Annotated in this window: 50 protein-coding genes and 1 pseudogene (1 of these 51 running past the window's edge); 20 read left to right on the forward strand and 31 right to left on the reverse strand. The window is 53.1% G+C overall.

What is annotated here, in order from left to right; all coding sequences use genetic code 11:
* A pseudogene (locus tag CFLAV_RS35630) lies at positions 1-515 on the forward strand (hypothetical protein); the annotation flags it as partial.
* 43 nt (positions 516-558) lie between these two features.
* Here the strand turns inward: CFLAV_RS35630 and CFLAV_RS19800 are convergent.
* The 13 genes from CFLAV_RS19800 to CFLAV_RS19865 form a co-directional block, all read right to left on the reverse strand.
* The gene (locus CFLAV_RS19800) at positions 559-771 is read right to left on the reverse strand and encodes a hypothetical protein (RefSeq protein ID WP_007416594.1); all 213 of its coding nucleotides are present in this window, start codon (positions 769-771) and stop codon (positions 559-561) included.
* 1 nt (position 772) lies between these two features.
* Positions 773-2,485 carry a sodium:solute symporter family protein gene (locus CFLAV_RS19805; RefSeq protein WP_007416595.1) on the reverse strand — a complete coding sequence of 571 codons (1,713 nt, stop codon included), beginning with the start codon at positions 2,483-2,485 and terminating at the stop codon, positions 773-775.
* A 99-nt stretch (positions 2,486-2,584) separates the two neighbouring features.
* On the reverse strand, positions 2,585-2,794 hold the full coding sequence (locus CFLAV_RS19810; RefSeq protein ID WP_007416596.1) for a hypothetical protein: 210 nt from the start codon (positions 2,792-2,794) through the stop codon (positions 2,585-2,587).
* Between the two features lie 24 nt (positions 2,795-2,818).
* Entirely contained in the window at positions 2,819-3,502 is a 684-nt protein-coding gene (locus tag CFLAV_RS19815; protein WP_040549536.1) for a DUF6036 family nucleotidyltransferase, read from the reverse strand.
* 414 nt (positions 3,503-3,916) lie between these two features.
* Complete coding sequence (locus CFLAV_RS19825; protein ID WP_150107510.1) at positions 3,917-4,435, reverse strand: hypothetical protein; 519 nt, start codon at positions 4,433-4,435, stop codon at positions 3,917-3,919.
* A gap of 227 nt (positions 4,436-4,662) precedes the next feature.
* Positions 4,663-5,316 carry a type II secretion system protein gene (locus CFLAV_RS19830; RefSeq protein ID WP_007416599.1) on the reverse strand — a complete coding sequence of 218 codons (654 nt, stop codon included), beginning with the start codon at positions 5,314-5,316 and terminating at the stop codon, positions 4,663-4,665.
* Between the two features lie 3 nt (positions 5,317-5,319).
* Positions 5,320-5,517, reverse strand: a complete 198-nt coding sequence (locus CFLAV_RS36570) for a hypothetical protein (RefSeq protein WP_007416600.1) — start codon at positions 5,515-5,517, stop codon at positions 5,320-5,322.
* Positions 5,518-5,523: 6 nt separating this feature from the next.
* Positions 5,524-6,180, reverse strand: coding sequence for a type II secretion system protein (locus CFLAV_RS19840; RefSeq protein WP_007416601.1), 657 nt, complete (start codon positions 6,178-6,180; stop codon positions 5,524-5,526).
* A 15-nt stretch (positions 6,181-6,195) separates the two neighbouring features.
* Positions 6,196-6,867 (reverse strand): type II secretion system protein, encoded by a 672-nt coding sequence (locus CFLAV_RS19845; protein ID WP_007416602.1) that lies wholly within the window; start codon positions 6,865-6,867, stop codon positions 6,196-6,198.
* 4 nt (positions 6,868-6,871) lie between these two features.
* Positions 6,872-7,549 carry a type II secretion system protein gene (locus CFLAV_RS19850; protein ID WP_007416603.1) on the reverse strand — a complete coding sequence of 226 codons (678 nt, stop codon included), beginning with the start codon at positions 7,547-7,549 and terminating at the stop codon, positions 6,872-6,874.
* Positions 7,550-7,553: 4 nt separating this feature from the next.
* A complete protein-coding gene (locus CFLAV_RS19855) occupies positions 7,554-8,213 on the reverse strand; it encodes a type II secretion system protein (protein WP_007416604.1) in 660 nt (219 codons plus the stop codon).
* A gap of 50 nt (positions 8,214-8,263) precedes the next feature.
* Positions 8,264-9,397 (reverse strand): prepilin-type N-terminal cleavage/methylation domain-containing protein, encoded by a 1,134-nt coding sequence (locus CFLAV_RS32740; RefSeq protein ID WP_150107511.1) that lies wholly within the window; start codon positions 9,395-9,397, stop codon positions 8,264-8,266.
* A gap of 129 nt (positions 9,398-9,526) precedes the next feature.
* Positions 9,527-10,201, reverse strand: coding sequence for a type II secretion system protein (locus tag CFLAV_RS19865; RefSeq protein WP_083809043.1), 675 nt, complete (start codon positions 10,199-10,201; stop codon positions 9,527-9,529).
* A gap of 196 nt (positions 10,202-10,397) precedes the next feature.
* Between CFLAV_RS19865 and CFLAV_RS32745 the strand changes: the two genes are divergently transcribed.
* The gene (locus CFLAV_RS32745; protein ID WP_007416607.1) at positions 10,398-11,027 is read left to right on the forward strand and encodes a type II secretion system protein; all 630 of its coding nucleotides are present in this window, start codon (positions 10,398-10,400) and stop codon (positions 11,025-11,027) included.
* Between the two features lie 72 nt (positions 11,028-11,099).
* Complete coding sequence (locus tag CFLAV_RS19875; protein ID WP_007416608.1) at positions 11,100-11,912, forward strand: sugar phosphate isomerase/epimerase family protein; 813 nt, start codon at positions 11,100-11,102, stop codon at positions 11,910-11,912.
* Position 11,913: 1 nt separating this feature from the next.
* Here the strand turns inward: CFLAV_RS19875 and CFLAV_RS19880 are convergent, their stop codons facing one another.
* The 3 genes from CFLAV_RS19880 to CFLAV_RS19890 are packed head-to-tail and all read right to left on the reverse strand — an operon-like array spanning position 11,914 to position 14,822.
* Positions 11,914-12,702, reverse strand: coding sequence for a hypothetical protein (locus CFLAV_RS19880; protein WP_007416609.1), 789 nt, complete (start codon positions 12,700-12,702; stop codon positions 11,914-11,916).
* Positions 12,695-14,008, reverse strand: coding sequence for a glutathionylspermidine synthase family protein (locus CFLAV_RS19885; RefSeq protein WP_007416610.1), 1,314 nt, complete (start codon positions 14,006-14,008; stop codon positions 12,695-12,697). Before CFLAV_RS19885 ends, CFLAV_RS19880 begins: the two co-directional genes overlap by 8 nt.
* A gap of 1 nt (position 14,009) precedes the next feature.
* Positions 14,010-14,822 carry a DUF350 domain-containing protein gene (locus CFLAV_RS19890; protein ID WP_007416611.1) on the reverse strand — a complete coding sequence of 271 codons (813 nt, stop codon included), beginning with the start codon at positions 14,820-14,822 and terminating at the stop codon, positions 14,010-14,012.
* Positions 14,823-15,121: 299 nt separating this feature from the next.
* Here CFLAV_RS19890 and CFLAV_RS19895 point away from each other — a divergent pair, with 299 nt between their 5' ends.
* From CFLAV_RS19895 to CFLAV_RS19915, 5 genes are read left to right on the forward strand one after another with little or no spacing between them, the layout of a single operon-like run.
* Positions 15,122-16,282, forward strand: coding sequence for an ABC transporter substrate-binding protein (locus tag CFLAV_RS19895; RefSeq protein ID WP_007416612.1), 1,161 nt, complete (start codon positions 15,122-15,124; stop codon positions 16,280-16,282).
* A 5-nt stretch (positions 16,283-16,287) separates the two neighbouring features.
* A complete protein-coding gene (locus CFLAV_RS19900) occupies positions 16,288-17,178 on the forward strand; it encodes a branched-chain amino acid ABC transporter permease (RefSeq protein ID WP_007416613.1) in 891 nt (296 codons plus the stop codon).
* Between the two features lie 34 nt (positions 17,179-17,212).
* On the forward strand, positions 17,213-18,190 hold the full coding sequence (locus tag CFLAV_RS19905; RefSeq protein WP_007416614.1) for a branched-chain amino acid ABC transporter permease: 978 nt from the start codon (positions 17,213-17,215) through the stop codon (positions 18,188-18,190).
* Positions 18,191-18,213: 23 nt separating this feature from the next.
* Positions 18,214-19,011 carry an ABC transporter ATP-binding protein gene (locus CFLAV_RS19910; protein ID WP_007416615.1) on the forward strand — a complete coding sequence of 266 codons (798 nt, stop codon included), beginning with the start codon at positions 18,214-18,216 and terminating at the stop codon, positions 19,009-19,011.
* A 1-nt stretch (position 19,012) separates the two neighbouring features.
* A complete protein-coding gene (locus CFLAV_RS19915; protein WP_007416616.1) occupies positions 19,013-19,723 on the forward strand; it encodes an ABC transporter ATP-binding protein in 711 nt (236 codons plus the stop codon).
* An 11-nt stretch (positions 19,724-19,734) separates the two neighbouring features.
* Here CFLAV_RS19915 and CFLAV_RS19920 read toward each other — a convergent pair whose 3' ends face one another.
* The 3 genes from CFLAV_RS19920 to deoC all read right to left on the reverse strand — a co-directional run bounded on the left by CFLAV_RS19920 (position 19,735) and on the right by deoC (position 23,541).
* On the reverse strand, positions 19,735-21,009 hold the full coding sequence (locus tag CFLAV_RS19920) for a cellulase family glycosylhydrolase (protein WP_007416617.1): 1,275 nt from the start codon (positions 21,007-21,009) through the stop codon (positions 19,735-19,737).
* A 25-nt stretch (positions 21,010-21,034) separates the two neighbouring features.
* Entirely contained in the window at positions 21,035-22,483 is a 1,449-nt protein-coding gene (locus tag CFLAV_RS19925) for an aldehyde dehydrogenase family protein (RefSeq protein WP_050785880.1), read from the reverse strand.
* Between the two features lie 122 nt (positions 22,484-22,605).
* Entirely contained in the window at positions 22,606-23,541 is a 936-nt protein-coding gene (gene deoC / locus CFLAV_RS19930; protein WP_040549558.1) for a deoxyribose-phosphate aldolase, read from the reverse strand.
* A gap of 1,316 nt (positions 23,542-24,857) precedes the next feature.
* Between deoC and CFLAV_RS19935 the strand changes: the two genes are divergently transcribed.
* The 6 genes from CFLAV_RS19935 to CFLAV_RS19965 all read left to right on the forward strand — a co-directional run bounded on the left by CFLAV_RS19935 (position 24,858) and on the right by CFLAV_RS19965 (position 30,140).
* Complete coding sequence (locus tag CFLAV_RS19935) at positions 24,858-25,535, forward strand: transposase (RefSeq protein WP_160164533.1); 678 nt, start codon at positions 24,858-24,860, stop codon at positions 25,533-25,535.
* Positions 25,459-26,421 carry a transposase gene (locus CFLAV_RS19940; protein WP_150107512.1) on the forward strand — a complete coding sequence of 321 codons (963 nt, stop codon included), beginning with the start codon at positions 25,459-25,461 and terminating at the stop codon, positions 26,419-26,421. The genes CFLAV_RS19935 and CFLAV_RS19940 overlap by 77 nt, the downstream gene beginning before the upstream one ends.
* 290 nt (positions 26,422-26,711) lie before the next feature.
* Complete coding sequence (locus CFLAV_RS19945) at positions 26,712-27,773, forward strand: topoisomerase IV subunit A (protein WP_007416620.1); 1,062 nt, start codon at positions 26,712-26,714, stop codon at positions 27,771-27,773.
* A 677-nt stretch (positions 27,774-28,450) separates the two neighbouring features.
* Positions 28,451-29,014, forward strand: a complete 564-nt coding sequence (locus CFLAV_RS32750; protein WP_050785869.1) for a TetR/AcrR family transcriptional regulator — start codon at positions 28,451-28,453, stop codon at positions 29,012-29,014.
* A 48-nt stretch (positions 29,015-29,062) separates the two neighbouring features.
* Entirely contained in the window at positions 29,063-29,674 is a 612-nt protein-coding gene (locus tag CFLAV_RS19960) for a peroxiredoxin-like family protein (protein WP_007416623.1), read from the forward strand.
* A gap of 22 nt (positions 29,675-29,696) precedes the next feature.
* A complete protein-coding gene (locus tag CFLAV_RS19965) occupies positions 29,697-30,140 on the forward strand; it encodes an AAA family ATPase (RefSeq protein ID WP_040549543.1) in 444 nt (147 codons plus the stop codon).
* A gap of 177 nt (positions 30,141-30,317) precedes the next feature.
* Here the strand turns inward: CFLAV_RS19965 and CFLAV_RS19970 are convergent, their stop codons facing one another.
* From CFLAV_RS19970 to CFLAV_RS19980, 4 genes are all read right to left on the reverse strand, one after another.
* Positions 30,318-33,518, reverse strand: coding sequence for an immunoglobulin domain-containing protein (locus tag CFLAV_RS19970; RefSeq protein WP_007416625.1), 3,201 nt, complete (start codon positions 33,516-33,518; stop codon positions 30,318-30,320).
* 170 nt (positions 33,519-33,688) lie between these two features.
* Positions 33,689-34,480, reverse strand: a complete 792-nt coding sequence (locus tag CFLAV_RS36165; protein ID WP_007416626.1) for a WGR domain-containing protein — start codon at positions 34,478-34,480, stop codon at positions 33,689-33,691.
* Positions 34,477-39,210, reverse strand: coding sequence for an AAA domain-containing protein (locus CFLAV_RS19975; RefSeq protein ID WP_007416627.1), 4,734 nt, complete (start codon positions 39,208-39,210; stop codon positions 34,477-34,479). The genes CFLAV_RS36165 and CFLAV_RS19975 overlap by 4 nt, the downstream gene beginning before the upstream one ends.
* Positions 39,207-40,415, reverse strand: a complete 1,209-nt coding sequence (locus tag CFLAV_RS19980) for a M48 family metalloprotease (RefSeq protein WP_050785871.1) — start codon at positions 40,413-40,415, stop codon at positions 39,207-39,209. Before CFLAV_RS19980 ends, CFLAV_RS19975 begins: the two co-directional genes overlap by 4 nt.
* A 427-nt stretch (positions 40,416-40,842) precedes the next feature.
* Between CFLAV_RS19980 and CFLAV_RS19985 the strand changes: the two genes are divergently transcribed.
* Entirely contained in the window at positions 40,843-41,397 is a 555-nt protein-coding gene (locus CFLAV_RS19985; RefSeq protein WP_007416629.1) for a YciE/YciF ferroxidase family protein, read from the forward strand.
* A 318-nt stretch (positions 41,398-41,715) separates the two neighbouring features.
* Here the strand turns inward: CFLAV_RS19985 and CFLAV_RS19990 are convergent, their stop codons facing one another.
* On the reverse strand, positions 41,716-41,910 hold the full coding sequence (locus CFLAV_RS19990; protein WP_007416631.1) for a hypothetical protein: 195 nt from the start codon (positions 41,908-41,910) through the stop codon (positions 41,716-41,718).
* Between the two features lie 99 nt (positions 41,911-42,009).
* On the opposite strand from CFLAV_RS19990, the gene CFLAV_RS19995 reads away from it, so the two are divergent.
* From CFLAV_RS19995 to CFLAV_RS20010, 4 genes are all read left to right on the forward strand, one after another.
* Positions 42,010-42,837 carry an SDR family NAD(P)-dependent oxidoreductase gene (locus CFLAV_RS19995; RefSeq protein WP_007416632.1) on the forward strand — a complete coding sequence of 276 codons (828 nt, stop codon included), beginning with the start codon at positions 42,010-42,012 and terminating at the stop codon, positions 42,835-42,837.
* Between the two features lie 212 nt (positions 42,838-43,049).
* Positions 43,050-45,461 (forward strand): carboxypeptidase regulatory-like domain-containing protein, encoded by a 2,412-nt coding sequence (locus tag CFLAV_RS20000; protein WP_007416633.1) that lies wholly within the window; start codon positions 43,050-43,052, stop codon positions 45,459-45,461.
* Positions 45,386-45,988, forward strand: coding sequence for a transthyretin-like family protein (locus tag CFLAV_RS20005; protein WP_237712429.1), 603 nt, complete (start codon positions 45,386-45,388; stop codon positions 45,986-45,988). Before CFLAV_RS20000 ends, CFLAV_RS20005 begins: the two co-directional genes overlap by 76 nt.
* 34 nt (positions 45,989-46,022) lie before the next feature.
* A complete protein-coding gene (locus CFLAV_RS20010) occupies positions 46,023-48,974 on the forward strand; it encodes a hypothetical protein (protein ID WP_007416635.1) in 2,952 nt (983 codons plus the stop codon).
* 16 nt (positions 48,975-48,990) lie between these two features.
* On the opposite strand, the gene CFLAV_RS20015 is transcribed toward CFLAV_RS20010, so the two are convergent.
* The 5 genes from CFLAV_RS20015 to CFLAV_RS20035 form a co-directional block, all read right to left on the reverse strand.
* Entirely contained in the window at positions 48,991-49,734 is a 744-nt protein-coding gene (locus CFLAV_RS20015) for a lipoprotein YafT (protein WP_007416636.1), read from the reverse strand.
* A gap of 9 nt (positions 49,735-49,743) precedes the next feature.
* On the reverse strand, positions 49,744-51,690 hold the full coding sequence (locus tag CFLAV_RS20020; protein ID WP_050785874.1) for a VIT domain-containing protein: 1,947 nt from the start codon (positions 51,688-51,690) through the stop codon (positions 49,744-49,746).
* 221 nt (positions 51,691-51,911) lie between these two features.
* On the reverse strand, positions 51,912-52,349 hold the full coding sequence (locus CFLAV_RS20025; RefSeq protein ID WP_007416638.1) for a hypothetical protein: 438 nt from the start codon (positions 52,347-52,349) through the stop codon (positions 51,912-51,914).
* Positions 52,346-52,813: a dockerin type I domain-containing protein gene (locus CFLAV_RS20030; RefSeq protein WP_007416639.1), complete on the reverse strand. Its 468-nt coding sequence runs from the start codon at positions 52,811-52,813 to the stop codon at positions 52,346-52,348. The genes CFLAV_RS20025 and CFLAV_RS20030 overlap by 4 nt, the downstream gene beginning before the upstream one ends.
* A 36-nt stretch (positions 52,814-52,849) precedes the next feature.
* A complete protein-coding gene (locus tag CFLAV_RS20035) occupies positions 52,850-53,464 on the reverse strand; it encodes an RNA polymerase sigma factor (RefSeq protein WP_007416640.1) in 615 nt (204 codons plus the stop codon).
* A gap of 144 nt (positions 53,465-53,608) precedes the next feature.
* Between CFLAV_RS20035 and CFLAV_RS32755 the strand changes: the two genes are divergently transcribed.
* Positions 53,609-55,807: an alpha-L-arabinofuranosidase family protein gene (locus tag CFLAV_RS32755; RefSeq protein WP_160164622.1), complete on the forward strand. Its 2,199-nt coding sequence runs from the start codon at positions 53,609-53,611 to the stop codon at positions 55,805-55,807.
* Positions 55,808-56,111: 304 nt separating this feature from the next.
* Here the strand turns inward: CFLAV_RS32755 and CFLAV_RS20045 are convergent, their stop codons facing one another.
* Together CFLAV_RS20045 and CFLAV_RS20050 are read right to left on the reverse strand one after the other, a co-directional pair.
* Complete coding sequence (locus tag CFLAV_RS20045; RefSeq protein ID WP_007416642.1) at positions 56,112-57,242, reverse strand: aldo/keto reductase; 1,131 nt, start codon at positions 57,240-57,242, stop codon at positions 56,112-56,114.
* Between the two features lie 84 nt (positions 57,243-57,326).
* On the reverse strand, positions 57,327-57,671 hold the 3' portion of the coding sequence (locus CFLAV_RS20050) for a SpoIIAA family protein (RefSeq protein ID WP_007416643.1). It continues 21 nt past the right edge of the window; only the last 345 of its 366 coding nucleotides appear in the window; its start codon lies beyond the right edge, outside the window; it ends in the stop codon at positions 57,327-57,329.

Consider the following 57,671-nt stretch of genomic DNA (forward strand, 5'->3'; position numbering starts at 1 on the left):
CTGGCCTCACCGTCGCCACTCCAAATCCCATCTACGTCCAGGGCGATTACAACACGAAAGATGCAACCCATAATTCCAGGAGCAGCAACAATACCACCTACACCGCTCCCGCATCCATCGTGGGCGACGCCATTACGGTCCTTTCCAATAACTGGAATGACAATAACGCCAAAAACAGTAGCACCACCCTTGCAAACCGGATTGCCACCGATACCACCGTAAACGCCGCCTTCTTGGGTGGCATTGTCCCTACTGGCAATGGTTATTATAGTGGTGGAGTTGAAAACTTTCCGCGCTTCCTGGAAAACTGGTCCGCTAAGAATTTCTGGTACAACGGTTCGATGGTCGCCCTGTTCAACAGCCGCACTGCCACTGCCCCTTGGGCCGGCACCAGTGCCTACTATAACCCGCCCAACCGCAAATGGGCTTTCGACAAAAACTTCTACGACCTCACCAAGCTGCCACCAGGCACCCCTCAGCTTCGTCTCGCGGAACGTCTTGCGACCACAAAATAATCATCGGCTCTCCGGAGGATGTTCTAATGGATTGTCCACCAGTTCAGTTTGACGGGGTAATTCTCCGCGCCGCCCTCCAAACTAAGAACAGCATCATCATCCCAAACAGGAGCAACACCGCTCCCCAAATCAGGTTGATGTTGATCCCTAACGAACGTTGATAGACTTCTTTGTTTCCAAACGCCCCGAACATCACCAGCACCACTCCATAGAAGCTGAACAAAATCCCTATCGGCAGTCGCAAATCAAAGTTCATATCACCAGAATAAAATATTTAAAAGCGTCACGCCTGCGAGCACCAGTACCGCCAAAGTCACCGGCCGTTCATACCATGGCCCGCCCTCAGCTTTGGGTTTCGGTGTCAGTGAATACACCAACCCTTTCAACTCTCCCTCGCTCTTCCTCTGCCTGGTAACCAGCGAAATCAAGATCGTCAGCCCAAAGCAACACACCCAGGCCACAATAGCGATCGTGAAGTTCTGGCTCATCTCACTATATGGCGTAAACAAATGAGTGATCCATCCACCCTTGATTCCCGCCACATCTCCTTGCGGCAACGATAGTCCATGAAAAATCGCGGCCGCTACCGTCCCACCCAGCAATCCCCAAAATGCACCATGTCCCGTCGTTCGACGCCAGAACATCCCGAGCAAAAACGTCGCGAACAGCGGTGCGTTCACGAACCCAAACACGAGCTGCAACATGTCCATGATGTTATTGAACGCGGATGCGAGGTATGCCGCACCCACACTGAATAAGATCCCAAACACCGTCGCCATCCGCCCCATCCAAAAATAATGCTGATCCGACCGCTTCGGCGCAATGTAGCTCTCGTAAATGTCATACGTCCAAATCGTGTTGAACGCCGTCACGTTCCCCGCCATGCCCGACATAAACGATGCCATCAATGCCGTGAACCCAACCCCAATCACTCCCGTCGGCAAATACTTCGCCAACAAAATGGGAATCGTCATATTGTAATCCGGCGTCCCAGCCTTGGTCATCGGCAGCAGTTGATTCCCACCCCCATGATGCAATGCAATGGCGATCATCCCCGGCAAAATCACCAGTGCCGGAAACATCATCTTCGGCACAGCTGCAATCAAAGGAGTTCGGCGCGCCGCTGAGATAGAGCGCGCCGCCAATGCCCGTTGAATCACCAGGAAGTCCGTGCACCAATATCCAAACGACAACACAAACCCCAGTCCGCTAACCAACACAAACCCATTCACTCCCAGCGGGTTTTCTGCCGGGCTTCCCGCGTGTCGCCAAAGGTGACTCCACGCTCCGGGTGCGAAGCCAGCATTGGTCGCCACCGGCGCCAGCTTTTGCTGTAATTCGCTCCAACCTCCCACATCCTTCAATGCCAGAAAGACCAGTGGTGCAAACCCAAGCACAATCATGAAGAACTGCAGCACCTCATTGTAAATCGCCGAAGTCAATCCACCGAGAAAGATGTAAACCAACACCACCGCCGCTGAGAAAGCGATGCTTGCACTGTAATTCCACCCCAGCAGTATCTCGAGCAACTTCGCCAACGCGTGCAACGAAATGCCCGACGAAAATACTGTCATTACCAGGAATGAAACCGCATTAAACGCACGTGTCTTTTCATCGAAGCGCAACTTCAAATATTCAGGCACCGACCGCGCTTTCGACCCGTAATAAAACGGCATCATGAAGATCGCCAGGAACACCATCGCCGGAATCGCACCCAGCCAGTAGAAGTGGCAGGTCATGATCCCATACTTCGCGCCCGACGCCGCCATCCCGATCATCTCTTGCGCTCCCAAATTAGCCGATAGAAAAGCCAATCCCGTGACCCACGCAGGTATGGATCTGCCTGACAGAAGAAAATCCCCGCTCCCCTTCATCCTCCGCTTCAGGACCGCCCCAATCCCAACGACAAAAACGAAATATGATCCCAGGATCAAATAATCCAGCCATGTCAATTGCAGCAGTCGCGGCATCTGTTTTCCCTGTCTGCTTTAAAGATGGCATTGAATCAGCCCGCGCGAAAGCAGGCACCTCCCTCACCCACCCCATCATTCATCCAATAGCATGCTTCCTCACAACTCGCCTTCTTTCTCCCCATAAAACAACTGATGCGCCCGCTCGTACTCCTTCTCCGGCACCAACACCTTCGTCTCCCGGTTCAAATCCCCATCATCCGGCAAACTCGGATCCACGAACTCCTGCGTGCCGACAATCCCATGCTTCTCCAGCATCATCAGCAACATCTCCGCATTCACCGCCGGCCCGGTATAAAAAAGTTTCATGAAGCGTTCGCGTTTCGGTTGAAATTATTTCTGGGAATCCCTGTTTAATTTCGACAGATCCTCTTTCAACCCGCCCGCGTCTAAACCGTAACCCTTTCTTCTTCTCTCCAGGGCAGGCACGACAATTTCTGCACGCACATCGATGGTCTTGCCATAAAGGATTTCCCAGGCTCTTCGAGTGTTGAGCAAAATATCTCCAACCGCGCGTTCCTCATCAAAACGAGGCCGAAACAAATCAACGGCATTCATGAGAACTTCCTTCAATTGATCTTCAGTCGGCTCGTTGGTCAGCCCATACACTAGCCGGAATGCCCGCACATCTTTCTCTTCCAAACGGCTCAGCTTTGAAACTAAAATATCAATCGGATGGGGAAGGCAAAATTCCACATTTTCCAAACGCTCAATGTAGGATCGCAAGGGCCAGTCGGGTCCCGCGCTGAAGGTGCTGGGGACACATTGCTCGATATAAATTGGACGCTGCCCCATTCCCAATTGGTTGCGATCAATTATTTGCGAAAGGTCCTCCTCGGCAAAGATGTCCACATCCGCGCTCAAAAAATTGGCATCGAGTGAAAGCTGCAGTGGTGCAGAACCAAACACCGTAATCCTGAAAATCCGATCCTTAGGCAGTGCTACAGCCAGCAGCTTCAACGTCTGTCCGGCGGGAGAATCCCATTTAACCACGGGATTCCATTTTTCAATTTTCACAGGCACGCAGTTTTTTCTCCGCTGTTATCGAAGCAATCGCCTGCGCCAGGAGCCTTTCACTCACACTCGGATCTTCCGAGAACCGGGAGGCCAGACGACAATCACGGCCAGTCAGCGGGAATCCAGATCGGGAGCGCAACCAGATCCGCGCGGCAATACGAGACTTCCGCCAGGAAGGATCCATGGCACTTCGTCTTGATCGGAATCGCGCATCCATAGCTTGTATATATCATCGGAACTACCTAGACGCTCAACGAGGTTATTTTTCGTTCATAACCCCATAAAGTCAACGGTTTACTCGACCTTCGAGATTCGCACACCTGCCCATCATACTCCCGCGGTCCGCCTGAATTTCGATTCCCAGCATCATCGGCAACATCTCCGCATTCACCGCCGGCCCGGTCTAATAAAGTTTCATGGAAATACCAATCTATTCGCCTGTGCACCCAGTTGGGTTAACCGCGCCATGGTTTTCTCCAAGACCACTTCTGCGTGTCCATCAGGAAGTGCGACTACTCCATTCCGCTCCCAACTTTTTATACTGTGCATTTCCTTTGTCCAAGCCGCCTTGCTGTCAGAGCGCAACACCAACATCCCAGCTTGAGCATCACTCCCTTTTATTGTTAAATTACGATCACCAACCAGGCACAAGTTACTGCGCCCAAAATCGGCATCCAACGAGACAAAGTAGCTTACCTCCCCATTCTTGATGCCAGTTGCATTGGTGGCCTGACGCGAATCCATGGGACAGTGATATAATGTCGGCGCGGACTTTAAATAAATGTTAAGAATTTCGAAATGCGCCGCCACCTGACCGGCGTGTAACATTTCCAGTGACCCGCCAAAATTCGTGGAAACTGTCGCGCAAAATCTCCCTCCATTGTCCGCTCCCCACAACAACTCCGCCATCGCAATCTGTTTCAGATTACGCATACAAGTCATCCTTGCCGCTATGACCCTGTTATGGCGATGTCCGGGGGGTGGGATTAGCACGAAAAACAATACGAAGCCGATGGCAACAACCAGAAGCACTTCCACCAATGTCATCCCCGATCTGATTGTCGACAGTCGGCGACCATTGGAATTCGTATTCATACGAGGGGATTGATCGGCATCCATGCTCAACATCATGCCGGTTTCTCTCCCGCTTTTCAAGCGGATCAAGGCATGGCCAATCGATTTGTATCAGATCCGGTGGACTGCAACAGTTTCTGAAGGCCAACACTGTCCACCCATTGCACGCTCCCATCACCAAGGCCAATGTTTCCTTTCCGCCCGTGCATTCGCTCGGAAAACGTCAGCGTGAAGTTGGATCTGACAACCGCCGAACCTGTGCCTGCTGCCACTCCGTTGGTCATTAGATTTCGGTCTCCTGAAAGGAAGGCTTGGGGTTGTGAGTCGTCAGCATCTACTCCAACGAAATAACTCAGATTGGTATTGGCGAGAGTCTTGAAGGTAGCTGCAGGAAGCCGGTCATCACTTGGACACGTCAGCACCAATGGCATATTCAATTCATTCGACATGCATTCGAAATGTCTAAAAACTTCTCCGGTTACAATCGCCCCCATTGATCCCCCATACTTACTTTCCACACCCATTTGATATTTGTCACCGCTATCGCCCGACCACATCCGAAAAGATACACCGATTTGCTTCAGATTGTTGGTGCAATCGGACCTTTGCCTTCTGCTCTTTGCAGTCAACAATGCGGGCAGCAAAACCCCAACCAAAATGACAACCGTCACAATTGCCAGAAGCAACTCTATAAGGGTGAAAGCCTGGACTCTCCGCGTGATTTGCGCATTCGTGGTCATCAATTACGGACTGGTGTTGCGCGCCTTCTCATCTCCCTGATGACTCGATGTTACAGGTTTCCCTCCGTTTCTGTGCCTTACCTGCGAGGCCAGAAATGTCACCAGCAGGAGCAACCCTATTCCACATAGGGCCGTCACAATCAACGCATCCAACCGGCCGTATCCTCTTATCTTTGCCGCGCAACGCATTTCCATTTTCATAGGTTATTATTTCATGGGAAACACCAAGCGGTTGGTTTGCAAGCCAGTGGAACTAATCAGTTTTCTCACACCTGAGATCGTAACTTTTTGAATACTACCATCGCCCAGCAAAACGTTTCCGGAGCGCTGATGCAGGTCATCTGTCCAGCCCGTAATCGAATTGGTTGTAAATTCGACAACATTTTGCCTGTAGCTGGTTTCATTCGTAAGATTGCGATCACCAGCTAGCAAAGCTTGTGGCGTATCTGCCCGGGCATCCAACCCGACAAAATAGCTGATCGCGCTGCTGTTGAAGTTCGAAAAGAAATTAGACGCCGGCTGTCGTTTCACATCTGCCGGGCAAATGAGAATCTTCGGAGTGTTCAACTCATTCGATATGATTTGAAAATAATTGTACATGGCCCATGGATAGGCCAGCGCTTCACCATTAAAACCGTTCGTCCGAAAATGCATTGGATAAATATCGCCATTATCTCCAGCCCACATCCTAAAAGACAGCCCAACCTGCTTCAAATTGTTCACACAGTTGATTTGCTCGGGCCTTTGTTTATCCTTCGTCACACTTGGGAGTAGGAGGCCCAACAGGATGAATATCACCACAACCACGATCAGCAATTCCATCATTCCAAATGCTCTATTCGAGAGTCCGAAATTAATTTTCATGTTTGCTTCTGCTGACTATTGCGGTGGAAACACAATACGATTGGTTGCCAGACCCGTTTTAAAAATCAGGCGTTTAACACCTGAAACGCTGACCTTTTGAACGCTTCCATCTGCCAAGACCACATTTCCGGAAAACTGATGAATGTCCATGGTCCATCCCGGCAGGCTGTTCGTGGTGATCTCAAGAACTCCATTTTTCGCAGCCAACCCGTTTGTTAAATTCCGGTCTCCTGCCAGAAGCGTTTGCGGCTTGGTTTCGTCTGAATCCAAAGCGACAAAGTAACTCACCGTGCCACTGTTAAAATTCGTCCTGAAATCAGCCGCCACCCGCCTCTTCTTATCTCCGGGACAAACCAGCACCTTGGGGGTTTTCAACTCATTCGACATGATCTGAAAGTAGCCGCACATGCCTCGTGAGTTCGCCAATGCTTCGCCATCAAAGCCATTTGTTCGAAAATGCATCGGGTAAACCTTGCCGTTATCTTCAGACCATGTTCTGAACGCCAATCCTACTTCCTTCAGATTGTTGATGCATACGATGCCACTTGAGCGAACTCTAGGACGAGCAGTCATCGGCAATATCGAGGCAGTAAGAACTGCCACGATGAAAACCACCAGCATCAACTCCAGCAAGGTAAAGGCTTGCCTACCTTTAGTTCTTAACTCAAATCTCTTCAGCAAAATCATGGAATTAGTTTACCCCTCCCGGAAACACCAAACGATTCGTCGCCATGCCTGTTGACTTGATTAATCCCTTCAATCCCATCGTGGAAACTTTTTGCACACTGCCATCTCCAAGCGCCACATTTCCCGAAAATTGATGAATGTCCTTGGTCCACCCGGATACGCCGTTTGTTGTGATATTAACAACTCCATTTTTTGACGCCACGCTATTGGTCAGATTCCAGTCTCCCGCCAACACACTTTGTGGCAGAGTTTCATCGGCGTCCAATCCTACGAAATAACTCACTTTGGTGCTGTTAAAATCCGAAGTGAAGTTTGTGGCCGCAGAACGTTTTTCATCGCCAGGACAAACAACTATTTTGGGAGTAGATAACTCATTCGACATTACCTGGAAATAAATGAACATCTGTTTGCTATTCGAGTACTTGGCCCCGTCAAAATCGTTGGTTTTATAATGCATCGGATTGATATCGCTGTTATCCCCCGCCCACATACGAAAACCTAATCCGACCTGCTTGAGATTGTTGACGCACATAATGCTGGTCGATCGCGATCTGGGTCGAGACATCATTGGTAGGATCAACGTCGCAAGAATTACCACGATAAACACCACCACCATCAATTCCAGCACAGTAAACGCCTGCCTCCCTCTGCGTCCTAAATCCAATTGCTTTATGCAATTCATATAATCAGTTCGCCCCTCCCGGAAATGCCAATCGATTCGTTGCAAGACCGGTGCTCACCAAAGCCTTCTTTAACTCCCTTGTCGTGAACCGGTTCACACTGCCATCAACGAATGCTATGTGTCCGCGGTCATCGTGAATCGGCTTCGTCCAGCCTATGTTTTGCTTGCTGGTCAAATCCCTTATTCCACTCAAAGCACCAGAATCGTCCTCCAGTTTCCGGTCGCCACTCAAAAAAGCGTTGGTCGAATCCAATGTGGCATTCAATCCAACGAAGTAGCTCACATGGCTGTCGCTGAAATCAGATGCAAAGTTTGTGGCAGGAGAGCGCCCGTCACTCGGGCACACCACCACCTTTGGCGTACCTAACTCATTTGAAAGCACCTGAAAGTGTCGGAACGGTTCCCCTTTATTTACAAGTTCTTCTGTTCCGCCTTGAATGGTGGAAACATCCATCGGAAACCTGTCTCCGTTGTCCCCAGACCACATGCGAAAGGCCAACCCGACTTGCTTAAGATTGTTCACGCAGCCAATCTTACTCGAGTAAGCTTTCTGACGAGCCATCCCAGGCAGCACCAGGACGGCAAGCACTGCCATCGCGAACATCACCCACATCAACTCCAGCACAGTAAAGCCGCTGCTTTTAACCGATGATTGGTGCTTCATATATTCCCGACACACGGTTCTAAATTTCAAACTCTCAACCCTCGATTCACTCAACAAAGTGGCAACTCGCGCGCCGGGAAGGTCTCCCCCTTGTCATTCTTCTTCACCATCCGGCGGCGCACGAATTCCACCAAAAGCAGCAAAATCAAAAATAATAACAGCAGCCAGAAATTGTCTTTAATCGGTTTCTTTCCGGCTTTATTCGCTCCCGCGATTACCTTGGCTTCTTCAATCCTCTCCCTGCTCTCCACGCTCGACGAAACAACTTTGGCTGCGAATATCTGATTCGTTGACGAAAGTGAGGTGACCGCTTCGTTTGACTCTCCCTGCCGGGCTGCTTTACCCGCAACCATCCCGCTGGCTGTGGAGGGCACAGCGATAGCAGGCTTCCAAGGGGCTGCACTTCGACCAGCTCCACTACCCGAACTGGATGCACCGTGCGACGCAGATGAATTGCCCGCTGAAGTTGAAGGAGGATTCGCCGCCAGAGTCGGTCCCGGCTGCGAGGAAGGTTTTAAGGTCGGCATGATCAATTGCATTTGATCCGCCGCGTTTCCCCTGGGCAGTTCCAACGAGATCCCGTTTAACTTCTCCACATGGCCGTCCGCAAACAGCACATTGCCTTTGAAGGAATGCAACTCCAGGGTCCAATTCACCACGGTATTTGCATCCACGCGCATCAAAGTCCGTGAACCCGCGGAGGCATTCGTAATGTTCCGATCACCGGCCAACAGCGAATTAGGCCATGTATAATCCGCATTGGCGCCAAGGAAATAACTGAGATTGCGGTTGTTGAAATCGTCAAAGTTTTCGGCTGCGGTTCTGGCCATGTCCGACGGGCACACCAGCACCCGGGGATTGTTCAACTCATTGGATAACGCCTGAAAATGCCGATATTCAAAGTAAAACTCATTCCCTGCTTCATATGAGGCCCGGACAAACTCTGAACTCCCGCCGAAATTGGTGGATAGCTGCATCGGAAACCGATCATTATGATCGTGAAGAAAACTGTGGAACGCCACTCCCGTTTGCTTGAGATTTGAAACACATTGAATCCGCCGCGCCTTGGCCTGGGTCTGGCTCAGAGCTGGCAGCAGCAGCGCCGCCAGGATCGCCACAATCGCAATCACCACCAGCATTTCCACCAACGTAAACCCGCCGCCTTTATTTCCAGAAAGTCTCATGCACACAGGATTCACCTTGTGCTTAAGCATATTCGATGCCGAGCCGGTTCAGGCGGAAAAGCACTTATTTCACTCGAACAAAGGTGTGATTTTCCCGCTTTAGGCGCGAAACTTCTCCGCTCTGCAGGTTCAGTGGGCCAGCGGGAGAATCAGGTCTGTCAGAGAAGGTGCACTGCTTTCGGGCAACCTGAATCGCGACCCGCTGATGCTTTCCACATGGCTATCGGAAAACAAGACGTTCCCGGACATTTGGTGCAGTCCATTGTCCCAACCGCCCCGGGTGCTCGCATCCATCCGCAAAATAACAGCCCCATAATAGCTGATGTTGGTCACATTCCAATCACCGGCCAGAATGGAATTCGGCCAGGAATAATCTGCGTTTACACCCACGAACAGACTCAGATTAGAATTGCTAAGGGTATCAAATTTGGATGCGGGTATCCGTGACAGGTCTGCGGGACATGCCAGAACTTGTGGCGAACCAAGGTCAGCCGAAAGCGCCTGGAATTGCCGGTAGCTGAAATAGGAAGGCCCGTTAATCAAATAAGTCTCATGGGCAAATTCCGAGGCGCCTCCGTTGTTGGTGGATTCGCTCATGGGAAATCTGCTGTTGTGATCATGCATGAACATATGAAAAGCGAGGCCGGCTTGTTTAAGATTGCTGACACACTGAATCCGCTTCGCCTTTTGTTTTGCTTTTGCCAATGCCGGAAGGAGGAGGCCAGCCAGAATACTAATAATGGCAATCACCACCAGCAACTCCACCAGTGTGAAAGCAACGCGGCGAGTTGCCCTCAACTTCATTTGATTTTTTGTCTTCCTGATATCGAGATAATCTTTCAACATGCATCAATCCTTCAGGGTGCTCTTGAAGCAGGAAAGAAACTCCAAATCTTCACACCCCCTTTTCCGAGCTGCATTATCCATGGCCGAAACATTTTTCCAATAAAAAAGGAGATTCGAATATTTGCGCCGACTTCGCGTCCATTTAAATGCCTGTATGAAGATTCAGAACCGAACCAATGCATTTACGCTCGTTGAGTTGCTGGTGGTGATTGCCATCATTGCGATCCTCGCCGGCATGCTGTTGCCTTCTTTAAGCCGCGCCAAGGAAAAGGCCGTCACTTCCAAATGCGCCAACAACCTGCGACAGCTGGGCCTGGCCATGCAGATGTTTGGCGATGATAACGATGACCTGTTGCCGCAAGCCAATGGTGCTGTGCCTTGGAACAACACGGCTCCCGTTCCCTGGACTCAAGCGATGCTCGATTATTACAAGAACACCAATACCCTGGTTTGTCCGGTAATGAGCGACTTTTACAAGTCTCCCTTCAATTATTTCATGGGTTCCCGCGCGGTATACGTCGAAACGCATGCGGATGGGCCGGTAAATTTAAAGCGCATTCAATTGCCCACTCAATACATCCTCTCCGGTGATTGTAATTATCGCTTTCTGCCCAACGACGCCGATCCGGATAATTACGACCGGGATACACTGTTTGCCGAATCTTCCCCCGGCCACGAACAAAGGGTAAATATTCTATTCGGCGATCTTCACATCAAGTCTTACAAAAAGTTCCAGACGAACGAAATGACCTTTGCTTTCGATCTGCCTGGTATTCCCTATTAGCATCTCATTGCCTGCGCTTGCGTCAGTCGGAATTCTCAGCCAAGCTCGCTGAAATCAAACTCGCTCGGCGCAATGAAATTCGGAATCTGCAACGAAATCTTTCAAGGCTGGTCACTCGAAAAATCGATGGCCTATGCGGCGCAGGCTGGTTACGACGCCATCGAGATCGCTCCTTTCACCCTCGCCAAATACGTCACGGAAATTTCTTCCGCGGAAAGACAGAGAATCCGTGAACTATCCAAAACCACCGGCATTACCATCTCCGGCATCCACTGGGTGCTGGTCCAGGCGGAAGGGATGTATCTCAATCACACGGATGCTGAAATCCGTCTGCGCACCACTCAATACTTTTGCGACCTGGTCGATTTCTGCTCCGACATCGGCGGCAAATCTATTATTATCGGCTCACCCAAACAGCGTAACGTCCTGCCGGGTGTGGAACCGCAGCAAGCCTGGCACTGGGCAACCGAAACTTTTCGCCATTCCGTCAACCGCGCCGAAGACAAAGGCATCACCCTCTGCCTTGAACCACTCTCTCCAGCCGAAACCAATTTCATCAACACGGCTGAGGAAGCGATCCGGTTCGTGCAACAGTTCAAAAGTCACAACTTCAAAATCATCCTTGATGTCAAAGCGATGTGTTCGGAATCCAAACCGATCCCGCAAATCATCCGTGAATCCTGGCCTCACTTCGCCTACTTCCACGCGAACGATTGCAACCTGAAAGGCCCCGGTTTTGGCGATGTCGATTTCAAGCCCATCGCCGCCGCTCTGAAGGAAGTTGGTTACACCGGTTTTGTCTCGGTGGAAGTTTTCAAATTCGAGGAAGGACCAGAAACCATCGCCACCAAAAGCATCGAATACTTAAAGCGCACTTTTGAATGATTCAGCCACCGGATGGCTGCGCGATGTAACCACCGTAGCCGCCAAGAACGTTGCGCTGCACCCCAAGCGAAACCATTACACGATACCAGACTGCTCCAAACCACGAAGGCTTTTGAATGATGATATTTTGGGGCAATTCCATCGTCTCCAGCTGCTTCAGTTGAATTGCAATTCCGCCCTCCTGCCATCGCCGCAACGCATGCGCGAGATCCGGTTGCGGTTGAGCATGAAATCGTTGCACCAGGATCACGCGTGAGATTCCGTGTGTTTTCAGAAAAATGGCCGATGGAAAGTCCGTGGTGAAGCTGACAGAGCGATTGTCATATCGGCCGGGAAAAAGATTCTCGCCTCCACCACGACGGTTGGCATCCAGCAGAAATACTGGAGGCGCATCAACCGCGATGGCTAGCTCCGCGAGCTTTTTTGTTCCAAGCCAGAGCGCATTCATGATTGGCCTTACATCCACTACTGAAACTTTTTGGAAATACTCTGGCTCAGCCATGTTTGCAGGAATACCACTTGGTCTCGGGAGCGCATTGTAAAGTGGAACCGGCCTGTAGCCGTGACCAGCGAGTTCAAGTCCCACGATCACTCCTTCTTCTCGCGGCAAATCCAACACCATGGCTACCCGCTCATCCACCGGGGGAACCCACGGGGTCTCGCCAACCACCGGCAACGAAGCCTCTGACGGCTCCGGGTCATCCATGCACGCAAAGAGCACAGGCTTTACCCAGGGAGACCAAAGGCAATTGTCCGGCGCCCACACTTTATAAATATGCTCATTACTCATTGAATCCTTCACTCAATTTGCTTTCGGCACATGCAGCATCTTCAACCAGTAACGCAATGTCGATTGCCGCAAAGTCGATCACTGACCCGGCGGTGATGCGGGTATAAGCTCCGGCGACCCGGCCGTTGATGGTGTACACGCCTACGCATGGATGCATCGGCCCGATTGGCGTCATCAGCGCCACCGATTGAAATCTGCGTTGTGCCACCCACTGCTTCGGCCACCAACGCACCTCTCGTGATACCGCACGCCACGCCTTATCGCTCAATGCAGATCGGATACTTACCGTATCACCCGTGTTGCAGAGCGCGGATTTTAGCAACCAACCATCATCTGTCTGCCATGGAGCGTCGCGCGGATCACGTGTTTCAGGCAGCAACCGCCGCCATGTCGGCAACCTGGTTTCCAAATCATCCCAAACCAGGGGGAACCGCTTGCTTTCAGAAATAATGGCGCAGCCCGGATTGCCTACGGGTGTCTTTCCGCCTGCAAAGAAATAATGCCAACCACACGTTTCCGGAAGTTTCGCCAGCCATTCGCCTTGATAAAAGCGAACAATCGCATCAATGCGTCCAGAATGCCATGCGCTGTTGAGGGAAGCGAAGCCATCGCTCCATTCCAACTGCTGTGGATTGGCCAGGTGAGTTGTGCAACCGCTCGCGTTCAAATGGCGCGCCAGGTACGCCATGATTTGATGGTCTTCCATGAATCCTGAAGCGGTGAGCAAGGCTATGGTCCCATCGCCACCCGCAGCTTTTGAAACAGCACCACACCAATCGGCAACCGGATCGCCGGCGGGCAAGGCCCCGGCATAATGCGCCGCCATCATTTGTGTGTAACTCGAAGCCTCCGTAAATCCACCCGGCACATCGCTGTTCAATTCCGAAATACGCCAACCCTCGGTCGTAAGATGGAAATCGTACCGCATCACCCGCGCAGCCTCGGCAGTGAGACCGCTCTCCGGGACTTTTTGCAAAGCTTTGCAAATACGTCGAGGCAGTCCAATGCGTTTCATCAGGTCTGGCCTTTGCAAAATTTCCTGCTCGGCTGCCAATGTTTCATATCCAAGCGCTTCGGCCAAACTCGCCAGAGTCTTCCAGGTTTCTCGTCCCATAATCAATGGGAAGCTGGCCAACGTCCCCACATCACCGACTTGCGGGTCCCACTTGCAATGTTCCAGCAGTGCCCGACGCCTTAGGGCATTAAACGCATCCATGGGCAGGGGAGCCCCAGCCATCCAAACCGGCCTCGCGGCTTCCGGCAGACAGTCACTGTCTTTGAAGACTTCCGAAGCAATATTCTGCATTTTATTTCCACCTTCCCAATACGATCAGTACGGCAACTGCAATCACTAAGTAAATAAGCCCGGGAAGTAACCCATATTTTCCAACTGAAGGTTTCGGCCTGATCAAGGTGGGGCGCAGATTACGTTCTGCAAGCATTGCCACCAGCGCCAGGCCGAGGCTTGGCCAGGCTTGGTATGCAAAATCCCGAATCGTCCCAGTCGCGGATTGCCCGTCACCCGCAACCGCCCGCCCCAGAATCAGCCCTACGGAAACCAGGAATGAAGCCAAACGCCAACCCGATGCGATATCCCGTTCCTCCGCAATTGCCAGGGAAATCCTCGACCCGAACTCAACCATGAACCAAAGCAACAACAGGCCAGCACTCGCTAAAAAACAAGGAAAGATGGTCGTCCAGATCGTCGGCCCTTCACCTATATTGCCTCCCGCATATGCAAGGAGGATTCCCAACAGTGCGCCACTTAACGCAACGGTGGCTGCCTGGTTGCCCTGCTCCACTACATCCTCGCGAACGCTCAGGCCGAAAACTGGGAAGAGTTGAGTGCTGAATATCATCCAGGCCATTCCCAGGGTCATGAAAAGGAAAACGTAAAAATGGTTGGAGCGAATATCCTTGGCGGCAAAGCAGAGCAAGACAGGCAATAAAATTGCAAGCCCGGCCAAAGGTGCGAACACAAGTGGCAGACGTTGCCGCACCGATCGGCCAAGGAGTGCCGTAAATAGCAGTTCCCGATAAAAAACCGCTCCCTTTGCGATCACGTATACCAAAGATACGACGAGAACCATAAACTCGTCACCGGACGGTTCTTCATTCATTTCTACCAGATCGGGCACAAGGCAGCTGCTGCCTTGGTAAATTCACTTCCCATAAAATGCAGAATCACACTTTCGTCCCGCATGTAAAGGGGAATTTTTTACACCTTGAAAACTGTGTCTACAATTACCCTTTCAGAACAAACCTCGCCAGCAGGACACCTTGCTTTCAGGCACTTTCCACCCGTTTCTAAACGCCTCTTCTGCTGCTTTGGTGGTTGAAAGTGGCAAACAGTTTATTTAGCCTAGTCTCTTAGCCATGCCTCAGTGTGGCTGAAAAAATGGTGCAGTAATTTATTACTATGAAAAAATGGGTTCCATTTATTTTGACGATTGTGGCCTTGGGATTGGTTCTAGGCCTGTCCGCGTGTAAGAAGTCAGAAGGCGGAGCAGGAGCTGATGCGAATACCATCAACGTGGGTGAATTTGCCTCGTTGACCGGAAAGGAAGCCGCGTTCGGACAATCCTCCCACAAAGGCACGTTGCTCGCCATTGATGAAATCAACTCCAAGGGGGGTGTCCTCGGCAAAAAGGTTAATCTCATTTACGAAGACAACCAGTCCAAGTCTGGAGAGTCCGCCACCATCGCCCGCAAACTCATCTCGCGGGATAAAGTAGTCGCCATCCTGGGTGAGGTGGCCTCTGGCCGGTCTCTGGAAGCGGCACCTATTTGCCAGCAGAACCAGATCCCGATGATTTCTCCCTCCTCCACCAATCCCAAGGTTACCCAGGTGGGTGATTATATTTTCCGCGTTTGTTTTACCGATCCTTTCCAGGGCAAGTTAATCGCCAATTTCGCTAAAAACACTCTCAAAGTCACGAAGGTAGCTGTCCTTACTGATGTTGCGGCTCCTTACAGCGTCGGCCTGGCTACGTTTTTCAAGGAACCATTTGTCGCGAATGGCGGCACCATCGTGGCCGACCAGAAATACAACGGGGGTGACAAGGATTTCAAGGCTCAGTTAACGGCCATCAAAACCGCCAATCCGGAGGCGATTTTTGTGCCCGGCTATTATACCGAAGCCGCACTCATTACCCAGCAGGCGCGCCAATTAGGCATTAACGTCCCGCTCTTCGGAGGTGACGGCTGGGAAGCGCAGGAGCTTGTCCAAATCGGCGGCAAAGCCATGGAAGGCACTTACTATTCCACTCACTACTCCTCAGAAGACCAGTCTCCCCTCGTCCAGGATTTCGTTAATAAATACAAGGCAAAGAATAACGGCGAAATTCCTGATGCCATGGCTGCACTGGGTTACGATTCCGCCATGGTTTTGGCTGATGCCATCAAACGGGCTGGCACAACAGATGAGCCCAAGCTGCGCGACGCCATTGCTGCCACAAAGGATTATGTGGGATTGACCGGAAAAACCACGTTGGATGCGGAGCGTAACGCCACCAAGGGTGCGGTCATCATCACGATTAAAGATGGCAAGTTCAAATACGTTGAAACAGTTAATCCCTGAACTGATTGACTGAATTTCTCCAACAACTCATCAATGGACTTTCGCTGGGGGCTATCTATGGCCTGATAGCCTTGGGTTACACCATGGTCTATGGCGTGCTCCGGTTCATAAACTTTGCCCATAGCGATGTTTTCATGGTGGGGGCATTTGCCGGCTACTACATCTCCAAACGTCTTCCCCATGAATCCCTGGGCGGCGGACTGCTGGTGCTGGCTGCTGCCATGGTTATTTGCGCTCTGCTCGGCATCATTATCGAGCGACTTGCCTATCGCCCATTGCGCAACCGTTCGAAGCTGAACGTTCTGATCACGGCTATCGGCGTGTCCCTGCTCCTCGAAAATGCCGGCCAGTTTTTCTTTGGGGCCAATCCCAAGCCCTTTCCCTCTCTCTTCCCTGTAACATCCATTAATCTCTGCGGCCTTATTCTATCCAGCAATCAGATAGCAGTTTTTATTGTCACCATAGTTCTCCTCGTGACCTTGCAGTTCATCGTTCTGAAGACCAAGATTGGCACGGCCATGCGAGCCGTCTCCTTTAATCCTCTGGCAGCCTCCCTCGTGGGGATTAACAATGATGTCGTCATTTCTTTTACCTTCGGCCTTGGTTCCGCCCTGGCTGCGGCGGGTGGCATATTGTATTCGCTTAATTATCAGGCGATCGATCCGCTCATGGGTATCCTGCCCGGCCTGAAGGCTTTTGTTGCGGCAGTGCTCGGTGGTATTGGTAATATTCCCGGAGCTGCCTTGGGAGGACTGCTCCTTGGAGTCATTGAGACGTTCGTCAATGGCAGCCGGTTCTCCACTTATACCGACGCCATTGCCTTCGCGCTGTTGATTTTAATCCTGCTTTTCCGCCCGGCTGGATTGCTCGGCAAGCTGCACGTTGAAAAGGTCTGACAATGAGCACGTTTTTGCGAAACATAATTTTCTGATGCCGACCCGCTCGCAAATTGTTCTGCTAACGGCCATCGCTCTAAGCGCGGTCGTGGCTCTTTTTTCGAACCAAATAGACCCCTACTTCCTCCTTGTCGTTACCAACGTCGGGATCAATGTCATTCTGGCTGTCAGCCTTAATCTGGTAAACGGTTATACCGGTCAGTTCTCACTCGGCCATGCCGGCTTCATGGCCGTCGGAGCCTACACGGCATCGGCCATTACCCTTTTTATGGGTCCCCGGTTATTTACCGCTTTGGGTTCACAGGGTATTCCGGCGGTTGCAGGTTTGTTTTTGTTTGCGCTCATTGCCGGCGGACTGGTCGCCGCTTTGGCGGGGTTGATTGTGGGGATTCCCTCATTACGCTTGAAGGGCGATTATCTGGCGATTGTTACCCTGGGTTTCGGTGAGATCATTCGTGTCATCTTTCGCAATATCGAAGTCCTTGGCGGTGCGTTGGGTCTGAACGGCATTCCTTCGTACACAAACTTCTTTTGGACCTTTGGAGTGGTCGCCATCACCACGTATGTTGTGGTCAGCATGGTCAATTCGACTTACGGACGCGGCTTCCTCGCAGTGCATGACGATGAAGTAGCCGCTGAAGCCATGGGCATCAACACGACGAGATATAAAATCATCGCGTTCGTCGTCGGCGCATTTTTTGCCGGTGTGGCTGGCGGACTCTTCGCGCACTCGACCCGTTCGATCGATCCTCGTGGCTTTGACTTCATGAAGTCGATCGAAATCGTTGTCATGGTTATTCTCGGCGGCATGGGCAATACTGTGGGAGTCATCATTGCCGCAGTCCTGCTGACCTTGTTACCGGAGTTTCTGCGCCCCATCGCTGAGTACCGGATGATGATTTATTCCTTGCTTTTGATTGTGCTGATGCTGGCCCGTCCCCAGGGTTTGTTCACGATCCGGAGAAAACTTTCCGTGAGTGCCGGGGAAAAGGGGCCCATGGCTAAAGCCTAAACTGCTGATGATTGTTGAGAGCAATGGCAACCGACAAATCAACTTCAACCCTGTTAAAAGTGGAGAACTGCACGATCCGCTTTGGCGGTTTGACTGCCGTTTCCAGCCTGAATCTTCAGATTAACGAGCACGATCTGCTTGGCTTGATCGGCCCCAACGGCGCGGGGAAAACCACCGTTTTCAATCTCATCACCGGGGTGTATAAGCCGACTGAAGGCAATATTACCTTTTGCGACCACTCCATTGTCGGCAAACGTCCTTACCAGATCACCGAACACGGCATCGCCCGGACCTTTCAGAACATTCGCCTGTTTCCATCACTCAGCGTATTTGACAATGTCCGTGTGGCTTTCCATCTGCACATCAAGAGCGGCGTCGCACACGCACTGACAAGGGGGAAAAAGTTTCGAGCGGAAGAAACGGACATATCAAAACAAGTGATGGAATTGCTGGAGATATTTCGACTGGACCGTCTGCGCGACGAACCGGCCAAGAGCCTTCCCTATGGCGACCAACGCCGTCTGGAAATTGTCCGCGCCCTGGCCACCAAACCCAAACTTCTTTTGCTGGACGAACCTGCCGCTGGCATGAATCCAACTGAAAAGGCGGAACTGACCAAGTTGATCCAGTTCGTCAAAGATAAATTCAAGATTGCTGTCTTGTTGGTTGAACATGACATGCCCGTCGTGATGGGCATGTGCCAACGCATCGCAGTGCTGGATTACGGTGTCAAGATCGCTGAAGGCACCCCGGCGGAGATCCGCAAAAACCCCAAGGTGATTGAAGCCTATCTGGGGGACGATCATTTGACGGTTTCCTAGTATGCTTCAGGTCAAAAATTTGAACGTCAGTTACGGAGCCATCCACGCGCTCCACGGTATCTCCCTCGAGGTCAAACAAGGTGATATCGTCACTTTGATTGGTGCCAACGGTGCCGGCAAAACGACGACCCTGCGCGCCATCTCCGGCCTGGTCAAGGCTCAATCCGGTGAAGTGCTCTACGAAGGCAAAAGCATCACCAACATGCGCGCCCACCAGATCGTCAAACTCGGCATGTCACATGTCCCCGAGGGGCGCATGGTCTTTGCCAATTTGACCGTGCTCGAGAACCTCCAAATGGGTGCCTACCTGCGGACCGACAAGAAAGCCATTCAGAACGAAATGGAGTATGTCTTCTCGGTGTTTCCTCGCTTGCAGGAACGGCAGAAGCAAGTGGCTGGAACACTGTCCGGTGGCGAACAACAGATGCTTGCCATCGGCCGCGCCCTGATGAGCAAACCGAAATTTCTGATGCTCGATGAACCTTCCCTCGGCATCGCCCCGCTACTGGTAAAGACTATTTTCGAAAAGATCGTTGAGATTAACAAACAGCAGGGCATCTCCATTCTTCTGGTGGAACAAAACGCCAACCTCGCCCTCGAAATTTCCACTTACGGTTACGTGCTCGAAACCGGCCGCATCATTCTTCAGGATCAATCCTCCGCCCTCCGTCAAAACCCTCAGGTCAAAAGCGCTTACCTCGGCGGAATGTAGTCCAAACCTTTCTATTCGAAGGCATAATACTTGGGCATTTGCTCAACCTTGAAAATCAAATCGCCCTCTTTTACTTTGGGCGTGAAGCCTTTTCCAAATCCGTCCATCCCTGTGATACGATGCACTGATTTGAACGGCATCTCCACGCCAACCGAATGCGCTTTAGCCGTTGTCCAGCCTACCATCTTGCAACCTCCCGAACCGTTCACACAAACCAGAACGTAATCCTTCGGGTCCATTTCGATCCGCCGCAAAATGCGATATCCCGAAAGCTCGTGCGTCAAAGTCTTCACCGCCACGTATGCCGGTTTCGGTTTTAGATCCGCCGTGACAGTCCCAAAATTATGCTCATTGTCACCCCGATCCAGCCCATCATTCTTCCAGTCATACCAGATCGACAGCGGCACTTCATTCAACATATTTACCAGTTGCTGACGCACGAGGTATTGAGCCTGCACTTCCTGAAGAACACCCGCTGTACTGGATGAGTAACCCCACTCGCCGCTGATGATCGGTAAATTCTTTTTTCCACCCGGCGCGAGACGCCCAATCATCTCACGCAGTTTCTTGTAATCCTCCGTCACCGTTTCCGGTGGAGTCCCCGGATCGCGATAGGGGTGGACGCTCACGGCATCCAAATATTCCAGCACACCCGATTTCAAAAACTCCTCCATGAATGGCCAGTCAAATCCCGACGTGGCGGGACCAATGATTTTGGCCTTCGGCACCTGCGTCCGAATGGCTTTAGCCGCCGCCAGCGCCAGCGTCAAATACTGCTTCACATCCGGCTTCGGTTTCCAAAAATAACCATTCGGCTCGTTCCAAATTTCCCAAATAACATGCTGCCCTCGAAAATGTTCCACCGCCGCTGCCGCCCAGCGCGCATACGCCGCGATACTTTTCGGATGTTGGGGCGATGCCGTTCCACGCTGTTCCTCATGCGTGATAGCGTGCAAACTACTGACCCGCTCCTCATAGAGATCGTTGGAATAATCAAGAATGTAGATCGCCCGCAGTCCATGCTTTTCGAGATTCGCGGTCAATTCCTCGTAATCACCCCAGGTATACTCACCCTTCTTCCGTTCTGTGCTTTCCCACGAGAAATCCATCCGCACGAACTTGAAACCCGCCGCCGCAATCAGATCCAAATCGTTCGTATGCTCTGTAACGAAATGGATATTGACTCCAACCCCCTCGGGAAAAATCAACTCGGGCAATTCAGCAGCAGTCGCCGCAACTGATAACAGCCCCAAAAGCGCCACCATCAATCGCAGTTTTATTTGCATTTTAAACTCGTCAATTTTTCGCCGCTCAACTCAGCCTCGTATAAGCCGCCAATCCCTGCAAGCCGCCCTCACGACCGAACCCGCTCTCTTTATAACCACCAAATGGGCTTGTCGGATCAAATTTGTTGTAGGTATTCGCCCACACCACACCGGCGCGCAGCTTGTTCACAATTTTGAAAATCTTGCTGCCCTTATCCGTCCAAACTCCCGCGCTCAATCCATACGGCGTGTTGTTCGCGCGCTCAACGGCTTCCTCCGGCGTGCGGAATGTCATCACGCTCAACACCGGTCCAAAAATCTCTTCCTGCGCCACGCGATGCGACGCCGTCACTCCGGTCAGAAAACTCGGTGGATACCAATAACCTTTCGCTGGCAACTCGCATTTCGGCTGCACCAACTCCGCGCCCTCGGCCACACCACTCTCCACCAATTCCCGAATCTTCTCCAGCTGCGGCTTCGAATTAATTGCTCCAATGTCCGTGTTCTTGTCCAGCGGATTTCCCACGCGCAACGTCTGGATGCGATCACGCAACTTCTTGATCACCGTCGGGAAAACTCCTTCCTGTACCAACAATCGCGAACCCGCACAGCAAACGTGCCCTTGATTGAAATAAATCCCCGAAATAATTCCCTCAATCGCCTGGTCGATCGGTGCGTCATCAAAAATAATATTCGCCGCCTTGCCGCCCAGTTCCAGAGTCAGCTTCTTCCTCGTTCCGGCAACCGACTTCGCAATCATCTTGCCCACTTCCGTCGACCCCGTGAACGCCAGCTTGTCGATGTCCGCATGCGCCGCGATCGCCGCACCAGTCTGACCTGCGCCAGTTACAATGTTCACCACACCTTCCGGCAATCCCGCTTCCTGGAAAATCTCGGCCAACCGCATCGCGGTAATGCTCGTCGTCTCCGCCGGCTTGAGCACAACGGTGTTGCCGCAAGCCAATGCCGGTGCAATCTTCCACGCCGCCATCAACAACGGAAAGTTCCACGGAATAATCTGCCCCACCACACCGAGCGACTGCGCGTTGCGACCCGGAAACGCATACTGCAACTTGTCCGCCCAACCAGCATGATAAAAGAAATGCGCCGCCACCAGAGGCAGATCCACGTCGCGACTCTCCTTGATTGTCTTGCCGCCATCCATCGTTTCCAGAATCGCCAACTCGCGCGACTTCTCCTGGATGATGCGTGCAATGCGATACAAATATTTCCCGCGCTCACGGCCCGTCATTTTGCCCCAGGTCTTGTCATAAGCCCGCCGCGCCGCCTTCACCGCCAAATCCACATCCTGCTCCCCAGCCAACGCAATCTCCGTCAACTTCTCTTCCGTTGCCGGATTCAGCGACTCAAAATATTTTCCCGTCGATGGCGCCACGAACTTCCCATCGATGAACAACTCATGCCTCGGCGCGATCTTGATATACTTGTTGTCCTCCGGCGCCGGCGCATATTTCCATTTCTCGCCAAAGTTCAACCTTCGCTCATTCAATGGCACCACCTTGCGATGCTCCGCAGTCTTTGCCGCCGCATCCGCCTTCGCCACCAATTGCAGCTTGCCGCGTCCGTTCGTTTTCGAAATTGCTTTTTTGGAATTTTTCACGGGAGAGAGAAATAATCGTGGCTTTGATAATTGCCATCCACAGTCTTCACAATCTGCATCAACACATCATTCACCAGCGTGCTCGCGCCGAAGCGGAACAAATCCGGCGTCAACCAATCATCACCCAAAGTCTCGCGCACCATCACCAGATACGCCAGCGCCTGCTTCGAATTCCGGATGCCACCCGCCGGCTTCATCCCAATCCGAATGCCCGTCGCATAAAAATAATCCCGGATCGCCTCCAACATCACCAACGTCACCGGCATCGTCGCCGCCGGACTCACCTTGCCCGTTGAGGTCTTGATAAAATCCCCGCCCGCCTCCATCGCAATCTGGCTCGCAATCCTCACATTATCGTAAGTCACGAGTTCGCCTGTCTCCAAAATCACCTTCAAATGCGCCGCCCCGCACGCTTCCTTCACCAGCGCAATCTCATCATAAACCTTCGCATGATCCCCCATCAGAAATGCACCGCGATCAATCACCATGTCGATCTCATCCGCCCCGTCCGCCACCGCGCGACGCGTCTCCTCCAACTTCACCTTCAACGGCACCTGCCCGCTCGGGAACCCCGTCGCCACCGACGCCACATGCACCGGCGAATTTTCGCCCAAAAACTTCCGCGCATACCGCACCATGTTTGGATACACACACACCGCCCCGCACGACGGCACCTGGTATTTCGCCTCCATCGGTTGCAGCGCCTTGCGACACAGATAAGCCACCTTCCCCGGCGTATCCTTCCCCTCCAACGTCGTCAAATCCATCATCGAGACCGCCAGCTTCAGCCCCGCCAACTTCGCGCTCGTCTTGATGCTCCGCTTCGTGAACGCCGCCGCGCGCTCTTCCACCATCACCTGATCCACCGTCGGCAACGGCAACCCGGTCTCGCACAACGATGCGCCAGCCTTCGTTAAGGCAGTTGATTTCATATATTCACCCTGACTCTTACCACCCGTGTCAACATAGTCAATCCTGCAATCGCCAAAACCGCCCATTTCCAACCCTCGGATTCGTTCAAAAAAATTTTCACCGTTATTTGGCGTTATATAGCGTTATTTACCGTTATCAGGCGTTAGGCCTTTCCATTCAAAATCGCAATTCGCCCTTCGAAATTTTCCCAGGCCGTTGTTATCTGTAATTCTGGTTCTCATTTGAAACTCCAAAAATCAAAGTTCAAAAATAAAAAAGATCTGCCGTTAACTGCCGTTAACTCGAGATTGCTCAAGTTAACTCAAGATTCCCTCCCCTTCCTCCCATCGCGTCCATTCGTTGCCCCACAAAAATGCGTCTCCCGGAATGCTGCATTCCAACTCCCGCCGCTTTGAAATTGGCTTTTCATAATTTTTTAACCGACCGTTACCGTCTATTGGCGTCCGTTACCGACCATTACCGTCCGAACTACTTACACGTATCAATCTCTCCGCCCCATACTTAACCGCCCAAATCACTTCACCCCCGCCCTCAACAACAACGGAACATTGAGTACGAATGGAGGACGATCTATTGAGCACTCGATCCTTTGTAATGGCACATTTCACATATCTCCTTTTGATATGCCCCCAAATGTATGGTTACAGAACTCCATGGTCAACCATTATTTACCATACACATGAAGGTATAAGACCACCTTGTCTCCCAATCACCATCTTTTTCTCTTCAAGTTTTCCTAATCACCCCATGATTCAAGAACGCGGCCCGGAAACCCAATCCTACCCACGTCCACCTTTTTTTCGTGTAGCAGGCGAGGTAACGAGACTCATTATTCCCTTCGCCAATCCTTTCATTGCGACCACTCGCGCACGCGGCCGATGACCCAACCCGCATCCATCGTTCACTGGGTAGCATCTCGGCGTGAGCCGGATCTGACTTTTCCCTAGCCTCCACCGCGCACGCGACCCGCAATCCGATCCCGCGCGCCAGCAATCAACTAATGGTGGAATAAAACTGGTGCCCGTGTGGAAACACCCGGAATTCTGACACCGTCAACGACTCAAACCCGCCCATCGAGCTTATCTGCGTACGCAGCCATTGATCCACATCCAACCGCCAGGCTCGTTCTATTCGGTAAGGATGCGTTGCTGCGCGCTCCCTGACAAAGCCCGCGAGCCAACCCAACCCTCACCTGTTCCCGCGCACGCGGCCAGCGATCCAAATCGAACCGCGAGGTACGTTACATTCGGTAGGGCGTTGCTGCGGAGACTGTCTCAAAACTTGAATGTGTTTTTTGGGGGGAGCGTCCAAGAAAATGATGGCTCACGCGATTGCTCCTGATTACGGACAGCAGTTTATTTTCCCTCCAGCCTTGGAAGACTGGGTGCCCAAGGATCATCCGGCCCGCTTCCTGCGCGAGTTTGTCGACCAGCTCGATTTGTCATTGCTGGGTTTCGTCATGCCTTCAGCCACCGAAGGCCGTCCGCCGTATGCGCCCAGTCTGCTGCTCAAGATCTGGCTCTATGGTTATTTTCACCGCATTCGCTCCACGCGCAAACTGGAGGCAGCCTGCCGGGAGCACTTGTCCCTGCTCTGGCTGACTGGGCTGATTCAACCTGATCACAACAGTCTCTGGCGTTTCTGGCGTGATAACCAAAGGGCATTGCGCGAGATTTTCAAGCAAACCGTGCAGGTGGCCGTGCGAGCTGGCTGCGTCGGTCTGGCGTTGCAGGCTTTGGACGGCACGAAAATCGAAGCCTGCGCCGCCGGCCCCAGCAGTTGGAGCCGCGAATATATGGAAAAACTTTTGAGCGCGCTGGACGAAGCCCTGGCCCATACCGAGCTGGCTATCGTGCAGGAGGAGCGGGCACAACCGGGCTATCGTCTGCCAGCTGGCCTGGCTCTAGCGTCAGGCGTTGCGGGAACAAATCAAAGGCGGTCTGGCGCAACTGGCCGCCGACGGGCGCGCTTACTATCATCCCGTGGAGCCTGAGGCCCGGCGCATGAAGGTGGATGGCAAAAACCGCTTTGCCTATAACGCGCAAGCCCTGGCTGATGAGAAGACGGGCGTCATCGTGGCCTGTGAGGCCACCCGGCAGGAGACGGACGTGGAACAGTTGGTGCCGATGATTGAACAAGGACGTGAAAACGTTGGCATCGCCGCGTTGAACACCCTGACCGTGGCCGACACCGGCTACGGAGCAGGAGCCGATTTGCGGGCAGCGAGTGAAAAAGGTTTAAATGTGCTGGCTCCGCCCATGGAGGGCTCCTCCACGGCGGACCAACCCTACGCCACGCGTTACTTCCACTATGACGCCAAGGAGCGGACGGTCACCTGTCCCCAGGGCAAAAAACTGGATCACGAAGGACACACCACCAACAAAGGCCAGCGCGTTGAGCGTTATCGCTGCCACTGGCGCGATTGCCCGGTGCGGGCGCAGTGCACGCGTGACCCCAAGGGACGGCAACTGGAAGTGCGGCCCCACACGCCCCAGGTGCAGGCGATGCGAGAGCGTCTTCAAGAACCACCGGCCCGGGCACTCTGGAGCCAGCGGGGCCAGATCATTGAGCGCATTTTTGCCCAGATCAAACAACATGAGGGCTTCCGTCGGTGGACTGTGTGGGGACTGGCAGCAGTAAAAACCCAGTGGGCCATGCTGTGCGCAACCCTCAACCTGCGGGTGCTCTATCAAACCTGGCGGACAAAAAGGGGAACCCGGCCGGTGGGTGCACAAATGGCGGCTCGGCTGATGCGGCAACGCAAAAAGTGGGGCTTCGCACTCACAACCGCTACCCGGCATATGGCAGGACGAAGATCGCCGTTAGCGTCTTCTACTTTCTTCGCCCGCTCCAACTCGAATCAAGCCTGTGCTAGCTAAAAACTTTTGAGACAGTCTCAGCGCCGACGCCCTGACCTCCCTCGCGATCCAATCCAATTCATCGTGGTCAACGCGTAGGCGACCCAAGACTCGAGTCAACAAAACCCGCACATTTGTATCCCTCAAGATCCTTCAATCCACGCACGCGCCCGACGACCCAACCCATCCGAAATCCCTCATCAAAAAAGGACAAATTCCAACCCTTTTATCTTCTCACCGCCACTCTTTTCGGCTACCATTTCCGCCATCAAATTAACGGCGGTTTTACATATAAAAAAGGGCGGTAATCCATGGCTCAATACGACAGCAGCCACATCGCAAAAATGACATTTAAGGAAGGCGTCCGTAAACGCCCCGGCATGTATTTCGGCCTTAACGGCCCCGCAGCCATCCCTTACATGTTGCGTTATATTATCAACGGCGTTCTCGACACCACACCAGATACCTTCACTGGGCCGATTCGCATCACCATTAACTCCGGCACCATCATCACGGATTGCCCCAGTCTGAGCGCACCCCTCTTTCCACCCGCGGAACTGGAGCAATGGTTTAAACTCGGAAGCGATATGAAGCCTTACCATCAATCATATGCTTCCTTTGTAGCCGCAGCCTCCGACCTCTTCACCCTCGAAAGCTGCGACGGCACCCAACGAGCCCGCTACGAAGATCACGACGATGCTCCTATCACAAGAATCCTTTCCCCCGCCACCAGCCCACCCTTTCTGCGCATAACCTTCCGTCCATTCGCGCCAGTTTTCGGCACCATCACCACCGCAGAACTCTGTAAAATCTCCGGCATGCTGCGCGATTTCAGCCTACTCCAGGCTGGCCTCGCCACCTCCAACCGAGCCGACCTCCTCCAACACGAAATTCACCACTACTATCAGGATGGACTCATCAACTTTCTCTTTGAAGCAGATTACCTCCATCATCCCCATCCTCCATCACACCCCGACCCCCTTAGCTTCAAAGCCACCGAAAACAAAATGACCGTCGAAGGCCATCTCCGCTTCACCAATGGCTACACGCATCAAGTCCGCACTTGGGTAAATCGTCAATCGACCGAAAGCGGCACACACCTGGAAGGCTTGGGCCTCGCTCTCTCCGGGATTTTCCCCAATCCATCGCGCGATTTCCGCGACATGGCAATCAATACGAATTTTGCGAATTATCGCAACAAGACCAAAGTCATCGTCCCCCACGCTATGATCGCCGCTCTCCACCTACGTCTGCCCGAACCTCACTTTTCCGGTGCCACGAGATACAACCTCAGCAACCCCGAAGCCCGCGACTTCGTCCACCGCGCCGCCGCCGCTACCCTCAAACAACAATGGCAAGCCCTCGACCGCTAATCTTCTTCGTAGCCGCTGAGGAAAGGAAGCGGATCAATTCTCATTCGCTGTCCAAATTCCAAGTCCCTCCCTCCATCAAATCGCGCAGCGTCCACAATTCAGATCCAACCTCCAGTCCCGTTCCCTCCTGAAACTATCGAGGCAACGAGATTCATCCCTTTCCGGGAACAACCCGCTCAAACGCGCACGCGACCCAAACTCCAATCCAACCCACGACCACCTTATTTACGTAGGTGTCGAGGTGACGAGACTCATACTTCCCTTCATGATGCAATCTATGGCTGCGACCCTACTCAGGTCCTCCGTGTCCTCCGCCGCGCTTGTAAGCCTGAGATGGTTTAAACGTCCAAAACAACAGAGCTTTGGATTTGCACTTTTCCCATTAACCCAGCAGGATAGCGGCATGGAATTTTTAACCTTTTTACCCATGGCCATGATCCTTCTTTATGGCGTTGCGGCTTTGTTACTAATCGCAATGGCCGTCATCTGGACTTACTGGGGAATCCAACTCCTCAAGGCATTGATCAGAGCTTTGGACCGTTGGCAGACCCGCCCTCCAACTACAAGCAACCTAACTCCCCCTTCGTAGACTACTAATCCCTGTCTCCCTCACTCGCAGTCTGCCACCCCTTGACAGTTCACGTCTTTGAATGAATGTTCATTCAATAAGTGATATTATGCCGAGATCCCAAAAACAATTTAGCGAACTGCGTGACCGCAGCCGACAGAAGATTCTGGCGTCCGCCCTGGAGCTCTTTGCAGAACAAGGGTTTGGATCGACCCAGGTTTCGGCGATAGCCCGCAAAGCGGGCGTTGCCGCCGGCCTGCTCTACAATTATTTCGACGGAAAGGAGGACCTGTTGAAAACCATTGTTCGGAGCGCGCAGGACGATGTCTCTGCACTCGTCGATGAAATTTTGGAAAAGCCCGAAACACGCGACCTGGAAACTTTCGCCGATTCGGCCCTCTTGTCGATGCAGAGCCATCAAAAAAACTGGCGTGTGCTCATGCGGGTGATGCTGCAACCGGAAGCCCGAAAGGTGGCCCGGGGAGCAGAAGGCGGGTTCGAAAAGCACCTGGCACGCGCGGTCAAAAGTCTAAGACCCAAAACAGGAGGCAAACCAGGATTCACCGATAAGGAAATCACCGAAATCCTCCATTCAATCATCATCGTTTACATCATAACCGAGAACATCAAACTGGCGCGCCGGCTCATCGCTTTGTTGGCCACCCGGCGATAAACCCAGTCCGGCAACCCCCTTTTCATTCATCCACAATTTGCGAATCAAATGAAACCTGTGTCTAAACTGACTCCCGGCATGACCGTGCCACCCTTTCAAGTCAAGACCCTCCACGGAAAATTGGTTCCAGTCCCCAATTCTTTAACTCGCTTCGTCCATCTGCAATTCCGGCGCTTCGCCGGCTGTCCCCTCTGCAACACCCACCTCCGCTCCTTTGTAAAGCGCGCCCAGGAACTCGAACAGGCCGGCATCCATGAGATCATATTTTTCCATTCCTCTCCCGCGCTGTTAAATAAATACGAACACGACATTCCATTCGATCTCGTTGCTGATCCTGATAAGAAATTTTACCGTCAATTCGGCGTGGAAACCTCCGCCAAGGCCCTCTTCCATCCCGCAATAATAAAAGCCCTCTTCAAAAGTTTAAAAACCGAGAAGATCGCCTTTCCCAAGGTCGAGAATGGTCGCCTGGGCTTGCCCGCAGACATTTTGATCGACAGCAACGGCCAAATCATCGCCAGCAAGTATGGCCTTCACGCCTACGACCATTGGGAGGTGAGCGAACTGCTTGAGCTGGCAAACAACAGAGCTCCCATTGGCAAATCAAGCCAGACCACAGGCAGCAACCAAAACTCCACCTGCTGCAAAGCTCACGATTGACCCAGACATGTTTGAGCGGACTATGGAAATGATCCTTTTCATCGGCATCCAAGCCACCGGCAAATCGAGCTTCTACCGCGAGCACTTCTATTACACCCACATGCGCATCAATCTCGACATGCTCAAAACCCGCACCCGCGAGCAACTCCTCGTAAAGGCCTGCCTCGAAAGCAAAACCAAATTCGTCGTCGACAACACCAATCTCACCCGTGAGGAACGCGCCCGCTACATCACGCAAGCCAAACAAGCCGGCTTCACCGTGATCGGCTACTTCTTCCAATCCCACGTCGCCGATGCCTTGCAACGCAACGGCCAACGCACCGGTGATCAACGCGTTCCTGACAAAGCCATCCATGGGGCCAGCGGCCGACTCGAACTCCCCTCGCGCAATGAAGGCTACGATCAACTTTACTTCGTCCGGCTAAACGTCGATAACACCTTCACCGCTGAAGAGTGGAAGGAATAATTTCCCCCGGTCAACCTGCTGACCAAAGAAAATCATAGGCTCGTTCTGCCCTCCTTGCCCCCATCCGTGTTCATCTGCGTCCATCTGCGGTTAGAACTCCCCGTCCCTCATGCCGCAGCAAAAAGGGCCGGGCAATTCGCCCGGCCCTTGTGAATCTATAATCTTGTTACGCCCCGCTTACGGAACCGACACGCGATAGAACTTCTTCGGTGTTCCTGCAGCAGGTGTGACTATCACACTGCCGTTGATAGGACCTTCACTCGCCCAGATGGTGCCGCTACTGAGCAGGTTGGTCGCAGACAACAGAGTGCCGGGCTGGCTCGAAGAAATGACCAGCGTGCCAGGAGTGCCACCCGCACCGACTGATACTGTTGGCGGGGCCTGCGCCTGCACGCCCAGCAGTTCCAACTCACCAAACTGCAGAGCAGCCGCCGTTGAATCATCCTTCGTGTGCTGGAAGGTGATTCGGTAGCTGGAATAAACATGGCTGTTCGCGAACAAAATTTCCTGCATGGCCGATATCGTTGGGTCGATTGGCAACGTCGAATTTCGATCTGCAGGAAGCGCCAACGCCCCTGAGGAGATGACCGTGAAACTGTTGCCATCATTCGAGCCTTCAAGCGTGTAATCTGCCGGATCGCGTTCGACATTGCCGTCAGCCGTGTAAATGCGGAGACCGCTTACCAGCGTGGTTCCGATTGACGGGGTAACTATCAAACCAACCGGGCCGCTGAACGGAGCAAATCCTGCCGGAGCACTGAACCCGCTTCCGCCATTCACGTATTTGTTGCCATATGCATCAATGGCATTGTCTGCGTTGCTCGCAGTACCCCAGAAGCCGGCTGACTGGTCACCCAACTCAATGATTGGGTCACCTATGGCCGTAACGTCAGTCAAGGTGCTGATCACCCTCAACGTCGCCACACTGCTGGTTATTGATCCGAGAGTGTTGGCGGCGATCACCCGGTAACCGATCGCATCGCTGAAGTCCACACTGTTCAGGGTGAGCGAAGTTGTCTGCGAACCGAAGACATTGGCATTGTCTGACAGGTTCAGGAAGCCGCTCCCGGACTGCTTCTGCCACTGGAAGGTTGGCGCCGGGTTGCCGCTGGCAGTGACGCTGAAGTTCGCGGACGAACCCTGGTAAGCAGTGAGCGAGTTGAGCCCGTTGGCGATGGAAGGGAACCCGGTGAGGTCCAAAACGCCGAGGAACTCTACTTCGCCAACCTGCATACTGTTGGCGCCTGCAAGGTTCTTCACGTTGTAGACCGACAATTTGTAGCTGGTGTACCCGTTCGTATTGGCAAAGTCCGCTTCCACCAAGGATTGATTCAATGGATCCAAAGCAGCACCTCCGACAGTATTGCGGGCGTCAGGCATGGTAATCACATTGGATGAAATGAGCGTGTAGGTCGATCCATCCACCGAACCTTCCAGCGTGTAATTTGCAGGATCGCGTGCGGTCGTATCGTTCGCTGCATAAAACCGCAACGACGTTACGATGGAGCGGCCTTGGGAAGGCGTTACAACCACACCCACCGGCCCCAGGAACGGACTTCCATTGTTGGCGCCAAAGTTCAAATACTTGTCGGTGGTTCCGTCAATCACTTTGGTGGGATTTTCCGCTGAGGGATAATTAAGCCCGAAACCGGTGATGGTATCCCCAGGCAGGACAATATTGGAGAGCAGCGAGAGAACCGTCAGAGTTCCTGGATTGCTGTTGACCGTACCAGCCACATTGCTCGCCACCAGCCGGTAATCAGCGCGATCGGGATAGCCAACATTACTGAGGGTCAAAGTGTCGGTGGTTGCGCCCGCCACATTTCCACCATTGCTCAGGTTTACATAGACCCCGTTGGTTCCCTTCTGCCATTGATAAGTGATCGGCGCAGTTCCCGATACGGAAGCGGAGAACACGAGGTTCGACCCTGGGAATACTTTGTAAGACGGCGGCTGAATTGCATAGATGGGGGCTACAGCTCCGGCCGCGCCGCTGACGGCGAAAACGACGGCAACAGGGCTCGTATTCGTGCCTTGATAAGTAACCACAATATTGGTCACCGGGCTCACCGTGTTAGCCAGCGAAATGTCGATGGCGAATAGCCTTGGAAAGCCGTTGTTCACATTGTCCACCGTCTTGTTGCTCACATTTACCCGGCCTTGAGCATTGAATGCAATGGGCGAAGCGGAAAACCAATCTGGCGAGACAAGGGTGTTATTTTCGGAAGATCCATCCGCATGTTGAATCGTCAAGGCGTTGGTCACCGGTCCATGACCCGCTGACGTCAGGAAGGACAACGCCGAGTAGCTCGCTGGTGAAGCAAAAGTAATGTTGGCCGTGGAGTTGCTAAAAGTCGTATAGATTGCATCGTTGCCCACATAGCTCGGCGGAAAAGTGTAACGATGATCCGCGGCAACCGCATTGGTTACGGTCCCGCCAGCAGCCGGCAATCCGGCCGATAAAGCTTGAGGAACATAACCCTTCTCGAACCAGGTGTCTCCGGTATTCAGAGTACCATTGTCCATAGTGGCCGTTGTCACACCGGCATTCGTGAGCGATCCAGTCGGCTGAGGGGCGCTTGCTTCCACTACAATATCGGCATTATAACCCGTCACGTTAATGGGATTATAATTTCCGGCAAGAGTCGTGGCACCGCTAATGGCCATGAAACAGGTATGTGCGCCAGCGGAACTGCTCACAAACGCGAGATCCACACTCGTCACGGGGCTGGTTGTGTTGGCGAGTACAATATCCTTCGCATAAAGTCTTGGATTCAAGCTGTTCGTGTTGTCATAAGAAAATGACTGCGCATTGATACGACCATTGGCCGTAAAAGCCTGGCCCGAAACGAAGAACCAGTCAGCAGAGTTGGTGTTTCCGATTTCGGTCGACCCATCCTGGTGATGAACAGTGTATTTGAATGTGCAACCACCATTGCCACCGCTCGTAAGTAACGACAGACCTGCATAGGGAGCCGGACTGGTAAAGGTGAAAGTGGCGTTGGTATAAGGAGTGGTCGAATCTATGAGTATCGCATCGTTTGCCGTGTAACTCGGCGCAAACTTAAATTGGTGATTTGCGGCTGATTCACTTGTGATCGTGGAACCTGCGGTCGGTATACCAGTGGTCGGAGCATTGGTACAATATCCCATTTCATACCAGGCATCGCCGTTATTATTAGTGCCACCATCCATGGAGGCGGTCGTGTAGCCACCAGGCACCAAAGGCACAGTGGCGGTCTTCTCCACAACCACATCCTGATTGTAGCTGCCGCTGGTGATTGTTATGGGCGAAAAGTCTGCCCGCACGGCGCTGGCAAAGGTCAACGACAATGCCAACGTTATTATTCCTGAGTTTAGGGGTATACGAGTTTGCATAGGAGTTTGTTCCTAAGGTTATGTTTGGGTCGGAGGCGAGTATCTACGAAATGCGCAAACCCCACAAGATTAAAAAAACTCACCTTTTGGAATTTTTGTAGCTAATATGTGTAACTCGGCTTCGCGCACTAACTCGACACAGCATAACTTCACCAAGTTACTTTTCTGCCTCAGCGCTCCACATAGCCCTTCTTCAACTTCTCGGCAATAAGCGACTCCATCTCGCCCCGCGCGCGGACTTCATCTGCAAAGTTCTTGCTCTGCGATTGCCCGTCGGTGCCGATCTTTCCAAACCGCACGGTGAAGGAATTACCACTCAAGGTTATCTCCCAAAATTTCTGCGAACCGCCACCCACAAATTCAAAACGCCGCGTCCTGTTGGTCGAAGCGCCGGGTTGTGCCTTTGGCGATGCTGCGGACTCCGATTTCCTTGCTCCCACCCCCACGCTTGCCGGCGCTGTATTTGACTGCGCCTTCACTTCCGCCTGAGTAACCGGCGCCGGCTCAAGCGGCAGTTCCACTTCCTTCTCTTCTGCCTCGCCTTTCAATACCCGCTCCAAACGGTTCATCACATCCTCCGGGTCCTGGTACCAATCCTTGGTCAACACCAGTGCAAACCGCCATCCAAACGCGCGCAAGATGGACGGCTGCATCAAATAGCGATCCAACAAATTCGAATTCGCATAATGCCCCTCGGTGTCCACCATGACACCGAGCTGATGCAACTCCTCCGCCTGGTTGCGCACGGCCAGGTCACATCTAAACTTTGATTGCCCCACATTCACATCCACCGCATATCCTCGTTTGCGCAATCCCTCCGCCAGGGCTGCCATCACCGCATCCCGCTTCGGCTCCGGTGCCAGCGTTTTTCGGGTCAGTGGATTCAGATTCTCCAACACCCGTCGCGCACTTCGCTCGTCGCCTTTGGACACCGCTTCCGCATACTGCAGGAAATTCTTCACGCTGTTTGCGCCATCGTTGTAATCATTCGTGATCGCAGATGTCGAATCGAACTGATCACGGCCATGTGATGCTTTGCGCGCGAAAAAATCACGTTCAACCGCTTCTCACCACCGCGTTGGTTGATCGGGCCAAAGTTCATCAGCATCTTCCCGTTCGCATCGTAACCGTAACAAATGCTCAGGATAATGATGTCGCGCTCATCGCCTTGCACATTCTCCAGGTTCTTCACGATTAATCCGCAGAACTGGTCGTTCTCCTCCCGTGTGTATTCCGCCTCCAACCGATGCGCAAAATCCGCATCCTCTTCGGCCAACCGGCTCAACGCCTCCTCTATCTCCGTCTGTTGCGCTTCCGAAAACGCCACAATCCCAATGCTCAGCTTCGTCTCTTTCTGCAACAACCCTCGCGTCAGTTCCGCAATGTAAGCCGCTTCGCCGGGGTTGCGTCGTTCGGAATAAACGCCCTTCTCCATCAAATGGAAACTAATGCTTCGCTGCAACAATGCATCGACATTCTCATTCCCCTGCTCCGCCGTGGTAACCACGAGCTCGGCCTGCCCCGACAGCACCCGCTGACGGTCCGGAATGGTAAAGAGGTTCCCGCTGTAAAATGCCGCGTTCGAAAAACTGATCAGAGGTTCATAACGGCTCCGATAATGCCACGCCAGCAAGGTTGAGGGCAGGTTCGTCGCCGATTGCGTCAGAAAGCTATCCGCATCCAGGTCCACCTCGATCTGCTCTCCCTCCTCTTCCACCATCACGGTCTCTTCTTCTCCGCGGCTCGAAGCAAAGAACGTCGTTGGTGGCAATTGCATTTCGTCACCTACCACAATCACCTGATTCGAGCGATACAACGCCGGAATTGCTTCCTCCAACGGAATCTGACTCGCCTCATCGAAAATCACGACATCGAACAACTGTGGGTCCAGCGGCAGTGCGTCGGAAACACTCAGCGGACTCATCAACCAGATCGGTTTTAAATCCTGGATGACCGCACCGGTATTTTCCGCTGCCAAATCGCGAATGGATTTGTAGCGCATCGTCTTCCCAAACTCATGTTCCAGATCCCGCCGTCCTGCAGCATAATCCTTTTTAAAAATCTTCTGTTCCGCAGTCAGTTGGGAGGCTGGCAACGAAGACACGTTCACATGTTCCAGGAACTTCCTTTTCACCGCAGCGCGAATGCAACGTGCGTTTAACCCCAACCATTCCCGGTAGTGCTTTTCCAACCGGGCCATGCGTTGTTCCAATGTGCGCCCCTCAAACCGGCTCACCGCCCGATCCTGTCGATACACAAGGTTCAGACTCTTGCCCCCCATCGCCCCTTCAAACTTGTCCACCCGCAACGGCACATGCCTCAATGCGCGGGCAAATTCCTGGGGCAATTCCGTCAGCTCGCCTAAAATCGGCAACAGTTCCGGCAGCGTGCCGGTCTGCTGACGCAGTGCAGCCAGCGTTTGAGTCAGCTCGGGAAAATCGAATTGTTCATGCTCAGCCAGTAAAAAGCCGAGTGTCTCGCTCAATTGGATAAAGTTTGCATGAATGCTGGCCAGATTCTCCACCAATTCTTTCGCATCCACTGATTCCAGCAATTTCGGTAACAACGCCCGCACGGAGGGATGGGTTAACCCTGGCGTGGCCCGCAACTCCGTCACCAGGTTCATGAATAGCTCCAGGTCGTCGGCATGCCACGCCTGCTGGGCCTGGTTTCGGCTGTTCTCGTATGCTGCCTGCGCCTGCTGAGCAGAGGCCAGTTCTTCGAGCATCTTCACCCAACTCGGCGCGACCGCATGCCTCCCAAAATCATAGCGCGCCTGCAACGTCTTCCGCAGTCGCCAAAACGCCGGTTGCAGGAAACGGAAAATCGACTTTTCAAAAGCGCGCGCCTGGGCAAGAGCATTCTGGGTATCATCTGGCGTAAGCGGCTCCTTCCAGCCAGCCACTTTCTCATGCGCGAGGGAATACGTCTGCCCCTTTTCCTGCAGTTCCGTGCCCAGTGAATTAAACGCATTGGAAGCCGGGCTGTTCGGATTCAGCAATCCCAGCAATCCACGCTCTGCCAGGGGGCGCACCTGCACGGCGAATTCCAAAATCCTCTGAATCTCTTCAATCGTGTCCCATAACTCCGCCGGCAACCGCGACATTTCCAAAGCATTCTCGACTGCATCCAACAGTGATTCCGCTTTCTCCAAACAGGTGCCGAGCGCTTCCAACGGCCGATCCGCATTCAAAATTCCTTTGCCCAACCAGCGTGCCGGATGCTTCGCAAAGCATGGCTCCTCCCCCAACTCTGCCAGCACCGCGCCCAGCCGGTTGACCAGGTCGCCATGCTCGAGCCAAAGCGGATACTCCGGTAATTGTTCCTCCAATGCCGGTGACAATGCCGAATAACGTCCGCAAATTTCCACCAATCGGTGCAGCAGTAAGCGTAGCGGTACTCCCGCGCACGCCGGCGTCTCCAGCATGGCATCCGAAAATCGTTTCAGGTTCGTCAAATCCTGCTCCATCGCCTGCAAAGTGGCGGCCAACGCTTTCTCCCCACCATCCTCGTCCGCCTGGCTGAGAAACTTCTCGTAAGTCTGCTTCAGATTTTGGATGAACTCTTTCTTGTCGGCTTGCGAATCGTGAATCAAACAGCACAGTTCATCCAAGCCCTGTTGTCGCAACCGATGAAACACAACGTCAATGGCCGCCCGCTTTTCGCAGACGAACAGCACTCGTTTCCCGCGCGCCACGTAATCGGCAATGAGGTTGGTAATGGTCTGCGATTTCCCCGTGCCCGGCGGGCCTTGAATGATGTAACTCCGCCCCGTGCGCGCCAGCGCAATGGCCGACGCCTGGGTTGCGTCACAGGAAATGATCAGATGCTGGTCGCGCAATTCCAGCGGTGGCGCAGTTTCTTCGGCTGGCTTGGGTGAGAGCGAAAAGATGGTGTCGAACGCGCCACTCGCCATGTCCGTTTCGATGAGGTTCGTGAAATCGCTCACCAGCGTCATCTTGCGATAATTGAAATTTCCAAGGGTAATGCTGCAGAGATCAAAGTCCCACGAGTACGGATTCTGGTTCTCCCCACCCCGCAGGGAAAACATCTGCCGCTCGGTTTCCAACACTTTGCCGCTTTCCGGCGCTGGCTCCGGGTCCACGATGTGTGGCAGGCGTGGTTGGGGCGGTGCTCCCACGACATCCCGCAACGGCGCCGGGGTGGGCTTTACCTTTTGCTGAAATATTTGCAAGCCCAACGGCCGAAAGTTTTCCCGTTCGTAACTATAATCGCCCGGGCCGTGATTCCGGGTTGGACGAGCGCGCAGCTTCATTCGGCGACGATACTGGTCCACCCGCTGCCGCGCCTTTTCATGGATTAATTCAATCTGCGGTTTCTCGATTTTATTGAGTGTCACTCCCGGCTCGCTCGCCCGGATGCGTGCCTGCAGCATTTCATGAAATTGATCCAGCGATGTCTCGCGCAAATCCACGGACTCCGGCAGATCGAGATTATAAAGTTCCTTGAGATGATGCCGGAGTGCAGGATTGACCTCCGCCACGCTCGAGGTTGGATCGAGCACATAATTGTCCCGCACCCCTTTCTTCTTCTTCAACTCCACCGGTAACAAAAGCAGTGGCGAGTGAATGCGCTCGTTCGCAGCTTCCTTGAGATTATTCCACCGCAGGAAACAAATGACCAACCGCAGTTGCGCAAAGCCGTACTCCGCCCGGTCGCGCCGGGCCTCGCTGATGATTTTGTCGAGCACGCCGGGAATGTAGGGCGCATCCTCAAACCGCAGGTATTTTCCCAGTGACATTGGCGCACCTTCGGCCACTGTCGTCGCCAAATCCTTGTGCCAGACAAAAAGCTGTTCCAGCTTGATATTCCGATAATCCAGCAGCAACGGCACCGATGCAATGGTCAGGTTTAATGTGTGCAGCGTCGGCTTGAAATGAATGAGCCGATTGCGCCGCGAAATCTCAAACAAACGGTCACGCAAGTGCGCCTGAATCAACTTTCGCTTACCCTGGAGCGGCGATTCCTTGAACCCTTTGATTCGGCTCAGATCGATTTCACCAGGCTGCTCGCGATGATTCGTGAGCCGATGGATCAATTGCGGCAGATCCTGCGCCCGCTTGTGCCGGTTCAGTTCCGTCATCTGCACAATGACAGAGGCCATCACCGGATGGAGCCTCTTATTGACTGAGAACAAATTCTCCCGGCTGCTGGCAAAAATCTCCAGGTCATCCACATCCGTAAAGTCCAGCCCGCATGCGAAGCTGGCCAGTATCAAACCCAGGGAAAAAATATCCGTGAGTTCATCGTGATGACCAACTGCATGTTCCCAGCTTGCGTAATCCGGCAGGTAAACCGGTTTGGCAAGTTCCTCACCCAATCGCCCCACGCTAAGATTCGAAATATTGAGTGAAGCCGCATCGATGTCCGATACTCGTCGCGACTCGCCCACGACCTCCACTGCATGACTCACCTTAACCTGCAAATCGGCAATTCTGCTCAATGCCTTTTCCGGAGCAACCGCCTTGGCCTCATCGAAAGTCAGCTGTCCCTCCGTCGTCATCCGCAGATCGTGCACCCCTTTCAGAGGCGCCACTTTCCCTGCCTGATGAATGCTCAACGTCTGCCGCATCAAGGGCAACACCACCGCCAGGACATCATCCGTTTCAAATCCACCGCGTTCGATTCCAGTCCTCAGGAACTGGAGAAATGAATTTTCTTCGCTGTTCATGGTTGCACCTCGGCTTTAGCCAGCATTTCCGGCGCTTTTTCCTTCAGGCGTTTCAAATCGCGAGCTTTGATCTTCAACTCCTTTGCCACGCTCTTCTCAAACAGGCTCTCAAGCGAAAGCAGTTTCGCCATTTCCAGGGCTGCCGCCAATGGCATCTCCTCCAGCTCCGGGTCCGCCACTACGAAATCCAGCAGCAGGTAACAAAGATATTCCCTCAGCTTCGCATCGGAGGATTTCAGTTCCGCCATGACTTCGGCATCGTCGGCCTGGGCTGGTTGGAAGTCTTCGAAGAATAGTTTTGCATGCCCCAGTACGGCCTGGGTCTGAAACCACTTGGGTCGGAGAAAAATTGCCAGCAAGCGCCTGGTCAAAATGGTCCATCGTTTTTGTCCCACCAGATCCAGTTCGTCCAGTTCAGCCGCACCTTCAATCATGGCGCTGATTGGGCCCGTTGATTCCGGGTGCTGCTCCGCCCAAAGGGCCAGTGCCCGCGCCCGGATAAATGTCTCGGGATGTGACATCTCCGCAGTCTTCGCCCTGGTTTTCTCAAAGACTTCTTCGGCCTGCTTCAGGTAACTCGTTGCGCTGACGTGTTGCAGCCCGGTCTGGATTTTTACCAGGCCTGACACTACTTCGTCCAATTTGCCTGTCACACAAAATGAACCGCGATCGCAGAAAATTTCTGTGTAGAGCTGAAACCACCTGGCACTCTGCACGTGGCTTCCGGCGGCCCGAGGGTCATTTGCAATGGCCTGCAACATCCGATCGGCAATCAGAAATTCACCCTCATCGCATTGCCAAAGATGATAATGCGCCAACTCATGACCCAGAACCGACCTTAATTCGTCAGGCGACAACAACGAGAACACCGGTCCGGAGAAAACCAGGTGTCCCTCGCCCGGAATATAGTACAGGGTCGCGTTAAGTTGATTGGAGTTCTGCGCCTGATAAATGGTGATGGGTATATTTAATTGCAGCCGCTGTTTTGCCTCCTCCGCCGCCGCGTACAGGTCCGCGTGATTCGCTGGATCAAGTCGATAAGTCGCTTTCAACAGCTCAAGGAGGAGATGTTCGGTATAATCCGCCTTGGCCTGCGCGGAGGCGAACCAATTCCACAAATCACGTTCCTGCGACTTAAGGTAATCCCTCAGTTCGACGTGATACGGCAAAGGCTTTAGATTCTGACCTGGATTCTCCATCGCCATTTTATCAGTTTCGCAGAAATTAGAACCTATTTGAGCCATAAGGTCAAAAACTAACCAAAGCTCATCAGCAAGTAGCCTGCCAATTTGCCTGGTTTAAATTCAAAGTATCAGCACAAAAACGACCGTTTGATGACGAAACTGCCCAGTAAGCAAAGCTAATACTTACAGGAACGCTTATCGGCGGAAATACATGATCCCCTGAAATTGAAAAATCCCTTTTCACTCGCCCGGTTCAAGCAATGGGTGTCTCTGGCGAAGGCCCGCAGGGAATGTTTCCACTGGCAATTGCAACTTGACCTGCCACCGCACTTTATGTTTCCCGCCCTCCCACCGGGTCACTAATCCGCAAATAGGTCTTGTCCCCATACCAAGAGCTCGCGCATTCCAGCATCTTGCTGCTGCAACAATTAAATTAAGGACGCAATTTATGAAAGACCTGAGAGAATTATTTATTGAAGAACTCGCCGACATTTACAGCGCCGAACAACAACTCGTCAAAGCCCTCCCCAAAATGGCCAAGGCCGCCTCATCCGATCAACTAAGGGAAGGAATTGAACAACATCTCGAACAAACCGAAGAACATGTCCACCGCCTGGAACAAGTCTTTGAAATCTTCGGGGAAAAGGCCAAAGCCAAGAAATGCGAAGCCATGGCCGGCCTGATTCGCGAGACTCAGGAAGCCCTGGAGGAAGATGCGGAAGGCGCAGTTAAGGACGCCCTGCTCATCGCCTGCGCGCAAAAGGTCGAACACTACGAAATTGCCTCCTATGGCACTCTCCGCACCTGGGCCGAAGTCCTCGAGGAAAGTGACGCCGTCTCGCTCCTTGAAGATACCGAAAATGAGGAAAAGGAAACCGATGACGCCCTGACCGACCTGGCCGAAACCATCAACGCCGAAGCCAACCAGGGCGCTGAAAAAGGAGAAGAAGAAGAGGAAGAAACCAGTCACCGGTCCGTCCGTCCCAAGGGCAGCAAGAAATAAAGTCTGCCAAAAGACCAACAATTCCAGCCACGGTCGCGGCAAATCCGATGCCCGACCGTTTCTTTTTTATTGAGAACTGAATTCAATGTTGGAAACGCTGTTGGCCATCATGCCGAATTTTCCACCGCCGATAAAAAGCATGTAACCTTCCCGCGCTTGGTTCGTCATGATATCTGACATTGTAACAACACTAGCTCCCATCTTGTGATGGGGGCATTTTTTGCATACGGAAATCTTTCACGGAAAGCTGTCGAGCAAGCGAGCAACTTACGCCGTCCTGCAGACAGGAAAAACCATGTTCATGCAGTCGGTCCGGTTTTACTCACCGTTTAAAATCCGCTCCTGCACCTTACCCGGCCTCTGACCGTTCAAGATGTAGAGCACGGAGAAGACCAAAACCGCAGCCAGCAGCAAATAAATCAAAGAGTACAAGACAATCTTTAGTCTTTTTTTGTTTACGCGCTTTTTACGTCTTCGTTCCACGTGGATACCATTCCATTTGATCGTTCCCATGGTCAACTCTGCACTTGGCAGTTATTAGTCTTGCAACGCAGGCAGCCGGCACTGCAAGTTTTTCCTCCCCATCTCAAAGATTTCTTTTAAATATTTATTATGAATTCTGGACTTTCAAACAAAGTTGTCATCATTACCGGCGCTTCCGGTGGCATCGGCTCAGCCATCGCCCGCAAGTTTGCGGCCGAAGGAGCCAAAGTAGTGTTGCATTATCGCAACAACCGCGCTCAGGCCGAGGCTCTGCGGAAGGAATTAAAGGATGTTGAATCCCTGGTTATCCGGGCGGACCTCACAAAGGAAGCAGACGTAAAGCGCCTTTTTTCCGCCGCCACCAAAAAGTTCGGCCGTGTTGATAACCTGATCGCCAACGCGGGCTCATGGGAGACTCGCGATATTCCCCTGCACGAAATGTCCTTGAAACAATGGCGCCAAACCATGGATGGAGTGCTCACCTCGGCCTTCCTGACCACGCGCGAGTTCCTCCGAATCGTCGCCCGTCAAAAACGCGGCAACGCCGTGCTCATCGCCTCCACGGCTGGCGTATTCGGTGAGGCCGGTCATGCGGATTATGCTTCCGCCAAATCAGCCATGGCATTTGGCATGACGCGGACGTTGAAGAACGAAATCTCCCGCATCGCGCCCCACACTGCAGATTATTGTGGTGGCCGCTTTAATTGTGTTTGCCCGGGTTGGACTGTGGTTCCTCGCACTGCCCCAAAGCTCACCGATGCGAAAGCTGTTCGCAAAGTCACCTCTACCATGGCGCTTCCGCAAATCGCCCGACCCGATGATATCGCCAACGCAGTCGTCTTTCTCTCCTCCGATACGCTGGCCCGCCATATCACCGGCCAGACCCTCGTGGTTGCGGGCGGCATGGAAGGCCGACTGCTCTGGCAACCAGACGAGATCAATCCCGACATCGTTTAACGTTCAACCCATTTGGTAAATGGTAAAAATTGGATCAAGACCACGTACAAGCCCAGTGGTTCCGAGCTTTGAAGATCAGTGGTGACAACCCATCATTTCTCCCCTATAACCCTGTTCAGGAAGTTCCCATTTAGCACAAGTCGGGCAAGTCGCAAAATTAACGTGCGCAGGAACAGGGGAATTTCAGCTTATCAATTTATGAGGGAGGCATCATGCGGATACTAAATTTTCTTTTGCTTTTGACGCTCTGTTTTTCCGTCACATTGGGCGCGTTGGCCGAAGGGCTGCAACCGGTCGATCTCAAAGCATTTGTCGGAGCGTCGCCATTTCAAAACATCAACGCCGATTATTTGCTTCCGCGCGGCCGGCAGGTAATTGATGGAACTCCCTTCCAGATAGACGGTGTGATCTTTGTGAAAGGCGGCAAGGCCGCGAGTGCTTCAACCAACTCTCGCGTCATCCCAGTGGGTAGGAGCTTCGAGAAGCTGCATCTGCTTGTTTCCGGCCAAACCAAATCGCCGGAAGGAACCGCAGTCGGTAAAATCCATCTGCTTTATACTGACGGTACCGAGGCCGATGTGGAATTGCGCTTTGGTGATCATATCCGTAATTGGTATGGCCCCTGGCACAAGGCTGAACCTCCCCTGGGTGACTCCAACTCGCGTGTCTCCTGGATTGCCCAATTTTCTGCCGCTGCCACCACCGACGATTACCTCCGCCTCTTCCACGTCATCTTGAACAATCCCTCTCCGGACAAGGAGGTCCGTTCGTTCACTCTAAAGTCCACCGGAAAACCCACTTCGCTTATGTTCATTGCCATCAGCGTTGGTCCGGCAAAGGTGGAACCGCTTCTCGATACAATTCACCTTCCGAAAAATCCTTTCCCCGACTTGCGCCCCCGCAATGGGGACCTGGTTCGCGGAGAAGGTATGGTTAAAAGCCGGGATGGTTCGCCAATCGCCGGGGCTCATGTAGTCGTTTCCGGAGTGCGTCAGTTCGAGGAGGGTTATTCCGAATCCTCCATGGATGCTCCAGCCGTCAGCCAGGAGTCAACGACTGATTCGGGCGGAAAATTTGTCCTGCCACCCCTTCCCGATAACCGGTTCTACCGTTTATTTATATCTGCCGATGGTTTTGCTTCCACAACGTACGGCGGAATGGATCCCAAATCCGATCCCATCGAGATTCGGTTGAACGCTTCAACCAATGCCGCCGCCACATCAAAATTCATGGCGAGCGCGAAAGTCGTGGACATGGATGGCAAGCCCATTTCGTTCGCCATTGTCGAACCCGACGGTGTTGGTGACGGCAATGGGTCTTATTGGGGAAGTGGTGAAGGCTTCCCGGAGCAGCTCATGACTGACAAAAATGGAGAAGTAGTTTTGTCCCGCAAAGATCACTTTGAGAAAGTCCGAATCACAGTACATGCACCCAACCTGGCACCTGCCAAAGTGTGGCTGGATGCAACGAATCAAATGACCACTGTCGAAATGGGTGTGGGTGGAATTATCGCGGGCCGGGTCGTCAAGGATGGTCAACCACTCGCAGGTATCCGCATAGGCGTAACCGGATCCGATCGAAACTCCATGCATGATGTCGGAAATTATTACACCAAAACAGATTCCAACGGGGTATTCAACCTGACGCATCTTCCGCCCAATACAAAATGGTGGCTATCCGGCACCATGTCCTCACTCAAAACCAATGGAGCCATACAGCCAACGATGGTCGAATCAGGATCTCACGGTGCTTCAAATAACGTCGGTGATATGCAAGTCATAAAAGGCCTCACGTTATCGGGAACTGTTAAGACATTGCACGGCGAACCGTTGCCCAAATCGGTAGCTATTCAACTGGGTTATGATCTCTTCGCAGATTACCAATCCGCCAAGGTTGATTCCGACGGTCGTTTCAGATTCGATGGCCTGCATAAAGGAGAGGCAGACATATCCCTCTCGACTCAAGGGTGGCGATTTGGCGGCAACATGCGCAGCGAGGATTTTTGGAATCCCTGGCGGCTGGTTGGATTGATAGAAAATGACAAGAACGATCTGCTGCTCGTAATTGAAAAGGGGAATATCGATTACAATTCGAATTCATCGAACAATGGTCAAATTCCTTCCACGGATATGCCTCAGAATCGTCCTATTGCGGGAGCCGAACCCTCAGCGGGACCACCAGCTATTATTCTCGCCGGAAAGGTTGTGGATGACAAAACCGGCCTGGCGTTACCAGTGGTAAGAATCACCCCGGGCCGCAAGCCGCCCATTGTGTCCACCGGCACGCCGGCTCCCAAACCTCTCCTGGAGCAGGTATTGGAACCGTTAAAGACTAAAACCATTCCCTGGAATGAAAGGCCTTACTGGCAATTCAACCGCAAGGGGTCCTTTACCAACAGTAATTTCGCGGTCGAATTCTTTCCATTGACCAGCAGTCCGATCCTTAGGGTGGAAGCGGATGGTTATGAGCCCATTGAAACGGAACCCGTCACGGTAACAACCTCGAACCTGGTAATCCGCTCAAACCGGGCACGGGTCCCAATGGCATTGTGCTTCTTCCGGACGGCAAACCAGCATCCGGCGCCACCATTCTTTATGCAGTGCTCCAGGAACAATTTGGTCTGAATGGCACTTCCGTCAGTTCGTATGGCGGAAAGGAAGGGTTTTTGACCACGAAAGCAGATGGCAAGTTCTCATTCCCCCGACTTTCAAAAGGCCTGAAGCTTTTTGTCGCTCATCCTTCCGGCTATGTCGAGGAATCGGTTGAGCGCGGTGGAGACAACTTGAAATTGCGCCTGAAGCCTTGGGCCACCCTGACTGGCACCCTGGTTTATAGCAATGGCACTGCTGCAGCTAATGTGCCGCTCGATCTTGCGATTGATTATAATTGGCAACGTGGCGATCCGATCATGCATATCCAGGGAAAAATTGTCACCGATGCGCAAGGCAACTTTTTATTCACCAATGTGCCCCCACGTCATATCCAGGTGAATAGAATGCAGACGTCCGGCTTTGGCGGTGGATATAGTTCGATACAGCAGACGTGGTTGGACGTTTCACCGGGAGTTACGAACGAACTTGGCAAGGTTACCTATGACACGCCTCCACCAGCGCCAATGATTGATCAAATAAAACAGAAGCTTGGGTTGTAACAGGCATCAGCTTTAACGAAAAGAAAGGAAATGCATGAAAGGCATAAAATGGCTTTGGGTTCTTACCATTGTATCCTGGCTGGCGCTGTCTCTGCGTGCCGAGTCCATCCAAACTCTCGACCTGAAAACGCACGTTGGCCCTTCGCCATTCGATTTCCAGAATGCCGAATGGCTGCTTCCTCGTGGCCAACAAGTCCTGGATGGCGTTCCTTTTCAAATAGACGGAGCTATTCTGCTATACGCCACTAACTCCTACCAGAAGACACATCCCGGCCGCACGAACGTCAATGACATTGCAGTCGGACGGAAGTTTGAAAAGCTTCATCTCCTCACTGCAGCGGACACCACCGGAACAAAGCAGGGAGCTTCTGCCGGAACAATCCAACTCGTTTATGCCGACGGTTCGACCAACTTCCTGGAGGTTCGCTTTGGTGATCAGGTGCGTAGCTGGTATGGTCCCCGTCATAAGGCCGACGCTGCTTTAAAAGATAAAGACGCACACATAGCCTGGCAGGCTGACCATGCAGCGCCCTCAAAGTTCGATCAGTACCTCCGCCTGTTCCATGTGGTGCTTTCCAACCCTTCACCAGACAAGGAAGTCCGCGCGCTCTCGCTACTTTCCACCAAACACAACGCCGGGCTCATTATTATTGCCATGAGTGTCGGTCCCAAGACTGCCGAACCCTTGCCGAACACGATCAACCCTCCCAAAAATACCTACCCGGATTTGACACCGCGCAAGGGTGACCTCACGAACATTGAAGGCACTGTCAAAACCAAATCAGGCCAGCCCTTGATCGGCGCGTTGGTGCGAATCGTGGGAGCGCGTGAGTTCGTCACCAGTGATAGTGATGCCTCATCGGATGGCCCGGGTGCCGGTCTTGAAACTATCACGGACGGTGAAGGTCGTTTTAAACTACCACCCGTTTCAGATAATCGAATTTACCGTCTGATCGCTGCCGCTGATGACTATGACCCGGCTTTTTATAGTGCTGCTGATCCAAAATCAGACCCTGTTGAAATCAGGCTCGTTCCAGCGACCAACAAAAAGCCGCCTGGCAAATACGCATTGCGCGGCAAGGTGGTTGGTGATGACGGCAAAGCTCTGTCCTATGCTTTGGTGGAGCCTGACGGTGTAGGCTACGAGGGCGGGACAAGTTGGGGTGGTTCTCATAATTTTCCCGATCAGGTGCTGAGCGATAAGGATGGCGAGTTCGTCCTTTCACGAGATGAGCCGTTCAGCCGGTTGCAGTTGAACATCCATTATCCCGGACTTGCGCCCGCCAAACTCTGGCTGAACTACACCAATGTCACGCAAAACGTGGAAATGGGCGTCGGCGCCAGCGTCCATGGTCGTGTATTGAAGGATGGCAAACCACTGGCCGGCATCCGCGTCGGCGTGGCAGGCTCGGAGCGCAATTCCGAAGTCTTTGCCGGTCACTTTACAGCGACCACCGGACCGGATGGTGTTTTTAATTTCGCTCACCTGCCTCCGCAGACGACTTGGTGGCTATATGGCGTCATGTCCTCGCTTAAAAACCAGGGCGCTCTTGCTCCAACCATGGTTCAATCAGGGTCACATGGCGATTCAAAAGATCTCGGCGACCTGCCAGCAGGTCGAGGACTTCGCCTCGCGGGCACAGTGCAAACCCGTCTTGGAGAACCTCTGCCGAAGGGGATGAAAGTGCGCATCGGCTATGACAAAGCCTGGGATTCTCAGGAGGTGAACGTCGATGGCGAGGGTCGCTTCGTCTTTGAAGGTCTGTCAAAAGCGGAGGTGAATTTGTCCATTGAGTCCGGGGGCTGGCGCCTCGCCAGCAAGAATCGCAGCATGGATATTTGGAATTCGTGGCGTCTCACCGGCCTCATGGAAAAGGACAAGGACGACCTGCTGCTCATTATCGAAAAAGGGCAGCCGAATTATAATTCCGGCAACTCAGGGAACGGTCAACTCCCGGCACAAGACTGGCCGCAAAGTCGTCCCATCTCCGGTGCAGAACCCTATGCAGGACCACCACCCATCCTCCTCGTCGGACAAGTCGTTGATGATAAGACCGGAAAGATAATTCCAGTCAGCAAGATTACGCCTGGCCGCAAGCCACCAAGCACGACTGCCACTCCAGCCCCAAAGCCCGTGTTGCAGCAGATGCTTGAGCCCTTAAAGAAGAAAAATATTCCGTGGAACGAGGTGCCTTTCTGGGATTACTCACACGCAGAAACTATCTCCAATGGAAATTTCTTTGTGGAGTTCATTCCACTCACCAGCACGCCCATGCTGCGCGTCGAAGCTGCGGGTTATGAACCAGCAGAGACGGACCCCATCGCCATGACCACTTCCAATCTGGTCATCCGCCTCAAACGCGGAGCCGGGCCAAATGGCGTCGTGGTCCTGCAGGATGGCAAGCCTGCGGAAGGAGCTTCTGTGGTTTATGGCGTGTTGCGCGAACAGTTTTCGCTCTCGGGGACAAAACTTAACTCTCACGGCAATCGCGATGCAGGGCAAACCACTGGAAAAGATGGAAAATTTTCCTTTGCCGCGCGTTCTCAAGGAATGACCATCTTTGTTGCTCACCCTGCAGGTTGGGCGGAGGAATCGGTGGAACGTGGAGGCGATAATCTCAAGCTTCGCCTTAAACCGTGGGCAGCCGTTTCAGGCACTTTGGTAAATAGCAACGGCACGCCGGTCGCGAACATACCTCTTTCAGTGAACATGCCCTTCATGTGGGAACAGGGAATTCCATTTGTAAACCTGCAGGGACGCATCACCACTGATGCACAGGGACGTTTTACCTTTACCAACGTCCCTCCACGAAGACTGGACCTGAATAGGTTGGCTCCCATGGGATCGGGTGGAAATTATAGTTATCAATTGCAAACTTGGTTCGTAGCAGAAGCTGGAATCACCAATGATCTCGGAAAAGTCACCCTCGATTCACCACCGCCCGCGCCCATGCTGGATAGAGTCAAACAAAAGCTGGGACTTTAGAGAGAACATCGCTGGCTTAATCGACTGCTTGCGACAACAACCCGCGGGCGCTGGCCTCATACGCTTTGGCCTTCAGCTTTTCCACCTGCTTCTGGTCCACAACCTCCCGACGTGGTGACGTGCTCCAGGCCTGCGACTCAACCGGCTCAGGACTGAAAACGGTCCAGCTGCCGGTAAGCACGTCGACCACCGCCATTTTCACACGAATGCGCATGTGTTGTTTTTCGTCTGGTATCACCCAGTTCACCACCGGCACCCAGGAGATGGTCTTGGTGGCGGCGCCTTCACTTGCTGATTCCAAAATGCCCCAATAGCAAACCACGTGGTCCGCCCCGGCTTTGGCCGCAGCCAGGCGCAATACTTTGGAATAACTTTCCCCTGTCTGCGTGGCCACTCCGGTAAATGGAACCACTCTAAAACTCTTTTCCAAATCCGAAATCATCGGTCCGTCCGGATACTGCGCACCGGATTGGACCAATAGAATTGAATTCCCTCTGGTCAAAGCAACGCGTTGGGCCCGGGCACTGGCTCTCACGATCTCTTCCTCTGAAATCGATTGGTTTGGCTCGATGCCCAACACGTCAAATTCGCTGAGCTCCCTGGTTTGAGGATGTGGAGGAAAGCAGTTCCTCGCATTCACAGGGCTGGGAGCATAGGCAGTATCAGAAATGGATCGGGTGGTGCTACAACTTGATACCAACGCCATGACCACAGCTGCAGAGCAAATCCATTTTACCTTCGTCATCTTTTCGTTGTTCATTTGGGTTCCTTATTTTTCTGGCACGGTTGTTTCGTATTTTACACCTTCTGGTACTGGGACGGCGACTGGCACGGTTGTGCCTACGTTTCCGGCAGTTTTCTGACTGGAATCGACAGCAAGGAATGCTGTGAAGGCCGAGATCAAACCGTAATCCAATGCCACCTGTTTTATTTCTCCCTGAAGATCACTATTGGCCTGGTAAGTGGTTCTATCGGCCAGTTCGGCGATTTTGGCTCTGGCCCAAACACTGGGTAACGCATTGCCTGCGCTGTCCTCGAGGGTAACTGGGAAATTAAGCTCGATGGGCTGCACGCCCGCCTTGCCAGTCACGCGAATGTTGGCGGTATTGGCACCGCTGAATCGTCCCGTCAAGATCACGGGCCGACCGACGAACAAGTCGGGCATTTGTTGCGGATAGACTTCGCTCACTTGGAGATTGCCCCAGTCCACTTTGATGTCGGTCATGGCGGGATGACTCACCCGCTCGAAGAAGTCGTCCATCACCTTGGCTCCATTGTCGTGCAATCCAAGATGCGCCACGGCTCCCCCGCCCATCTTCGCCAAGTGATCGAGCAAGTAGCGGTTACACGAGCCTACACCAAAGCTGAAGATGCGCGATGCTCCGATCCGCTCATGAACCGCTGCCAATATCTCAGCTTCGTTGCCGATAAATCCATCGGTCAAAAAGCAGACGAAGCGCAGCCGTTCCGGGTCATGTGGGAAATCGAGGGCAGCCTTAATGCCTTCGATCATTTCGGTCGGTCCATCACTATTCAAGGCCTCAACATACGCCAGTCCTTTGCGGATATTCTCGGGTGTGGCTTCCAGGGGTTTTGCGCCTAACTGTGAGGCGTGTTCAGAGAAATTGATGATCTGAAAAGAATCGCCGGGCTGAAGCTGCTTCAACGCGTGGCGTATGGCTGCCTTGGCTTGTGCGATCGGTTCTCCTGACATACTGCCGGAACAATCCAGGACAAACACCATCTCCATCGGTGCCCGACCCAATTGTCCCAACTCCTTCGGTGGATAGAGCATCATCGTGAAATAACCGCCGCGTTCGTCACGATGCACCATGAAATTGGATTTAATACGCTCGCCTGCGATCCGGTAGCGCAGCACAAAGTCTTTATTTGGGATGCGATCTCCCTCGCTCAGATCCACAGACAACTGTTCCGGAGTGGTGCTCGTTTTACTTATTTTATGGGTGACGCAACTGAATTCCTCGATGCTCACTCCCGCATCCACATCCAAATGCAAAGCAATCTCATGCCCGCTCCGTTCACTGGGTTTTAGATACTGGACCTCTGTGCTCTGACCAGAAGTGCCGCCCTGATTGCGTGCAACCGCCCCCACGCCATTGGTAATATGTGATGGATTGTAGCGCGGCCCAACGACCATCGGGAAAACGAATTCATACCAGCCATCCACATATGCCAGTGTCTGGAAGTAGCGAATGTTTACATCGATCTGCTTGCCCGGCTCGATATTGGCGACGGATTGGCGGAAAATATTAGGCCGTTCTTCGGTGAGCAGCGAGGCGACGTAACCCTGGCTCTTGGCCTGCTGATAAATTTGCTCCGCTTCCAGCCGCTCGCGAATGACGCCGCGAATGTGCCGGTCGCCAATCGTCATCACAAACTCATTCACTGCGGCATTGTGAGGAAGTGGAAAGACGTAGACCGCTTCAATTTTTGCATTATAAGGATTTTGAAACTGCTGCTGCACATCCACCGTTCCGATATAGCCGTGAACGGATGCTTTGACATCGGTGTGTCGGAGTGGCAGTGGCACTTCTTCCTTTTCGCCTTCCCCTTTCGTCAACAACGCTCCGCTGCCTGGCTCCTTGTTATCGTTCGGAGTCGCTTTAGCGGAGTTCCGAGCAATGACCCATAGTTCTTCTCCGCCCTCACTTTGCAATTTATCGTAACTGCGACCAGGCAAAGCGGTCGCTTTCATAATATTAATAGGACCGGGTTCTACCAATTCCGAACTTGTAGGTGGCGTAAGCGGCACTGTATTTTCGACGGGCGAGTCCGGGGCTGACGCAGGCATTGCAACGCCAGCTGGCAAGCCTGTGACTGCACTTGGCCTCTTTGCACACCCTGACAGACACATTGCAATGGCCAAACCCAAGAATCCCGTCAGCCCGAAAATATTCGTTAACCGTCTGATTACTCTCATTTTTCTTTCCTTTGTTCAAAACTGGTTTCTGCTGAAATCTTTTTGCCCTGACTGTCAGCCGCTGCTTCCAGTTCGACTGAGTAGTCAGGATCTTTGTCCCCTATGACCTGGACGTGAATCGTTGCGACGCGTGTTTTGCCTTTTGGCAGGTTGCCTTCTGCGTTTGTGCTGAATGCTGCGATGATCACGCGCTCCTGTTGCATGGCCTTCGCATCGTAATACGGTGCCTCCTTGAAGGCTTCATGTTCCCCACCCTCCACCCCGACGATTTTTGCATTGCCAGTTCGCGACTTGAATTCAAGCTGATATGCGGCCAATGACTTGTCCTTGGAATCCAGAAAAATATCGATGGTTTTGAAACGAATCGTGTTCGTGGTTTGGGAATGGCCGGTTAACACTTGCAGCAGAAAAAAGAAGGCAAGCAGCGTCCTCATGAATGGCCGCCTTTCTCGAGGCTGACACAGCGACGGGCGATGACTTCGACATCTGCGGCATCGGTGTGCCCGTCGGCATTCAGATCCATTTTGGGAGCTTTTCCACTCTTGAGTTCACGGGCGAGTTGGAAGGCATCGAGAATATCGACGCGACCGTCATGATTCAAATCTTCGCGCGCATAGTTGCCCATACCAGAGTGGCGTGAATTGAGGAGGATTGTTGTGACAATGCCTGCCAGCACGAAAGCTGCTGCCATGGCCAGTATTTGGGTTGTTCTATTCCAACCTGCTTTGCGCTTTTTGATCTGGGCAAGGCGTGGCTGGATACTTTTCAGCACCGCTTGGTCCACCTGAGGCGGGATGAAGATGCTTTCCTTCTGCAACGACCGAAGCGCTTGAGCGAGCTTCGGCGAAGCTTTCAGCTCTCTTTCTTCATTACGCTCGTTATGTTGCGATTCGTCCATCTTCTATTGATTAAGTGGTTGAGCGGCCTAAAAGGTTCATTCCTCGAACATTTTTTTCGTGCGCACATCCTGGCGCAGGGTTTCCAAGGCGTTGTGCAGTCTGGATTTTACTGTTCCCAAGGGGATTTCCATGGCTTCTGAAATCTCGGCGAGGCTTAGTTCATCCACAAAGCGCAAGAGCAATACTTCGCGTTGCTCTTCTGGAAGCATCCTGAGAACCCACTGGAGTTGTTCTCCTTCGTCCGTGACATGCGCGGGAATTGCGGATTGCTCCATGCTCTGCTGTTCCTCTTCATTGGATTGATAGCGTTCGGATTTTCGACGGGAAGCGATGGAGAGATTACGCACCACGGGATAGAAGAAAGTCTGGAGCTTTGCCGTTAGGCGAAATCCGGGGAACTTTTTGGAAAAATAGAAGAAAGCTTCCTGCAGGATATCCAATGCCAGGTCGCGGCTGCCAGTCCAGCGGTAGGCGAGGTTGACGACCCAATCCTTGTGACGATGGTACAGGACTTCGAAGGCAGCCTCGTCGCCCTCATTGATATTGGCAATGAGTTCGAGGTCGCTGAGCGCTTCGAGTTGATGCTTTGTATGCTTCCCCACGTTTGCCTGCACCTGTGGCCATAATGCCTGTATTGCATTTTGGTCCACAAACTATTAAGTGAACGGGCAGCTCAAAAGGTTCACGGAAAATGTAGTTGGGTTAAAATTGTTGAATTTACGGAGAATTAGGGCGTCGAATGCGCCTACCGGGTTTTGGTTTGGGTGCAGAGTTTGAATGCTGAAAGAATGATCATGAAGAAATTTAGTTTATCGGTATGGTGCGGCTGCTTGCTTTTGACGTCATTGTTTGCGCCGATTCGCAGCGGTGCCGAGGCGCCGATTCGCACATTTCATGAAACCACCAATCATTCGGTGGCCACCCTGCGCGTGCAGGCCAATCAACCCTCCTCGTTTGTCATCCCGCGCTATATTACTGGCAAGTTCTCGGAGCATCTGCACAACAATATTTACAAGGGCATGGATGCCCAAGTGTTGATCAATCCCACCTTGGCCCCTTATCCCATTTGGAGCGGTGAAATGACGCCGGACGGTGTCACCAAATTCGTCATCGAGGATTCGGCGATTGATCAACAGATTAAATATGGCGCGGCGGGCAGCGGTTGGCCGGAAAGCGAAATAGCGGATCTGGTCACCGCGCGAAAAGATGCACTGGCCACCTTCTGGACGCGGGTTGGGCCTCGCGATGCGGTGGACACCAGCCCTGACACGGGCCCATATGTTGGCCGGGCGCAACGGGTGGAAGTCAAAGCAGCGGGTCAGGGAATTGCCCAGTGGACTTATTTGCCGCTGCATCGCATTCGGAAGTACGAATTCGAAATACTCCTGCGTTCACCGAACATCACCAACTTCACCATTACACTCTCGCCGTCAGGAACCAATAAAACGGCGGCAGCCCACATTACCAGCGCCTCACCCAAATGGCGGAGGTTTAAAGGTTTTCTCGAATTGGATGCCTCTGTCCCTGTCGAGGCGGCTTGCAAACTGGCGCTCACGGCAGATGCGCCGGGGCAATTTGTGGTGCAACGCATTTTGTTGCGCCCGGCCGATCATGTGAACGGGGCCGATCCGGATGTGGTTCGTCTGCTCAAGGATTCCAAGCTGCCGCTCCTGCGCTGGCCGGGCGGCAATTTTGTGAGTGCCTACCATTGGCAGGATGGCGTGGGGCCGTTTGAGAAGCGTCCGACTCTGCCGAACTATGCCTGGGGCAGTGTGGAACCGAATCTGTTTGGGACGGATGAATTTATTGCCTTCTGTCGCGCGGTGGGATGCGAGCCGATGATTTGTGTTAACACGGGAACGGGCACTCCGATGGAGGCAGCGAACTGGATTGAATATTGCAATGGGCCGGCGGATTCGCCGATGGGTGCGTTGCGGGCGGCCAACGGGCATCCTGAACCCTACAATGTGAAGCTTTGGGAAGTGGGCAATGAGATGTGGGGCAAGTGGCAGGTGAATTGGACCACGGCTGCGGGTTATGCCGATCGTTATTTGCAGTTCGCGCAAACGATGCGGATGGCCGATCCGGATATCCGGCTTTATGCCTGCGGTGCGCCAGTGCTTTGGGGCAAGAATTGGAATGACACACTGGTATCCACGGTGCGTTCCAATATGCAGACCATCACCGATCACCCGCTCATCGGCGGAGCCGTCAGCCGCAGTGCTGATCCTTTGGATGTGTACCGGGATTTCATGGGTGTTCCTGAAGTGCTGGAGAATCGCTGGCGCAATTTGGAGCATGACATGCAGAATGCAGGCATCAGCGCGCCGCACCTGGCGGTCACAGAATTGCAATTGTTCGCCAAGCTTGGAGACAAGCCGGGTTCGGAGCCCGAAAAGCTAAATGGGAGCAACCTTGTCGGTCCCGGCACACAGGCCGAGGCCCTGTATGACGTTTTGCTTTATCATGCTGCCGTTCGCCTCTCGCCCTTTGTGGAACTTATCACCCACTCCGCGACGGTCAATCACGGTGGCGGACTGCGCAAGCATCACGAACACGTTTATGCGAATCCTTGTTACTACGCGCAAAGCGCCTTTGCGGCGCTGGCTGGCTCAACGATTTTGCCGGTGGAGGTGGATTGCGCTGCGGAGAAGACGCCGCTGGTATTGCCTGAACTGCGCAATGCCGAATCCAAGCCAACGAGTTATGGGGCGCTGGACGCCATTGCTTCCCGCACCAGTGACAATGTATGGCTCTCGCTGGTGAATCGCGGGAGTTGTCCGCTGGATGTGGCCGTGGAGGTGAACGGGTTCTCGAGTAGCAATTCAGCTGAAATCCGAATTCTCTCGGCAGAGGTCCCATGGGCAAGCAATTCCTCGCTGGAGCCGGAGAAAATCAAGCCGGTGGATTCCACGGCTACGGTTCAGGATGGCAAACTGCATGTGAGTTTGCCGCCTTACACGGTTGCGCGGGTGAGTGTGGCGAAGAAGTAGACGAGCTTTTTTGCGGAGGTTATTTGGGGATTCTGGACGGCGCGGGATTGAGCGCGTGGGTTCCGCTTCGGGCGCGTGAGTGGAGCTATTTAAAATTGCGGGCCGAAGCGGGAATCTATTGTTGAACAGTTCCCAGGCCGATGGCCTGGGCTAAGTTAAATTCGGCCCTTTGGGCCTTGGGACCGTGAGGTTGATAGTTTGGGAGCCTTGCGGGTGGGGGTTTTTCTGAAGATTGAATCGTTACAAAGGCACCGCCTGAAGGCTGGACTCCGAACCCGGAAAGCGCGGGGTTGGGGGTGACCGGTTAAGCCGGGGTGGGAGCGTTGGTCTCTATGAGATGCTCTGTCTTCAGCTCAGCCCAAAAATCAGGTGCCACCTTGGTGTGCATCGAGGTGAAGTCGGCCAGAATCTGGTCCTCGCTTCTCGCTCCGACCACCAGTGCTGCGGCAACATCGGGCGCAACAGAAAATTGTAGTGCGGCGGTTCTGAGATCGACGCCATGTCGGTTTGCCACGGTGCGGAGCCGGTTGCGTTTCTCGATGTGTTCGGGCGAGATGATGTAGTTATTCTTGCCGTAGTTGTAGCGTGGACTTCCGCTCAGAAACCCCGCATTGAGGGATGAGCCCACGACGAAAACCATGCCGTGTTGCCGGGCGGCGGGGAAAACCTTTTCGAGGGCGTTCTTGTGATCCATGAGCGAGTATTGGCTCGCGAGCAGGCAGACATTGGCTTCAGCCACTTCCATGAGCTTGAGGATCGGCTCCGGGCGGTTCACACCCACACCCCAGCCCTTGATCATGCCTTCCTCGCGCATTTTGGTAAGCGCCGAGAAGGCGCCTTTGCGTGCGATCTCGAATTGCTCCTCCCACGGTGTCGGAAGCAAGGAATTGTCCGGCGAGACGTCGTGAACGAAGACGATGTCGAGCGAGTCCACTCCCAGACGCTGCAGACTGTCCTCGATCGAGCGGCGCACACCGTCGGCTGTATAGTCGAAGACCACGTCGTTTGGCGAGTGAGCGAAGGGAAAAAGCTCCTTTCCCTGGTTGCGGGGTGAGGCCTTGAGCAGCTTTCCCACCTTGGAGGAGAGAACGTAGTCACTACGTTTCTTATCGTGCAGGAACGCCCCGAAACGGCGTTCGCACAAACCGAGCCCATACCATGGCGACGTGTCGAAGTAGCGCACGCCGGCATCCCAGGCACCCTGCAACGTTTTATGGGCCTCGTCATCGGTTATGATTTCGAACTCGTTGCCCAGCGGCACGCCGCCGAGGCCGAAGTTGAAGCCGGCTGGAAAAAATTCCTTGCTGTTTTTCATTTTGGTATTCGCTTGAGTGTTAGTTTCCTCCAGCGCCCGCGCAGGCTGCCCCATGCCACCAGCAACGGCGGCGGATCCTGCGAGGGTCAGGCCGATAAACTCACGTCTGGTTTTACCCATGTTTAAAAGTTTGTTTGAGTATTAAGTGATTACAAAGGCACCGCCTGAAGGCGGGACTCCGAACCAGGAGGGCGTGTGGGCTTGCTAGGCGTTTTGGTGGAGCCATTCTCTTGCTTTGTCGATTTCGTCTGGGGTGAAGAATCGAATTTTGGCGGTGGTAAATGGTTTGCAGAAGGTGCTCATTCCCTTCTCCCAAGATTTGTCGCCCACAAACGCGATACGATCAATGTCGCTGAAATGGTGCAGGTCGAATTTTATATCCTCCCAGATTGCGCCGGCTGTCCAGCCGTGGAAGTCGTGCATGCTGACGAGGAGTCTGGGTTTTCGGCCTGCTTTGATGAGGGCTTCGAGCTTTGGAACGAAGGCTTCGTAGTCTTCCTTCTTGAGCTTTCCGGTCAGTTCAATTTCCAACAATGCGGTTCCGGGTTC

This window comes from Pedosphaera parvula Ellin514 (assembly GCF_000172555.1).
Taxonomy (GTDB): domain Bacteria; phylum Verrucomicrobiota; class Verrucomicrobiia; order Limisphaerales; family Pedosphaeraceae; genus Pedosphaera.

Excerpts from the sequence above, each read along its gene's own strand:
- CFLAV_RS19800 (WP_007416594.1), bottom strand. The coding sequence starts at position 771 with ATGAACTTTGATTTGCGACTGCCGATAGGGATTTTGTTCAGCTTCTAT.
- CFLAV_RS19805 (WP_007416595.1), bottom strand. The coding sequence starts at position 2,485 with ATGCCGCGACTGCTGCAATTGACATGGCTGGATTATTTGATCCTGGGA.
- CFLAV_RS19810 (WP_007416596.1), bottom strand. The coding sequence starts at position 2,794 with ATGAAACTTTTTTATACCGGGCCGGCGGTGAATGCGGAGATGTTGCTG.
- CFLAV_RS19825 (WP_150107510.1), bottom strand. The coding sequence starts at position 4,435 with ATGCGTAATCTGAAACAGATTGCGATGGCGGAGTTGTTGTGGGGAGCG.
- CFLAV_RS19830 (WP_007416599.1), bottom strand. The coding sequence starts at position 5,316 with ATGACCACGAATGCGCAAATCACGCGGAGAGTCCAGGCTTTCACCCTT.
- CFLAV_RS36570 (WP_007416600.1), bottom strand. The coding sequence starts at position 5,517 with ATGAAAATGGAAATGCGTTGCGCGGCAAAGATAAGAGGATACGGCCGG.
- CFLAV_RS19840 (WP_007416601.1), bottom strand. The coding sequence starts at position 6,180 with ATGAAAATTAATTTCGGACTCTCGAATAGAGCATTTGGAATGATGGAA.
- CFLAV_RS19845 (WP_007416602.1), bottom strand. The coding sequence starts at position 6,867 with ATGATTTTGCTGAAGAGATTTGAGTTAAGAACTAAAGGTAGGCAAGCC.
- CFLAV_RS19850 (WP_007416603.1), bottom strand. The coding sequence starts at position 7,549 with ATGAATTGCATAAAGCAATTGGATTTAGGACGCAGAGGGAGGCAGGCG.
- CFLAV_RS19855 (WP_007416604.1), bottom strand. The coding sequence starts at position 8,213 with ATGAAGCACCAATCATCGGTTAAAAGCAGCGGCTTTACTGTGCTGGAG.
- CFLAV_RS32740 (WP_150107511.1), bottom strand. The coding sequence starts at position 9,397 with ATGAGACTTTCTGGAAATAAAGGCGGCGGGTTTACGTTGGTGGAAATG.
- CFLAV_RS19865 (WP_083809043.1), bottom strand. The coding sequence starts at position 10,201 with ATGAAGTTGAGGGCAACTCGCCGCGTTGCTTTCACACTGGTGGAGTTG.
- CFLAV_RS32745 (WP_007416607.1), top strand. The coding sequence starts at position 10,398 with ATGAAGATTCAGAACCGAACCAATGCATTTACGCTCGTTGAGTTGCTG.
- CFLAV_RS19875 (WP_007416608.1), top strand. The coding sequence starts at position 11,100 with ATGAAATTCGGAATCTGCAACGAAATCTTTCAAGGCTGGTCACTCGAA.
- CFLAV_RS19880 (WP_007416609.1), bottom strand. The coding sequence starts at position 12,702 with ATGAGTAATGAGCATATTTATAAAGTGTGGGCGCCGGACAATTGCCTT.
- CFLAV_RS19885 (WP_007416610.1), bottom strand. The coding sequence starts at position 14,008 with ATGCAGAATATTGCTTCGGAAGTCTTCAAAGACAGTGACTGTCTGCCG.
- CFLAV_RS19890 (WP_007416611.1), bottom strand. The coding sequence starts at position 14,822 with ATGAATGAAGAACCGTCCGGTGACGAGTTTATGGTTCTCGTCGTATCT.
- CFLAV_RS19895 (WP_007416612.1), top strand. The coding sequence starts at position 15,122 with ATGAAAAAATGGGTTCCATTTATTTTGACGATTGTGGCCTTGGGATTG.
- CFLAV_RS19905 (WP_007416614.1), top strand. The coding sequence starts at position 17,213 with ATGCCGACCCGCTCGCAAATTGTTCTGCTAACGGCCATCGCTCTAAGC.
- CFLAV_RS19910 (WP_007416615.1), top strand. The coding sequence starts at position 18,214 with ATGGCAACCGACAAATCAACTTCAACCCTGTTAAAAGTGGAGAACTGC.
- CFLAV_RS19915 (WP_007416616.1), top strand. The coding sequence starts at position 19,013 with ATGCTTCAGGTCAAAAATTTGAACGTCAGTTACGGAGCCATCCACGCG.
- CFLAV_RS19920 (WP_007416617.1), bottom strand. The coding sequence starts at position 21,009 with ATGCAAATAAAACTGCGATTGATGGTGGCGCTTTTGGGGCTGTTATCA.
- deoC (WP_040549558.1), bottom strand. The coding sequence starts at position 23,541 with ATGAAATCAACTGCCTTAACGAAGGCTGGCGCATCGTTGTGCGAGACC.
- CFLAV_RS19935 (WP_160164533.1), top strand. The coding sequence starts at position 24,858 with ATGATGGCTCACGCGATTGCTCCTGATTACGGACAGCAGTTTATTTTC.
- CFLAV_RS19945 (WP_007416620.1), top strand. The coding sequence starts at position 26,712 with ATGGCTCAATACGACAGCAGCCACATCGCAAAAATGACATTTAAGGAA.
- CFLAV_RS32750 (WP_050785869.1), top strand. The coding sequence starts at position 28,451 with ATGCCGAGATCCCAAAAACAATTTAGCGAACTGCGTGACCGCAGCCGA.
- CFLAV_RS19960 (WP_007416623.1), top strand. The coding sequence starts at position 29,063 with ATGAAACCTGTGTCTAAACTGACTCCCGGCATGACCGTGCCACCCTTT.
- CFLAV_RS19965 (WP_040549543.1), top strand. The coding sequence starts at position 29,697 with ATGGAAATGATCCTTTTCATCGGCATCCAAGCCACCGGCAAATCGAGC.
- CFLAV_RS19970 (WP_007416625.1), bottom strand. The coding sequence starts at position 33,518 with ATGCAAACTCGTATACCCCTAAACTCAGGAATAATAACGTTGGCATTG.
- CFLAV_RS19975 (WP_007416627.1), bottom strand. The coding sequence starts at position 39,210 with ATGAACAGCGAAGAAAATTCATTTCTCCAGTTCCTGAGGACTGGAATC.
- CFLAV_RS19980 (WP_050785871.1), bottom strand. The coding sequence starts at position 40,415 with ATGGCGATGGAGAATCCAGGTCAGAATCTAAAGCCTTTGCCGTATCAC.
- CFLAV_RS19985 (WP_007416629.1), top strand. The coding sequence starts at position 40,843 with ATGAAAGACCTGAGAGAATTATTTATTGAAGAACTCGCCGACATTTAC.
- CFLAV_RS19990 (WP_007416631.1), bottom strand. The coding sequence starts at position 41,910 with ATGGGAACGATCAAATGGAATGGTATCCACGTGGAACGAAGACGTAAA.
- CFLAV_RS19995 (WP_007416632.1), top strand. The coding sequence starts at position 42,010 with ATGAATTCTGGACTTTCAAACAAAGTTGTCATCATTACCGGCGCTTCC.
- CFLAV_RS20000 (WP_007416633.1), top strand. The coding sequence starts at position 43,050 with ATGCGGATACTAAATTTTCTTTTGCTTTTGACGCTCTGTTTTTCCGTC.
- CFLAV_RS20010 (WP_007416635.1), top strand. The coding sequence starts at position 46,023 with ATGAAAGGCATAAAATGGCTTTGGGTTCTTACCATTGTATCCTGGCTG.
- CFLAV_RS20015 (WP_007416636.1), bottom strand. The coding sequence starts at position 49,734 with ATGAACAACGAAAAGATGACGAAGGTAAAATGGATTTGCTCTGCAGCT.
- CFLAV_RS20020 (WP_050785874.1), bottom strand. The coding sequence starts at position 51,690 with ATGAAAGCGACCGCTTTGCCTGGTCGCAGTTACGATAAATTGCAAAGT.
- CFLAV_RS20025 (WP_007416638.1), bottom strand. The coding sequence starts at position 52,349 with ATGAGGACGCTGCTTGCCTTCTTTTTTCTGCTGCAAGTGTTAACCGGC.
- CFLAV_RS20030 (WP_007416639.1), bottom strand. The coding sequence starts at position 52,813 with ATGGACGAATCGCAACATAACGAGCGTAATGAAGAAAGAGAGCTGAAA.
- CFLAV_RS32755 (WP_160164622.1), top strand. The coding sequence starts at position 53,609 with ATGAAGAAATTTAGTTTATCGGTATGGTGCGGCTGCTTGCTTTTGACG.
- CFLAV_RS20045 (WP_007416642.1), bottom strand. The coding sequence starts at position 57,242 with ATGGGTAAAACCAGACGTGAGTTTATCGGCCTGACCCTCGCAGGATCC.